The sequence below is a fragment of the Pseudomonas sp. NFPP28 genome (genome assembly GCF_900115535.1).
Classification (GTDB): Bacteria; Pseudomonadota; Gammaproteobacteria; order Pseudomonadales; family Pseudomonadaceae; genus Aquipseudomonas; species Aquipseudomonas extremorientalis.
The window spans coordinates 515,230-568,413 of record NZ_FOWT01000005.1 but is presented as its reverse complement, the minus strand read 5'-3'; the positions used below and the strand labels follow the sequence as shown (position 1 = coordinate 568,413).

At 61.4% G+C, this 53,184-nt stretch carries 46 protein-coding genes, 1 rRNA gene and 1 pseudogene (1 of these 48 only partly in view); 24 read left to right on the top strand and 24 right to left on the bottom strand.

The features are described from left to right. Positions 1–139 precede the first annotated feature (139 nt). Positions 140–255 (top strand): 5S ribosomal RNA (rrf, locus tag BM110_RS16380). A gap of 216 nt (positions 256–471) precedes the next feature. Next, positions 472–2,364 carry a penicillin-binding protein 2 gene (gene mrdA, locus BM110_RS16375; protein ID WP_093513828.1) on the top strand — a complete coding sequence of 631 codons (1,893 nt, stop codon included), beginning with the start codon at positions 472–474 and terminating at the stop codon, positions 2,362–2,364. A 1-nt stretch (position 2,365) separates the two neighbouring features. Here the strand turns inward: mrdA and BM110_RS16370 are convergent, their stop codons facing one another. Continuing rightward, positions 2,366–2,767, bottom strand: a complete 402-nt coding sequence (locus tag BM110_RS16370; RefSeq protein ID WP_092249497.1) for a GFA family protein — start codon at positions 2,765–2,767, stop codon at positions 2,366–2,368. Between the two features lie 99 nt (positions 2,768–2,866). Here BM110_RS16370 and BM110_RS16365 point away from each other — a divergent pair, with 99 nt between their 5' ends. Then, positions 2,867–3,334: an SRPBCC family protein gene (locus tag BM110_RS16365; RefSeq protein WP_092249500.1), complete on the top strand. Its 468-nt coding sequence runs from the start codon at positions 2,867–2,869 to the stop codon at positions 3,332–3,334. Positions 3,335–3,368: 34 nt separating this feature from the next. On the opposite strand, the gene BM110_RS16360 is transcribed toward BM110_RS16365, so the two are convergent. Then, the gene (locus BM110_RS16360; protein WP_093513827.1) at positions 3,369–5,579 is read right to left on the bottom strand and encodes a TonB-dependent receptor; all 2,211 of its coding nucleotides are present in this window, start codon (positions 5,577–5,579) and stop codon (positions 3,369–3,371) included. A 198-nt stretch (positions 5,580–5,777) separates the two neighbouring features. Between BM110_RS16360 and BM110_RS16355 the strand changes: the two genes are divergently transcribed. The 4 genes from BM110_RS16355 to BM110_RS16340 all read left to right on the top strand — a co-directional run bounded on the left by BM110_RS16355 (position 5,778) and on the right by BM110_RS16340 (position 10,183). Next, a complete protein-coding gene (locus tag BM110_RS16355; protein WP_092249506.1) occupies positions 5,778–8,135 on the top strand; it encodes a DNA polymerase II in 2,358 nt (785 codons plus the stop codon). Positions 8,136–8,204: 69 nt separating this feature from the next. After that, positions 8,205–8,783 (top strand): GNAT family N-acetyltransferase, encoded by a 579-nt coding sequence (locus BM110_RS16350; RefSeq protein WP_093127035.1) that lies wholly within the window; start codon positions 8,205–8,207, stop codon positions 8,781–8,783. A gap of 12 nt (positions 8,784–8,795) precedes the next feature. Continuing rightward, the gene (locus tag BM110_RS16345; protein WP_092249512.1) at positions 8,796–9,428 is read left to right on the top strand and encodes a glutathione S-transferase N-terminal domain-containing protein; all 633 of its coding nucleotides are present in this window, start codon (positions 8,796–8,798) and stop codon (positions 9,426–9,428) included. 164 nt (positions 9,429–9,592) lie between these two features. After that, the gene (locus tag BM110_RS16340) at positions 9,593–10,183 is read left to right on the top strand and encodes a DUF4174 domain-containing protein (RefSeq protein WP_092249515.1); all 591 of its coding nucleotides are present in this window, start codon (positions 9,593–9,595) and stop codon (positions 10,181–10,183) included. Between the two features lie 261 nt (positions 10,184–10,444). On the opposite strand, the gene BM110_RS16335 is transcribed toward BM110_RS16340, so the two are convergent. From BM110_RS16335 to BM110_RS16265, 15 genes are all read right to left on the bottom strand, one after another. After that, entirely contained in the window at positions 10,445–11,500 is a 1,056-nt protein-coding gene (locus tag BM110_RS16335; RefSeq protein ID WP_093513826.1) for an acyltransferase family protein, read from the bottom strand. A 22-nt stretch (positions 11,501–11,522) separates the two neighbouring features. Then, positions 11,523–12,932, bottom strand: coding sequence for a murein biosynthesis integral membrane protein MurJ (gene murJ / locus BM110_RS16330; RefSeq protein WP_093513825.1), 1,410 nt, complete (start codon positions 12,930–12,932; stop codon positions 11,523–11,525). After that, positions 12,932–14,359: an O-antigen ligase family protein gene (locus tag BM110_RS16325; protein ID WP_093513835.1), complete on the bottom strand. Its 1,428-nt coding sequence runs from the start codon at positions 14,357–14,359 to the stop codon at positions 12,932–12,934. The genes murJ and BM110_RS16325 overlap by 1 nt, the downstream gene beginning before the upstream one ends. A 2-nt stretch (positions 14,360–14,361) precedes the next feature. Beyond that, positions 14,362–15,465 carry a glycosyltransferase family 4 protein gene (locus BM110_RS16320; protein WP_093127049.1) on the bottom strand — a complete coding sequence of 368 codons (1,104 nt, stop codon included), beginning with the start codon at positions 15,463–15,465 and terminating at the stop codon, positions 14,362–14,364. Beyond that, on the bottom strand, positions 15,456–16,673 hold the full coding sequence (locus tag BM110_RS16315; protein ID WP_092249528.1) for a glycosyltransferase family 4 protein: 1,218 nt from the start codon (positions 16,671–16,673) through the stop codon (positions 15,456–15,458). Before BM110_RS16315 ends, BM110_RS16320 begins: the two co-directional genes overlap by 10 nt. An 8-nt stretch (positions 16,674–16,681) precedes the next feature. Beyond that, positions 16,682–18,010 (bottom strand): GH39 family glycosyl hydrolase, encoded by a 1,329-nt coding sequence (locus BM110_RS16310; RefSeq protein WP_093513824.1) that lies wholly within the window; start codon positions 18,008–18,010, stop codon positions 16,682–16,684. Beyond that, positions 18,000–19,190 (bottom strand): glycosyltransferase, encoded by a 1,191-nt coding sequence (locus tag BM110_RS16305; RefSeq protein WP_093513823.1) that lies wholly within the window; start codon positions 19,188–19,190, stop codon positions 18,000–18,002. Before BM110_RS16305 ends, BM110_RS16310 begins: the two co-directional genes overlap by 11 nt. Next, the gene (locus tag BM110_RS16300) at positions 19,190–21,181 is read right to left on the bottom strand and encodes a GumC family protein (protein WP_071489727.1); all 1,992 of its coding nucleotides are present in this window, start codon (positions 21,179–21,181) and stop codon (positions 19,190–19,192) included. Before BM110_RS16300 ends, BM110_RS16305 begins: the two co-directional genes overlap by 1 nt. 15 nt (positions 21,182–21,196) lie before the next feature. Next, a complete protein-coding gene (locus tag BM110_RS16295) occupies positions 21,197–21,973 on the bottom strand; it encodes a polysaccharide biosynthesis/export family protein (protein WP_071489726.1) in 777 nt (258 codons plus the stop codon). 29 nt (positions 21,974–22,002) lie between these two features. After that, a complete protein-coding gene (locus BM110_RS16290; RefSeq protein ID WP_092249537.1) occupies positions 22,003–22,914 on the bottom strand; it encodes a glycosyltransferase family 2 protein in 912 nt (303 codons plus the stop codon). A 1-nt stretch (position 22,915) separates the two neighbouring features. Beyond that, entirely contained in the window at positions 22,916–24,376 is a 1,461-nt protein-coding gene (locus BM110_RS16285; RefSeq protein ID WP_092249540.1) for a mannose-1-phosphate guanylyltransferase/mannose-6-phosphate isomerase, read from the bottom strand. Then, on the bottom strand, positions 24,376–25,815 hold the full coding sequence (locus tag BM110_RS16280) for an undecaprenyl-phosphate glucose phosphotransferase (protein ID WP_092249543.1): 1,440 nt from the start codon (positions 25,813–25,815) through the stop codon (positions 24,376–24,378). Before BM110_RS16280 ends, BM110_RS16285 begins: the two co-directional genes overlap by 1 nt. 431 nt (positions 25,816–26,246) lie before the next feature. Further along, complete coding sequence (locus BM110_RS16275) at positions 26,247–28,730, bottom strand: TonB-dependent siderophore receptor (RefSeq protein WP_093513822.1); 2,484 nt, start codon at positions 28,728–28,730, stop codon at positions 26,247–26,249. Between the two features lie 105 nt (positions 28,731–28,835). Next, complete coding sequence (locus BM110_RS16270) at positions 28,836–29,786, bottom strand: FecR domain-containing protein (RefSeq protein WP_092249549.1); 951 nt, start codon at positions 29,784–29,786, stop codon at positions 28,836–28,838. Beyond that, on the bottom strand, positions 29,773–30,288 hold the full coding sequence (locus BM110_RS16265) for a sigma-70 family RNA polymerase sigma factor (RefSeq protein ID WP_071489720.1): 516 nt from the start codon (positions 30,286–30,288) through the stop codon (positions 29,773–29,775). Before BM110_RS16265 ends, BM110_RS16270 begins: the two co-directional genes overlap by 14 nt. Before the next feature lie 160 nt (positions 30,289–30,448). On the opposite strand from BM110_RS16265, the gene BM110_RS16260 reads away from it, so the two are divergent. Further along, positions 30,449–31,078, top strand: coding sequence for a LysE family translocator (locus BM110_RS16260; RefSeq protein ID WP_093513821.1), 630 nt, complete (start codon positions 30,449–30,451; stop codon positions 31,076–31,078). 56 nt (positions 31,079–31,134) lie between these two features. Here the strand turns inward: BM110_RS16260 and inhA are convergent, their stop codons facing one another. Then, positions 31,135–31,815 (bottom strand): isonitrile hydratase, encoded by a 681-nt coding sequence (inhA, locus tag BM110_RS16255; RefSeq protein WP_092249555.1) that lies wholly within the window; start codon positions 31,813–31,815, stop codon positions 31,135–31,137. A 90-nt stretch (positions 31,816–31,905) separates the two neighbouring features. Here inhA and BM110_RS16250 point away from each other — a divergent pair, with 90 nt between their 5' ends. Then, complete coding sequence (locus tag BM110_RS16250; protein ID WP_093513820.1) at positions 31,906–32,910, top strand: GlxA family transcriptional regulator; 1,005 nt, start codon at positions 31,906–31,908, stop codon at positions 32,908–32,910. Here the strand turns inward: BM110_RS16250 and BM110_RS16245 are convergent. The 5 genes from BM110_RS16245 to BM110_RS16225 all read right to left on the bottom strand — a co-directional run bounded on the left by BM110_RS16245 (position 32,844) and on the right by BM110_RS16225 (position 37,536). Beyond that, on the bottom strand, positions 32,844–33,758 hold the full coding sequence (locus tag BM110_RS16245) for an alpha/beta fold hydrolase (protein WP_092249560.1): 915 nt from the start codon (positions 33,756–33,758) through the stop codon (positions 32,844–32,846). The genes BM110_RS16250 and BM110_RS16245 overlap by 67 nt on opposite strands. Positions 33,759–33,836: 78 nt before the next feature. Next, complete coding sequence (locus BM110_RS16240) at positions 33,837–34,397, bottom strand: GNAT family N-acetyltransferase (RefSeq protein WP_092249563.1); 561 nt, start codon at positions 34,395–34,397, stop codon at positions 33,837–33,839. Then, positions 34,394–34,867, bottom strand: coding sequence for a cysteine hydrolase family protein (locus BM110_RS16235; RefSeq protein ID WP_092249565.1), 474 nt, complete (start codon positions 34,865–34,867; stop codon positions 34,394–34,396). The genes BM110_RS16240 and BM110_RS16235 overlap by 4 nt, the downstream gene beginning before the upstream one ends. A gap of 49 nt (positions 34,868–34,916) precedes the next feature. Next, positions 34,917–36,743 carry a glycoside hydrolase family 15 protein gene (locus BM110_RS16230; RefSeq protein ID WP_093127079.1) on the bottom strand — a complete coding sequence of 609 codons (1,827 nt, stop codon included), beginning with the start codon at positions 36,741–36,743 and terminating at the stop codon, positions 34,917–34,919. Further along, the gene (locus tag BM110_RS16225; protein WP_093513819.1) at positions 36,736–37,536 is read right to left on the bottom strand and encodes a glucose 1-dehydrogenase; all 801 of its coding nucleotides are present in this window, start codon (positions 37,534–37,536) and stop codon (positions 36,736–36,738) included. Before BM110_RS16225 ends, BM110_RS16230 begins: the two co-directional genes overlap by 8 nt. A 253-nt stretch (positions 37,537–37,789) precedes the next feature. Between BM110_RS16225 and BM110_RS16220 the strand changes: the two genes are divergently transcribed. From BM110_RS16220 to BM110_RS16145, 15 genes and pseudogenes are all read left to right on the top strand, one after another. Further along, positions 37,790–38,494 carry an HAD family hydrolase gene (locus BM110_RS16220; RefSeq protein WP_092249576.1) on the top strand — a complete coding sequence of 235 codons (705 nt, stop codon included), beginning with the start codon at positions 37,790–37,792 and terminating at the stop codon, positions 38,492–38,494. Positions 38,495–38,519: 25 nt separating this feature from the next. Then, on the top strand, positions 38,520–39,743 hold the full coding sequence (locus BM110_RS16215) for a transaldolase family protein (RefSeq protein WP_093513818.1): 1,224 nt from the start codon (positions 38,520–38,522) through the stop codon (positions 39,741–39,743). Continuing rightward, positions 39,740–40,468: a sulfotransferase-like domain-containing protein gene (locus tag BM110_RS16210; protein WP_093513817.1), complete on the top strand. Its 729-nt coding sequence runs from the start codon at positions 39,740–39,742 to the stop codon at positions 40,466–40,468. The genes BM110_RS16215 and BM110_RS16210 overlap by 4 nt, the downstream gene beginning before the upstream one ends. Before the next feature lie 10 nt (positions 40,469–40,478). Then, on the top strand, positions 40,479–41,204 hold the full coding sequence (locus BM110_RS16205; RefSeq protein ID WP_093127098.1) for an SDR family NAD(P)-dependent oxidoreductase: 726 nt from the start codon (positions 40,479–40,481) through the stop codon (positions 41,202–41,204). Then, positions 41,201–42,337, top strand: a complete 1,137-nt coding sequence (locus tag BM110_RS16200; protein ID WP_093513816.1) for an SDR family oxidoreductase — start codon at positions 41,201–41,203, stop codon at positions 42,335–42,337. Before BM110_RS16205 ends, BM110_RS16200 begins: the two co-directional genes overlap by 4 nt. Before the next feature lie 7 nt (positions 42,338–42,344). Beyond that, positions 42,345–43,115 carry a class I SAM-dependent methyltransferase gene (locus tag BM110_RS16195; protein WP_071489708.1) on the top strand — a complete coding sequence of 257 codons (771 nt, stop codon included), beginning with the start codon at positions 42,345–42,347 and terminating at the stop codon, positions 43,113–43,115. 9 nt (positions 43,116–43,124) lie between these two features. Beyond that, entirely contained in the window at positions 43,125–44,354 is a 1,230-nt protein-coding gene (locus tag BM110_RS16190; RefSeq protein WP_092249591.1) for an MFS transporter, read from the top strand. Next, on the top strand, positions 44,351–44,956 hold the full coding sequence (gene cysC, locus BM110_RS16185) for an adenylyl-sulfate kinase (protein ID WP_093513815.1): 606 nt from the start codon (positions 44,351–44,353) through the stop codon (positions 44,954–44,956). Before BM110_RS16190 ends, cysC begins: the two co-directional genes overlap by 4 nt. 107 nt (positions 44,957–45,063) lie before the next feature. Continuing rightward, positions 45,064–45,714 (top strand): CGNR zinc finger domain-containing protein, encoded by a 651-nt coding sequence (locus BM110_RS16180; protein ID WP_071489705.1) that lies wholly within the window; start codon positions 45,064–45,066, stop codon positions 45,712–45,714. A 78-nt stretch (positions 45,715–45,792) separates the two neighbouring features. Next, positions 45,793–46,293, top strand: a complete 501-nt coding sequence (locus tag BM110_RS16175) for a sigma-70 family RNA polymerase sigma factor (protein WP_093513814.1) — start codon at positions 45,793–45,795, stop codon at positions 46,291–46,293. A 26-nt stretch (positions 46,294–46,319) separates the two neighbouring features. Beyond that, entirely contained in the window at positions 46,320–47,273 is a 954-nt protein-coding gene (locus BM110_RS16170; RefSeq protein WP_093513813.1) for a FecR family protein, read from the top strand. Positions 47,274–47,370: 97 nt separating this feature from the next. Then, positions 47,371–49,776, top strand: a complete 2,406-nt coding sequence (locus tag BM110_RS16165; protein ID WP_071489702.1) for a TonB-dependent siderophore receptor — start codon at positions 47,371–47,373, stop codon at positions 49,774–49,776. A 199-nt stretch (positions 49,777–49,975) separates the two neighbouring features. Further along, the gene (locus BM110_RS29395; protein WP_139217588.1) at positions 49,976–50,905 is read left to right on the top strand and encodes a type III secretion effector protein; all 930 of its coding nucleotides are present in this window, start codon (positions 49,976–49,978) and stop codon (positions 50,903–50,905) included. A 15-nt stretch (positions 50,906–50,920) separates the two neighbouring features. After that, positions 50,921–51,129: pseudogene (locus tag BM110_RS29875) on the top strand (RNA polymerase subunit sigma-24); the annotation flags it as partial. 654 nt (positions 51,130–51,783) lie between these two features. After that, the gene (locus BM110_RS16145) at positions 51,784–52,713 is read left to right on the top strand and encodes a hypothetical protein (protein WP_256575426.1); all 930 of its coding nucleotides are present in this window, start codon (positions 51,784–51,786) and stop codon (positions 52,711–52,713) included. A 58-nt stretch (positions 52,714–52,771) separates the two neighbouring features. Here the strand turns inward: BM110_RS16145 and BM110_RS16140 are convergent, their stop codons facing one another. Then, positions 52,772–53,184 carry the 3' portion of an MFS transporter gene (locus BM110_RS16140; RefSeq protein ID WP_093513811.1) on the bottom strand. It continues 739 nt past the right edge of the window, so the window shows 413 of its 1,152 coding nt (coding positions 740–1,152); the start codon falls outside the window, past its right edge — the gene reads right to left on this strand; the stop codon is at positions 52,772–52,774.

Here is a 53,184-nt window from a genome sequence, read left to right as displayed (position 1 = left end):
TGACTACTCTAACGAGCATCAGATTGCGGTGTGTGAAGACGAAAATGAACCGAAAGTTCGACGTTCACAAAACACCGAAAGCTGTCACATATCCAATTTGCTGAAGCGAGGCCCAGGCCGCGACTCAGTACCCGAATTTCTTGACGACCATAGAGCATTGGAACCACCTGATCCCATCCCGAACTCAGTAGTGAAACGATGCATCGCCGATGGTAGTGTGGGGTTTCCCCATGTGAGAGTAGGTCATCGTCAAGATTAAATTCCAGAACCCCTGATTGCTAACGCAGTCAGGGGTTTTGTTTTGGGCGGTCGAAAATTCAAGCGCAGCTCATCCTCAATAAATACCGTACCGTTGGGCAAAACGATGCAAAGTGTTTCTGCATTTTTGGTATGGTGCAGCACATTTTCACAGGGATTGATCTTTCACCCGCAGGATGCGGCGTCGACCTTCTTCAACGAGATGCTGTAGAAATGCCTGAACCGATACCCATCAAAGATCACGAAAAAGAAAACCGTCTGGTCAACAAGCGCCTGCTCGCCTGTGCGCTGCTGGTGATTGGCATTTCCTCCGCCCTGGTGGGGCGCATGTACTTCCTGCAGGTCGTGCAGTTCGACTATCACTCCACGATTTCCGAAAACAACCGCGTCCACGTATTACCCATCACGCCGACGCGTGGGCTGATCTACGACCGCAATGGCGTCGTGTTGGCCGACAACCGCCCTAGCTATAACCTGACCATCACCCGAGAGCGCACCACCGACCTCAAGGGCGAGCTGGACGCCATCGTCAGTTTGCTGCACCTGCCCGCCGAGGATCGCGCGATGTTCGACAAGGCGCTGAAGCAGGCACGCCACCCCTTTGTCCCTGTGACATTGTTTTACGAGCTGACCGAAGAGCAGATCGCGTTGCTGGCGGTGAACGAGTTCCGTCTGCCAGGGGTTGATGTAGAACCTCAGTTCGTTCGCCACTATCCCCTGGGCGCCCACTTTGCGCATTCCATCGGTTACGTGGGACGGATCAACGAGAAAGAGTCCAAAGCCCTCGATTCGGTTGAGTACCGCGGCACTCAATCCATCGGCAAGACCGGCATCGAACGCTTCTACGAGTCCGAGCTGCATGGTCACGTAGGTTATGAAGAGGTCGAGACCAACGCCCAGGGCCGTGTGCTGCGTGTACTCAAGCACACCGATCCGATCCCCGGCAAAAACATAGTACTGAGCCTCGACGTCCACCTTCAGGAGGCGGCAGAAGAAGCCTTGGGCGATCGCCGTGGCTCGGTGGTTGCCCTCGACCCACAAACAGGCGAAGTGCTGGCCATGGTCAGCAAACCGAGTTTCGACCCTAACTTGTTCGTCACCGGCATCAGCTTCAAGGAATATGCCGCGCTGCATGACTCCATCGACCGGCCACTGTTCAACCGCGTCCTGCGCGGGCTCTATGCGCCGGGCTCGACCATCAAGCCGGAAGTCGCCATCGCCGGTCTCGACAGCGGTGTCGTCACTGCACAGACCCGTGTGTTCGATCCCGGTTACTACCAACTGCCGGATTTCGACCACAAATACCGCAACTGGAACCACAGCGGTGACGGCTGGGTCGACATGGACGCCGCTATCATGCGCTCCAACGATACCTACTTTTACGACCTGGCCCACAAGCTGGGCATCGATCGCCTGCACGACTACCTGGCTGAATTCGGCCTGGGCCAGAAAGTGTCGCTGGACATGTTTGAAGAGTCGGCTGGCTTGATGCCCTCCCAGGCCTGGAAGCGCGCCACTCGCCGCCAACCCTGGTTCCCGGGCGAGACCGTGATCCTCGGTATCGGCCAGGGCTACATGCAGGTCACACCGCTGCAACTGGCCCAAGCCACCGCGCTGATCGCCAACAAAGGCGTGTGGAACCGACCCCGCTTGGCCAAGACCATTAACGGCGTGCCACCGGTGGATGAAAACCCTATGCCCAATGTGGTCCTCAAGGATCCACGTGATTGGGAGCAGGTCAACCATGGCATGCAATTGGTGATGCACGACCCACGCGGTATCGCCCGTGCTGCCGCACAAGGCGCGCAATACCGTATCGCTGGCAAGAGTGGTACCGCACAGGTGGTCGCGATCAAGCAGGGCGAGCGTTATAACCGTGAAAAGACCCTGGAGCGCCACCGCGACAACGCGTTGTTCGTCGGCTTCGCCCCAGCCGAACACCCGAAAATTGTGATTTCGGTGATGATCGAAAACGGTGAAGCCGGCGGTCGCGTTGCTGGGCCGGTCGTACGCCAGATCATGGACGCCTGGTTGCTCGACCAGGAAGGTCACTTGAAACCGCAATACGCAACGCCGGCCAAAGCACCTGGAGACCCAAAGGTTTAAATCAGGCTTTCCACTCGTCCCATTGCTCTACGCCTTCATGGGCAAGCCAGGGCACATCATGGGCCATCCAGATGTGCGCGGTGGGTTTGAAGCCCGGATCATCGTCCAGCGTCGCCACCCGGACAATGACGTGAGGTTGATGCCCTCGTTCGGCCATCAGGTGCGAGCCGCAACGCGAGCAGAAATGCCTGAGCTTGCCCGGCGACGACTCGAAAGACGCCAGCAGTTCCACACCCTGGGTCCAACGAAAGTGTTCGCGCATCACGCCGGCTGTCGTGACAAATGCCGCTGCATGCACCTTGCGGCAGCTGTCGCAATGGCAGTGGCTGATCGGCATGTCCAGACGCCTCACCTGATACCGCACGCCCTTGCAGAAGCAACTTCCATTCAATGGGTCAGTCATAACGTAATTGCCGGATCAATAAAGGGGTCATCATCATTGCTTACAATCCCAGGTTGCGCATTGTTCGATGTCACCTACTGTCAATGGAGGAGGTGACTTATGCACGTATTGGATCGAATCGAACGGAAAGTCCTGCTCAACGCTTCACGCAAACAGGTGTGGGAAGCCCTCACCGATGCCGAGCAGTTCGGCCAATGGTTTGGTATCGCCCTCGAAGGCAAAGCCTTTGTTGCCGGGCAAACCATCGAGGCACCGATCACCTATCCGGGTTATGAACATGTGATCTGGAAGGCCAGGATCGAACGCATCCTGCCGCAAACGCTGTTCTCCTTCTGGTGGCATCCTTTCGCGGTCGAGGCGGGTGTCGATTATGACCAGGAAACCCCCACGCTGGTGGAGTTCACCCTTGAAGACCGTGCTCCAGGCATTCTATTGCGGGTGGTCGAGTCCGGCTTCGACACGGTGCCAGAAGCCCGTCGGCAAAAGGCCTTCAAGATGAACTCCCGGGGCTGGGATGAACAAATGGGCAACATCGAAAACTACCTGAACCAAGCCCGCCAGGCATGACTGCAACAACGGGCTCACTTCGTTGTAGTGCTTTTTAGAAGTCTACAGTCGCCGACAACTTGGCAACACGCGGGTCGCCCTGGCTCAGGAAACCGCCCTGGGCCGATTCCCAGTACTTCGTGTTGGCGACGTTCTCCACGGTGGCGCCGAGGGTGACATCACGCTTGGCAACCTTGAAGTTGTAACGCGCGCCTATATCGAAGCGGTTCCACGTCGGCAAGCTCAAGTTGTTGGCGGCGTCGGCGTACTGCCCGCCCGTGCGCAGCCAGCGGCCATTGAGGGTTACGCCTTGCAGGCCAGGCACATCCCACTCCACATCGGCGTTGAGCTGGAACGAAGGCACGCCGATTGCTCGGTTACCGTCATTGGCGCCGTTTTGCGTGTCCTTGAGTTCGGTCTTCATCACCGTCACACCGCCCAGCAAACGCAGGCCGCTGAGGGGCTCGCCGAAGACGTTCAGTTCCACGCCTTTGTTGATCTGCTGGCCTTCACGCACATAGCGCGCTGTAGTCGCATCGATGACCTGAACGTAGCCGGCCCCAGGCTGTTCGATACGGTATACACCCAGCGTGGCGCCATAGGTGCCCATGTCCACCTTCACACCCGCTTCGATTTGTTTGGAGCGAGCGGGCGCAAACGCCTGGCCGCCACCGATGATCGTCCGGTTACCCGAGTTGACCGGCGACGTCGGGCCTTGCGCAAGGCCTTCGATGCGGTTGGCGTAGAAGGACACGTGTTGCCACGGTTTGAACACCAGGCCGTAGACTGGCGTGGTAATTGACTCGTCATAGTTGGAAGTGCGCGTACCGCTCATGTAGTTGTAAGCCTGTACCACCATCTGCTGGCGGCGCGCGCCCAGCGTGACCAACAGGCGGTCATCGAAGAAGCCCAGGGTGTCGGACACCGCTGCGCTGCGCAAGAATGTTTTGCCTGTAATGGTAGGGTCGCTGAAATCAGTGCCTGGCGTATTGCGCGGGTTGTTCAGGGTGGGCGGAGCGCCGGTCACAGGGTCGTAGATATTGGTTCGGGTAGCCGTCGACGAGGCGTTGAACACATAGGCATTGCGTGCTTGAGTCCAGATACCGGCCAGGCCAAAGTTGAGTCGATGGCTCACAGGGCCGGTCTGGAAACTGCCGTTCAACCCGCCCATTAAGCTGCGGTTGTCTTCTTCGTGGGCGATGGTCGAGCGGCTTGCCAGGGCATTGCCGCTGTTGTCAGTCAGCGTGACCGACGAGTAGCGCCCCATTTCCCGGGTGTGCTTGGCACCGCCTGCTGCATAGGCCGTCCAGTTGTCGTTCAGGTCATACTCGGCGCGCAGCATCCCCAGGGTGTCTTCGAGGTTGGTGCTGCTCCAGCTCGGCGCGTAGTTGGTGTCTGCCGAAGGCGCATCCGGCACATGGGTGGCCGTGCCAAGGAATACCGAATTACGCCCACCGTTGATGCGCTGCTTCTGATACACGAAATCACTGGACAGACGCAACGCATCACCGCGGTAGTCCAGGCCCACGGTGAACAGCTTCGAGCGCTGATTTTCATCATCGATGCCGGTATCGCCTTCGCGCTGGGACAGGTTCACGCGTGCACCAACCTGGTTGTCCTCGCCGAAGCGCTGGCCAATATCCAGATGCTCGCCCACCCGGCCATCGCTGCTGATATCGGTACTGAAGCGACGCAGTGGCAGGTCATCGGCGCGCTTGGGTTGCAGGTTCACACCACCGCCTATCCCCGAGCCGGTCGGTGTCACACCATTGATGAAAGCATTCGGCCCCTTGAACACTTCCACACGCTCCAGGGCGTCGGTGGACATAATCTGACGCGGCAGGATGCCGTACAGGCCGTTGAAGGACATGTCGTCACCGGCGAGCGGCAGGCCTCGGATCATGAACGTCTGTGCCTGGTTGGCATAGCCAGACGCCTGGCGCACCGATGAATCATTGAGCAGTACATCGCCGATCGTTTCGGCCTGCCGGTCGCGGATCAATTTCTCGGTATAGGAGGACATGCTGAACGGCACGTCCATGATGTCCTGGTTACCCAGCACCCCCAACTGAGCGCCACGTGCCACCTGGCCGCCGGCGTATACCGGGGGCAGGGCGCCTGGCGCAGGGGCCTCGGCGCTGACAGTGGTGGCGCCCAGTTCCAGCGTGCCGGTTTCCTGGCTGGCGTGAGCCGAGAGGCTCAGGGAACAGCACAGGGCGAGCAGGGTGGGGCGATACGGCACAGCGAATGGAATACGGGCGGGCATGGTCGATCCTGACGGTGAACCGTCAATGGTGAGGGAAAGGGCAACAATGGTTGCGCTTCCTCACTGCGCGGATACAACCCCAGTGCAAATGATAGTAATTATTATTAACGTCATGCAACAATTTTGTGAGATTAAGGTCCGCGCGTTCGGATGCCGAGTAGAATCACGCCCTGAAAGCGATTCCTGAGGTGCGGTACGGTGGATTTACAGCAGGGTTTTGTCCTGACCCGGCATTGGCGCGATACCCCGGCGGGCACGGAGGTCAGTTTCTGGCTGGCCACCGACCAGGGTCCGAGGTTTATCCGCCTACCTGTGCAGACCTCGGTGATGTTCATCCCCGAAGCCCATCGCAAGCCGTTGGATTGGCTGCTCAAGGGCGAGCGCGATATCGAACTGCGCCCGTTGCAGTTGTGCGATTTCCATCACCGCCCGGTCCTGGGTCTGTACACCCGCCAGCACCGCCAGGCGATGGACGTGGAAAAACGCCTGCGCGCTGCGGGCGTCGACGTCTATGAGGGCGATGTGCGCCCACCCGAGCGCTACATGATGGAGCGCTTCATCACCGCGCCCGTGTGGTTCGGCGGCACCCCCGACGCTACCGGCGCACTCTGCGATGCGCAGATGAAACCCGCGCCCGACTACCGCCCGCCGCTGAAACTGGTGTCCCTGGACATCGAGACCACCGCCCAGGGCGATCTGTATTCCATCGCTCTCGAAGGCTGCGGCGAACGCCAGGTGTACATGCTCGGCCCGCCGAACAAAACTGACGTGGTGGATTTCAAGCTCGACTACTGCGACACCCGCGCCCAACTGCTCGAGCGCCTCAATCAATGGCTCGCCGAGCACGACCCCGACGCGATCATCGGCTGGAACCTGGTGCAATTCGACCTGCGCGTGCTCCACGAACATGCCCAGCGCCTCAACGTGCCGCTGATGCTCGGGCGGGGCGACGAGCCGATGGCCTGGCGCGAACACGGCAGCCGCAACCATTACTTCGCGGCGGCAGCGGGGCGGTTGATCATCGACGGCATCGAGGCCTTGCGCTCAGCGACATGGAGTTTCGAATCCTTCAGCCTGGAAAACGTCGCGCAAACCCTGCTCGGCGAAGGCAAGGACATCTCCACGCCGTACCAGCGCATGGACGAAATCAACCGCATGTTCGCCGAGGACAAGCCCGCCCTGGCTCGCTACAACCTCAAGGACTGCGAGCTGGTCACGCGGATTTTCGCCAAGACCGAACTGCTCAAGTTCCTCCTGGAACGCGCCAGCGTCACCGGGTTGCCGGCCGACCGCAACGGCGGCTCCGTCGCCGCGTTCACCCATTTGTACATGCCGTTGATGCATCGCCAGGGCTTCGTCGCGCCTAACCTGGGCGACAAACCACCCCAGGCCAGTCCGGGCGGCTTCGTCATGGACTCACGGCCCGGCCTCTACGAATCGGTGTTGGTGCTCGATTACAAAAGCCTCTACCCGTCGATCATCCGCAGTTTCCTGATCGATCCGGTCGGCCTGGTCGAAGGCCTCAAGCACCCCGACGACAGTGAATCGGTGGAAGGCTTTCGCGGCGCGCGGTTTTCCCGCACCCGACATTGCTTGCCGTCCATCGTTGCGCGAGTTTCCGAAGGCCGCGAAGTGGCCAAGCGCGAACACAACGCGCCGTTGTCCCAGGCCCTGAAAATCATCATGAACGCCTTCTATGGCGTGCTTGGCTCCAGTGGTTGCCGGTTCTTCGATACACGGCTGGCCTCGTCGATCACCATGCGCGGGCACCAGATCATGCGCCAGACCCGCCAGTTGGTCGAAGCCCAAGGCTACGAGGTGATCTACGGCGACACCGACTCCACCTTCGTCTGGCTCGGCAAAGCCCACAGCCAAGTCGAGGCCGGCCGCATCGGCCAGGCGTTGGTCCAGCACGTCAACGACTGGTGGCGCGAGCACCTGCACACCGAGTTCGGCCTGCAAAGCGCCCTGGAACTGCAATACGAAACCCACTTCACGCGCTTCCTCATGCCGACCATCCGTGGCGCGGAGGAGGGCAGCAAAAAGCGCTACGCTGGCCTGGTGGTGCACAGCGATGGCAGCGAGGACATGGTCTACAAGGGCCTGGAAACCGTGCGCAGCGACTGGTCGCCCCTGGCCCGGCGCTTCCAGCAGGAACTCTACCAGCGCATCTTCCATCGCCAGCCGCACCAGGACTACATCCGCGACTACGTGCGCCGCACCCTGAGCGGCGAGCTCGACGAGTTGCTGATCTACCGCAAACGCCTACGCCGCCGGTTGGACGACTACGAACGCAACGTGCCGCCCCATGTGCGCGCCGCGCGCCTGGCCGATGAGTACAACGACCGCCTGAACCGCCCGCGCCAATACCAGCGCGGCGGCTGGATCAGCTACGTGATCAGCGTCAACGGCCCCGAGCCGATGGAGGTGCGGCAAGCGCCCATCGATTACGATCACTACGTCACCCGGCAATTGCAGCCGGTGGCCGATGCGATCCTGCCATTCGTGAATGACGATTTCAGTACCTTGGTCGGCGGGCAAATGGGTCTGTTTTAAAACGCTTGATTCGTCCGTGCGCGAGCCTGCACTCTTGGTCACTGACGACCACCTTGACGGCGCAGCCCCATGACCGAACTTACCTTGACCGGCACTACGGTCGAACTCCTACCCCTGCAACGGGCACACAAGGCCGCCTTGCTCGAGGCCGCCGCCGATGGCGAATTGTGGAACCTCAAGGTCACCAACGTGCCGGGCCCGGACACTGTCGACCAGTACATCGACACCGCCCTGGCCGGGCGCGATGCCGGTAGCGTGATCCCGTTCACCCTGGTGCGCCGCGACACCGGCCAGGTGGTCGGCAGCACGCGGTTCTGGAAGGTCGACCGGGTCAACCGCAAACTGGAAATCGGTCACACCTGGCTGGCGCTGTCCACCCAGAAAAGCGCCATCAACACTGAAGCCAAACTGTTGCTGCTGACCTACGCGTTCGAAGTATTCGGCTGTGTGCGTGTTCAATTCACCACCGATGAACTCAACGAAAAGTCCCGCGTCGCGATCCTGCGCCTCGGCGCCGTGCAGGAAGGCATCGTGCGTCACGAACGCATCATGCCCGACGGGCGCAAGCGCAACTCGGTGCGTTTCAGCATCATCGACTCGGAGTGGCCGCAGGTAAAAGCCAACCTGCAGGCCAAACTGCAACGCTAGGAGGACAGGTCCATGTATACGCTCTACGGCATCGACGAATCCGGCTCCTGCATGATCGAAATTGCCCTGCAGCGCTGTGCGGTGCCGTGGCGCAGGGTCGACGCGGCTTCCTGGGCAGAGGGCGAGGGCAGTGACGAACTGGCTCGTATCAACCCGCTCAAACAGGTGCCGACCCTTGTGACGCCTGACGGCCAGGTGCTGACGGAAAGCGCAGCGATCCTGATCCACCTGGGCCTGGAATTTCCCGCCTCCCACCTGTTGTCCGGCAACCGCGCGCAGATCATTCGCGGCCTGGTGTATATCGCCGCCAATTGCTACTCGGCGATCGGCATCATCGACTACCCGCAACGCTGGCTCGGTAACGTCAACGAAACCGTGCAGGCCCAGCTTGTCACCGGCACACGACGCTACCTTCACCAGGCCTGGGTGGTGTTCGCCGGTCAGTTTGCCGACCAGTTGTTTGCCCCGGACAACACCCCGAATGCACTGGGCCTGATGGCGGCGGCGGTGTCGCGCTGGGATGAGGCACGCGACGCGTTGAGCGGCCTGGCGCCAGGCTTTGCCCTGAGCCTGGCACAAGTGGACGCCGACCCCATCGTCGCGCCCGTATTTGCTCGGCATTGGCCGGAGTGGAAGGTCTCATGATGTTTCCGCAATCAGTGGAAACAATGACAGTCGCAGCCATCAAACCCTTGCGTGGCGGGCGTCCTGTCCTACGCTTTCTTAAAGTGGTGTAGGAATCATCCTTGAATTTGACTGTCGCAGACATGAAACTCAAGAACCCTGCATGGAATTCAAAGGAGGTGCGCATGCTCATCCGGTCGCTGACCCTGGCTACCTTGATGGCTTTTACGGGGCCGCTGTTGGCTGCTGATGATATCAACCCGCTCAAGCAGGACTTGGGCAAGGCCCGGCCGCTGGTGGTGGTGGAGCTTGATGCAGGCAACGACACCTTGGCCAAGGTCAAAAATCAGCTGGACGAGCCTGCGACCAAGCAGTCCTTTGAAGAACGCAGCATGGTGTTCTACACCGTGAAGTTCGGCAGCATCGGTGCTGAAGGCGAGAAATTCGCCAAGGACCCCAAGGACAGCAGGAAACTCACCCCGCCGGAAACCAACGCGCTGATCCGTGCCCTCAAGCTGGGCGCCGGCAGTGGCACCAAAGTGATCCTGGTGGGCAAGGACGGCGAGAAAAAACTCGAGAAGACCGTACCGCCGGATACCCTCGACCTGAAGGCATTCTTCAGCGCCATCGACCAGATGCCGATGGCCGAGAAAGAAACCGCTGCACCGGCCGAGCCTGAACCCGCCGCCGCACCAGCGGAGAAGCAGGGTGCCAAGGCTGGCACCAAACCTGGCAAGCCCGCCAAGCATGCCGCGCCGCAACCATTGGACGACTGATCCTGTGCGGGAGCTGGGCAGTCGGCTCCCGCAGCAGAAACCTGCAGTAACAGCTCTGCGAAGAATATGATAAACGTTATCATTTACGCCTTGTTCTTCGCGCGCGACCTCTAAGTCCTTGATCTCTACGTCACCGGCCCCTTCAACCTGCTCGATCGCGAGTACTTCAGCTACGCCGGCAACCACGGCGTGTACGGAGCGCCGCGCAACCTGATGACCCGTGTCAAATACGCTTTCTGACGCAATGATTGAACGGCGCCCTCAAGGCGCCGTTTTTGCGACAGACGCCTTGCGCACCGGAAACGGAAAGTAGAAAAACCGCAGGAACGCCACCCGCTTGATCACTTCCCCGATCAACAACGGCACCACCACCGCCACCACAAACCCCACGCAGGCCGCGACAAACGCGGGCAGCCCCAGGCGCTCCAGCAGGTCGACCGTCTTGTGCTGGATCTCGCCGTGGAAGATCAGCAGGATCAAGGTGTTCTGACCGATGTAGGTCATGGCCCGCGTGACCCAGGTCGACACCATCAATACGCGCGCCAGCGCCCAGCAGGCGTACACGCCGATCACGGCCGGCAGGGTGGTCCAGAACCAGTGGTCGTAGCGTCGCTGCGCCAGGTCCATGGTGTCCCAGGTGAAGGTGAACACCACAACGAACAATGCAATCGAAATCAACAGGGTCAGCCAGGAGCCCGCGTGGGTGCGCAGCCAATCACGCAGCAGGTAGCCGACAATGAAATAAGTGCTGCTGATCAAGGTGATATCCAGGCTGAATGGCAGGCCCGGCAGCACCCAGGTATGCCCGCCTAGCGCGACTGGCAACTGCCAGAACCACGGCAGCATCCAGACGCCCACAATCAACTGCAGCGTTACCAGCGCGCAACTGAGCAACAGCGACAGCTTCAGGCGCTGGATCAGGCGCAGCATCACCCAACTGAACAGGATCGCCACCCAGAAGTGCGGCAGGAACCACAGCGCCTGCCACGGAATGGTATCCACCGAGGCGTACAGCACACCGCCGATATCCGGCAACAGCGGCTGGCCACGCAGAATGCTGCGCACGATCACATAGGTGAGCATGGTGAAGAAAAACGGTTTGAGCAGGCCATCGGCCTTGCGTATCGCCATCTCCACGAACGGCTGCTCGGGCTTGAAGAACACACCCGACAGAAAAAAGAACAGCGGCAAGATGAACGACGCCAGCACCGGGTATAGCAAGTCCGGCGAAGTGGCGACGAACCAACTGTGGGCAAACACGATCACCAGGATGCCGATGCCTTTGGCGATATCCATTTGAATCCAGCGATGTTTCATATGAGTTGTCCTGATCGATCATTCATGCTTTGCGCCACGGTCTCAGCCAGAGTGCCATGCCCAGCAATACCACCGCGCCAGCCAGGGTGCTCAGCCCCAGTTGCAGCCACACGCCTTCAATCCGAAACAGCGCCAACGCCGCCACGCCCATCAGCACCGCGCTGAGCAGCCAGCTCCGAGCCCAGGGCAGGGCGCCGAGCAAGGCCTGGCGTTGCATCAGCAGCAACGCGGTGCAGAGCACGCCGGCCAGCGCAGCCAGCGGAATCCCGGCCAGGCCGAACACAAACGGCAGCACGCCCAGCAACAGCACATTGGCCAGGCTGCCGAGCAGTTCACAACGCAATGGCTGGCGCGTATCGCCTGCAGCGTAGGCGTAGCGCGCGAGCAGGGCGTTCCAGGCGCCGAACACCAGCGGTACGGCAAACCAGGCGAGCAGCAGCGGCAACGGCGAGTCCAGCGATTGCTTGGGCAGCAGCAACGCCACCAGGCTCGGCGCCGCCGCCACCAGGCCGACTCCGGCGGGCAGGGTCAGCACGCTGGCGGTTTCCAGGCCACGCTTGAGCAGGGCCAGGCGCTCGTCGCCCTGGCGCCGACTCATCATGCCCAGCAACACCTGGTTGAGGCTCATCAGCGCAATCAGCGGCAGGTTCATCAGCTTGCGCGCCAGGTTGACCCAGGTCACCGCACCTTCGCCCAGCAAGGACGCCACCAGCCGTTCGATCAAGGCCAGGCCCTGGCTGGCGCCGTTGCTCAACAGCAGCGGGCCGATGCGTTGGCCCAGCTCCCGCAGTGGTGCCCACGACCGCTGCCAATGCCACGGCCGCCAGCCCTGGCGCCACATCGACGGCAGCAACGCCAACGGCATCAACAGGCTGCCGGCCAGGCAGGCCAGGGCCAATGAGTGAGGTTGAGTGGCGGTGCCGGCGAAGGCAAGGTAGGCCACCGGCGGCAGGTTGAACAGCAACGAGCCCAGGCCCGCCAGTACAAAGCGCTCGCTGGCTTGCAACGCAATGCTGAACAGCGCATGCAGCATCAGCCCCGGCACACACCAGGCGACAATCTGCAAGTTGCTGCTGGCGAGCGCCGTGGCACTGGCGGCCAGGCCGGGCCCGAGCAGTTGCACCAGCCACGGCGCCAATACAGTCAACAGCAGGCTGGTGACCAGCGCGATCGACAGCAACGCCGGGAACAACACCGCCAGCCAGCCCAGCCGCTCGTCGTCCTGGCGCGCCAGGTACAGCGGCAGCGCCGCTGCACTCAGCACACCGCCGGCCAACGACATGCGCAGCGCCTCCGGCAAGAACAGTGCGATCAGGAACGCATCACTGCGCTCGCCCGCGCCCCAGGCCGCCACCAGCAACCACTCACGGGCAAAGCCCAGGCACAGCCCCAGCAGCGTCGCCAGCGTCAGCCATGCGGCAGAGCCCAGCATCAGCGCTGTACGCCGTCGAGCAGCGTTTTGCGCGACGTTATGCTTTTCACCTGCGGCAGGCGCGCCGGAAACAGACGCCGCGCTTCCAGCACATTGATGCCCACCATCAGCCAGAACAGCGCGACCATCACCACGGCAAAGCTGAAGTAGTGGTCAAACAGGCCGCTGACCAGTGCCGAGAGAATCCCGGCGGTGGTGCCCAGCCACAGCGCGTTGTCCTTGGTCAGGCGGATCGGGCCGCGTTCCGGGCGGGCTTCACGCCACCAGCGCACGGTCACGGCCACGAAGAACAGCATGCCGACGATGCCGGTCTTGTAGATGAAGTTCAGCCACAGGTTGGAAATGCCCAACAAGTGGGTGTCGGGGACGGGCGGGTCGACCTTGAAGCCGATGCCGAACGGATACGCCATCACCGCCTGCGGGAACATGCGGTACTCGTCGAAACGCACTTCGGTACTGGCGTTGCTCGATGAGAAAATCGTCGCCAGGCGCTCCTGCAACGGCGGATACGCGATCACCAGCGCCACCGTCAGCGCCGCGCCGATCATCAGCAGGCGCCCGGTGTACGGCACCCGGCGCGTGGCCATCCATAGCAGCACCAGCGCCAGGCTGACCATCGCGCCACGGCTACTGGCCAACAGCAAGGCGGCGGCGCCCAGGCACGCCACGCCCAGGCCCAGTGCGCGTTTCCAGCCTTGCTCGGTCATGCCGAAGCAGAACGCCAGGGGCAGCAGCAACGCCATGATCCCGCCGATGGCATTCGGGTGCATCCACGGCGAGCCCATGCGCGACGACATCGCCTCCAGGCCGAACTTGAGCATATCGAAGTTGCCGTAATTGAACAGCGCCAGCACCGGTGCAATACCGGCCCCGGAGCGTGTGCGCACGAACACCGCAATCGACAGCACCAGCATCGCCAGGCTGCCCAGCAGCAGGGCGATCACCAGGGATTCGCGGTGCTTGTGGTCCACCAGCAACTTGGCACAGAGGAACACCGCCGACAGGCTCAGCAACCAGCGCAGCCAGTTGGCGACGCCGCTGGTGTCGGCGTGAATAGTGACCTGGCCGACGATGAACGGGAACACGCTGAACAGCATCAGCCACAACAGCATCTGGTCGGTGGGCCGACGGGTGAGGCTCGGCGTATCCGGCAGGCGCGCCAGGAAGTTGTGCCACAGGACCGCGCCCCAGGTCAGCGCCAGGATCGCTTCGCTGACGGTACTGCGAATGCCCAGGTTGACCGTGGAATACGGCATGAACGTGGCGACCAGGGCGAACAGCACCAGGCCCCAGAACGGAAAACGCAGGATGGTCACCGCACCGGCCAGGCCGATCACGGCGAGGAACGCCTTGGCCGGCGACAGCAGCAGAGCGGCGGCGCCGAACAACAGGCCGAACAGTATGGCGACGAGGCTGGGCAGGTTCACGTTCACTTCAGCTCCTCGATCAGTTCGGCCAGGCGCCCGCGATAGGCGCGATGGTTAAAGCGTTCTGCCCACTGCCGGCATTGTTCGGGCGATTCATCGGCGGCCCGCTCGCCGAGGCTGATCATCAGCTGCGTCAGCGCTGGACCATCAGTGGGCGAAAAGCGCGGTGCCGACGGCGGGGTGATTTCATCCAGCGATGTGCCGCTGGCCACCGCCACCGGCGTGCCGACGCTCAGGGCTTCGATCACCGGCAGGCCAAAACCTTCGGCGTAAGACGGTTGCCACAGGCGCGACGCCTGGCGGTAAAGCGCATGCAGTTCGGCATCCGACACGCCACTGAGTGCACGAATCCCAGGCAGGCTGCGCTGGTTTTCAGGCAAATGATCGAGGCTGCCCACCAGCACCAACTCCGGCACGCCGGGGGACTGGCGCCGCGCCTGCTGCCAGGCCTCCACCAGGAACGGCACGTTCTTGCGCAGCTCGCGGGTGCCCACCAGCAACCAATAGCGCTCGGGCAATTGGCGCGGGCCGAGGTCCGCCGCCAGTTCGGTAAAGCCGTCGACCTGATTGGGCAGCACACGAATCTTGCCCGCGGCCTTGGGAAACAACCGCGCGGTTTCATCGGCGCTGTACTGCGACGGCGTCCACACCCGGTCGGCGCTGTGCACCGCGTAGGTGATCGACAGGCGATCGCTGGTCTTATAGATGAGCGCCTTCAAGCGGTTGGCGTGGTAGTTGTTCAAGGTGATCTGGAACAGGTCATGCAACAGCACCACGGTGCGCAGGCCCTTGGGTTTGGGCGGCAACGGCAGGCCCATGTTGAAGGTGCTGATGTACAGGTCGATGTGGTGCTCGCGCAACGCCCGTGGCAGAAACCCGGCTTCGAAGCGCAGGCGATTCTGCGGCTGGTGCATGGCGGTCTTGGCGCAACCCCAGGCCGGGCAGTGCGCCTGCAAGCGGGTTTCATCGCCCAGGGGTGCCACGGTAAACCGCTCGAGCTCGATGCCGGGCAGGCCGTGCAGGGCGCTTTCCAGCGCGTACACCTGGCGGCTGATGCCCGATTGCGGCGAGGTGCCGACGGTGCGGTAATCCAGGCCTACACGCATGCGGGCTCCTTTTGATTCTGGGGCAAAAGGGTCGTGTAGACCTTTTCCAGCTGGCTGGCGGCGACGTTCCAGTCATGGGCACGACGCACATAGGCGCGGCCGGCTTCACCCATGGTCGTGGCGGCATCGGGAAATTGCAGCAGGCGCACCACCGCATCCGCCAGGCTCGCAGCGGTTTGCCCGCCGAGGTAATCCAGGCCTTCCACCAGGTCCAATCCCGATACGCCTTGCTCGGTACTTGCCAGCGGCAAGCCGGCGGCCAAGGCTTCCAGTACCTTGAGCTTGGAGCCGCCGCCATGGCGCAACGGCGCCAGGAACACCGAGCAGCTCGATTGCAGGCTCAGCAGGTCGGGCACAAAACCCTGCCACTCGATACGCGGGTCCGGCCAGCGTGCGCGCCAGCTATCGGGCATGCCGAAGCCGCACACGCTCATGCGTACGTCGGGGCAGCGTTCCCAGACCTGGGGCAGGATTTCATCCAGGGCCCATTCGATGGCGTCCACATTGGGCGCGTATTCGTAGTTGCCGAGAAACAGCACGCGTTGGGTGGTTGGGTCGGGACGGGCGGCGGCGAAGTGATCGCAATCCACGCCGTTGACCACCACCGACACCGGCTTGCCAGCGATTTTTTCCAGTACCTGCGCATCGCTGTCGGTCACCGCGACCACCTGGGCGGCCTGGCGCATCACGCGGCGTTCCCAGCGGGCGTAGCGCCATTGATCGTAGCGAATGAACGGCAGCGACCAGCCCGGCAAACGGTCATACGTGGCGGCGCCAAGGGCCGATTCAACGTTGTGTTCCGTCAGCACAAAGGGTTGGGACTTGCGCGCCAGCACCTCTTCATACGGCTGGAAGCTGTAGCTGTGTTCGATTTGCACCACGTCCCAAGGGTCACCCAGCAACCAATTGAAGGTGTCCTGCAATTCACCCGACAAACCATTCACGCTGGCCAGCAGCGGGTACGGCGCAAACAGCCCGGCCAACAGGGTCGTGACGCTGCGCAGAGGGCGGCGCGGCAGGATGATCAGTTGTTCGAGAAACGCTTCCAGCACCTGGCGGTCGCTGAGCGACACCGGGTGTTTGTCATGCAAAAGCAGGGTGATCCGATGCCCGCGCGCGGCGAGGTTGCGCAGCAGATGGAACTGGCGCGTCTTGCCGCCGCTGGTGGCGGGCCAGGGTGAGTAGGGCAGGATCCATAAAATACGCATGGCAGGCCTCAGTCCCATAACAGAATTTGCAGGTTCGACTTGACCGGCACGGTCAGGCCGCTGGTGCCGCTTACCGGGGTTTGTGTGCCGCGCAGCGGGTCGTACAGGGTGGCGCTGGCCAGGCCCGGCAAGTGGGCGTTGCCGCCCTGGGCCGACCAGAAGAACCACAGCTTGCGCCCGTCGGCGCGGGTCCATCCGATGCTGAACAGGCCGTCGGGCAACTGGTCGGCAACCGGCGGATCGCCCGGCGTGAGCGTCGGCCCACTGACGTCGAGGAAGTTCTTCAAGGCGGTGTAGACGGGCTTGGGGTTGGTGTCGATATCCAGCAAGCCGTAGGAGCGGTCACGCACGCTGGCGCGCTGGTCGAGGTCGCTCAAGGTGAACAGGAAGATCTTGTCGAAATCCATCGCACTCATCAGCGCCAGGCGGCGGACCACGTAGTCGGCCTGGGCCTGGAGGGTGATGATGTCCTGGGCGTCTTTTGGCCCCTTGTAGGTTGACCAGCCCCACTCGGTGCTCCACAGCGTGTTCACGCCGCCATGGCGCAGGGCCTGGTTGAGCTGGGTGGTCTTGGCGATGAAGTCCAGGTTGGCCGGGTCGTTGCCTTCGGGCAATTGGGTATAGGGGTGGTAGGAGATCACTGTATTCAGGCTGGCCACGCCGAGTGCGCCCAGGGCGTCGAACATGGTCTGGCCACTGGGCATTTCGCTGAAGAACGCCATGCCGGCGGCCACCACCGGTTTGCTCGGGTTCACTGCGCGCAAGGCGTTGGTGGTGACGGTCAACAGATTCGCGTACCCGGCAGGGTCTGCCGCCGGGCGCCAGAAGCCGAGCAGGTTCGGTTCGTTCCAGACTTGCCAGGCCTCGACGCTGGGGTAGAGCTGCGACAGCAGAGCCATGCGGTTGGCAAACACATTGGGGTCTTTCGGCGGGTACTGGTCCGGGTACATCGACAGCGGCGGGGCGCTGCTGATAAAACGCGCCGACCCCACCAGGTAAAACACCGACTTGATCTGGTTCTGCTGCAGCTTGCCCACCAACTCGTCGAGGGTGGCGAGCTTGTATTGGTTCTGCGCGGTTTCCAGCTGATCCCAATGCAGATCCAGGCGCACCCACTCCAGGCCCAGGGCCTTGAGGCGGTCGATCTGCTTCTGGTAGCGCTCGGGGCTGAACCACAGGAACTGCGCATTCACCCCCAGGAAGTCCTTCCAGACCACCTCCTTGCTGCCCTTGAGCACATGGCTTTCGGCATCCGCCTGGCGTCCCCACAAGAATGCGGTCAGGCCCAGGGCGGCGACCACCGCGAGGGTGGCCAGGTAGGTGCGTTTACGCGCCATAGGGGGCTCCGGTGATGGCCTGCTCGAAGAGCTGCTTGAATTTCCGCGCGGTCAACGGCCACACGCGCTCACGGCCGATTTCGCCGGCCCGTTCGGCCCAATCCCGGGCCAGCAGCGGCGTACGCGCCAGGCGCAGCAGCTGTTCGCCGAGCGCGGCTACATCACCCTCGGGGTAGATCGCGCCGTTGCCGCTGGCGACTTCCTCGGCAAACGCGCGGGCGTCGGAGGTGATCGCGCCGCGCCCGCAGGCGGTGGCCCAGGACAGTGCGCCACTGGTGCCACGCTGGCGCCCCAGCAGGCCGAGTTTTTTCGATTCACGGTAGGGCAGCACCATCACGTGGTGCGCCTGGATGGTCTGGGCGATGTCATCCGCCGGCAGGTTCAGGCGCCAGTCGATGGCGTCGGTCAGGTCCAGCGCCGCGATCTGTGCGTTCAACTGCTCCAGGTAGTTACCGCCTGCGCCAAACGCCATTTCCGCGGCGGTGCCGCCCGCCAGTGTCAGGCGCACGCGGTCGCGCAATTCGGGGGCTTGCTTGAACACATCCGCCAGTGCCTGCACCAGGTCTTCGATGCCTTTGCCTCGGTAGATAAACCCGAAATACAGCAGGCGCAGCGTGGCGAGGGGCGGTATTGGTGCCGCCGGGATCGGCAGATTGGCATGGTTGATCACCGCAACTTTGCCGGCCGGCAGGTGCATGCGCTGGCTCAGGCAGTCGGCGCCCAGGCGGGTGAGGGTCACCAGCCGGGTCAGCCCCTTGGCGACCTGGCGCTCTTCGCGCAGGGTCAGCGGGTCGGCCAGCACCACGGCTGCCTGCGGCAGTGGGCTGGGCAACCTTTCCATCAGGTTCAAGGGGAACGGCAGGTGCTCGCGGCGCCACACGATGCGTTCCGGGTCATGCACCGTGGCGGTCAGCGGCAACTGGGGGTAAGCCTTGCGCAATTCACGCAAGGCCAGGAATTCCCCCAGGCGCCCGCCGCCCAGTTCGGCGTGTACCAGGTCGACGGCCTGCCAGTCGAACGCGTCGATGGCCTGTTTGATCGCTCCGGAGTTGCCCGCCACCCCGGCCAACGGCGTCAGCACCGTCACACCAAGGTGTTCCAAGGCCGTGCGGAAATGGTTCGCGTAGTCGGCGATCCCGTTTTTCTCCGGCGGCAAGGGGGCGAGCAGGGCGATTCGCATCAGAACGCTCCCCGGTACTTGCCGATGGTGCGCAGCACTTTGCCCGGCACTTCAAACTTGCGACGGTTGATGATAATGCCGTCCACCTTGCCGAACGCGGTGTTGAGGATCGACAACGCATGCTCCACCACCGGCACGGTACTTTTGCGCGCTTCCACCACCAGCCCGATCAGGTCGGCGCGACGCAGATCGACGAACGCCTCGCGGTTGTCCAGCAGGGCCGAGGCATCCAGCAGCACCACTTCACCCGGCGCAGCAGCGTGCGGCCCGCCGACGCGCACGTTGATGCCGTTTTCACTGAGCAATTGGCGCAGTTGCTCAACCACAAAGGTCACCCCTTCGCCGTGACGCGCCGAGGTCAGGCCCAGGGTCACGCCCTGTTCGGCAATGCGCTCGGGCTGCAGCAGGCTGTACAAACGGTAGATGCTCGCATTGAACGCGTTGGTGCTTTGCGCGGTGGAGGTGTCCAGCTCCGGCAGGGTGGTCCACAGCGGCAGGCCGAACTTGCGCTCCACCAGGCCACCGTCGTGAATCCGCTGGTCGAGCAGGTAGCACAGGTAGATCACCAGCAGGCCGACCACGATGGCGAACGGGATCGCCAACACCAGCATCACCAGGGTTTTCGGGAAGATGCGGCCCGGGTTCAGGGTGGCTTCTTCGATCACGGCGATGTTGCTGATCTGGCTGTTGTCCAGCTCACGGTCGATGCGCGATTTTTCCAGGTTATCCACGTACAGCGCGTAGTTGCGCTCGGTGGTGTTCAGCTCGCGGGAAAGGCGAGCCAGCTCCGGCTCGATCTCCAGGGCCTGCTTGCGTTGCTCTTCCAGGTTCAACAGTTGTTTCTGTTGTTGCACCAACTGGGTACGCAGCGCCACGTTGTTGCTGGTTTCATCCAGCAACACGCGCTGCAAGTGAATTTCCAGGGTGTTCGGCGCACGGTTCTCCGAGGCTTGCACCGTGTTGCTCTCGCTGTTGACCTGCATCTGCATGGCCCGGATCGACGCGTCCAGGGCTTTGACCGGCGGCGCATTGTCGGTATAGGTGCGCATCATGTCGGCCTTTTCCAGCAGCTTCTGGTTGAGCAGGCGACGCAAATCCTGCTGCTGCGGGTTCAGGGCGATCTGGCGTACGGTGGTGACTTCCTTGGGTTGGCCCTTGAGCTGGGTGCGCGTGCTCTGGATCGCGCTGTCGGACGAGGCGATCAACCGCGTCGTGTTGAAGGTCTCACCGCGCAGCACGTTGATGCGCTCGGACAAATCCTCCAGGCGGTCGGTGATGCTCGCCGCGCCGATCTGGTTCAGGTGCGTGAGGATCTGCTCCTTGTAGCTCTTGATCTCGGTGGCACTGTTGGCTACCTGGCCTTCGTAGAACGCGTACAGGCTTTTGCGCCCCAGGGCCTCGGTACGCTCGTTGATGTAGGTCTCGACCCAATCCTTGACCACCGCCTGGGCGATCTCGGGGTCACCCCACTTGAAGCTGATGTCCATCACCGTGGAACCGACGGCGTGGCTGACCTCGAAGTTTTTCTCCAGGCTGGCGGCCAGGCGTTCCACCGGCGTGGTTTTCTCCACGATACCGACGGTTTCAAGCACTACGCGCAGGCCATCGAACACCGCGCCCACGCCGCTCTTGACGTAGTACTTGGTGCGCTTCCAGAAACCTTCCGGCGGCGGCGCGTTTTCAATCACTTCCAGGTAATGTTCGGCCACCGCGCGTACGATCGGCCGGCCGGTGAGCAGGCGCTCTTCGTCGACAATCGGGTCGCGTTGGGTGCTGGGCATTACCAGCGCCTGGCGGTTGCTGATCTCGATGGGCAAGGTCGAATCACGCCCTGGCTTGACCAACAGGCGCGCGGTGGACTCGTACTTGGCCGGCAGCAGGAACGCTCCCAGCAGGATGATCACCAGCGCGGCAATCGCCGCCAGCTTGAACTCATGCCGGAAGATGAAGAACAAGCGCAGAAGATCACGAAAAGAACGGATCTCGATCATTGGGATGTCGCTCCTTTAGTTGTTGCCGCCGCTGGTTCGGGTGTAGTTGTAGCCAACCCCGATCGACTTGGTGAACGGGATCAGTTGGTTCATGTAGGTATCCACCCCCTGGATGCGTTCGCCCACGTTGGACTTGGGCACGAATACCACATCGCCGCGTTGCAGGCGCACGGGTTTGCGTCCGTTGGGACCGGTCTTGAGCAACTGGCTGAAATCCAGGAAGTACGCGCGATAGGCACCCTGGGCGTCTTCGCGCAGCAGGGCGACCATGCTGGCGTTGCCTGCCGGGCTGACCCCGCCGGCACCGATGATGGCTTGTTCCAGGGTGTTGGCCGTGGCGATCTGCACCGCCGTCGGGTTGTTCACCGCGCCGCCGACGATGATCGAGCCGCTCGGCGCCTGGTTGATGTTCACCGTCACACGCGGTTCGCGGTAGATGGGCGCGAGTTTGCCGGTCAACTCCGTGGCCAGCTCCGACGGCTGGCGACCGGCGACCTGCACCGGCCCCAGGAACGGGTAGTTGATCTTGCCGTCGGTCTGCACCGTGTACAGCGTCAGCTCATAGATGGTGCTGACGTTGAACGCCGACAGTGTCGGCATCTCGCCGGCATCGCGGACGATGCGCAACTGGTCGCCGATGCGGATGCGCTCCACCGCCGGCGGCAATTGTGCCAGCTGGTCGAGGGCGCGTTTGCCGGCCTCGACGGTGTCACTGTCGGGCGGGACGATGCGTGCCGGCGTATTGCAGGCGGCCAGGGCCACCATGGCCACGACGAGCAGGGTTCGTTTCATCAAGGGGGACTTCCTGTGGGTCATGATGCTCACCTCCAATAACCGGGAAACATGCTGATGCGCCGCTTGAGGGCGAGGGGGAGGCGGCGCTCCAGATGGCCCAGCCGGTAGCCGAGCAGTTTGAACGCGCTGCGCACCAGTACTTCGGGAACACGGTGCAAGGCACCGGCCTTGCGCAAGGCCGCCAGTTCAGCCAGCACGTAGCGTTTGCCTTCGCTACCGGCATCGCCAAAGGCCTGCTTGATCCACGGTTCGCGGCCGTAGAACACGCCGATATCGAAGTAGCGGTGAAACTCATCCATGAGCTTGTAATCGTGCGAGTGATGCACCAGCGCCGTGGCGGCGTAGCGCACCTTGTAGCCTTCGAGCAGCATGCGCGCCGCCACATAGGCGTCCTCGCTGCCGATCACATCCGCCGGGAAACCGCCCACCGCCTCCAGCACGCTGCGCCGGTAGACGGAAAACGAGTCGGAACTGAAGCAGGTCTTGATCCCCAGCTCCGGCGCATCGGCCAGGCTCTTGCTGCGGCTTTGCTCCGGGTAGTTGAAGTGCCGCGATTGCGCACCCAGTACTCCGGCATCGGGGTGCGGCAACTGACGACCGTAGGCCACGCCGTTGAGCGGGTCCTGCTGCAATTCGGCGAGCAGGTTGGCGAAGGTTTCCGGGGTGGCGGGGATCGCATCCTGGGTCATCACGATCAGCGCGTCGCCGCTCACCTGCCCACTGGCCCAGCGCCGGGTGCCGCCGTGGTTGAAGTCACGCGCGTCGATCACCTCGACCCGCGCCCCGAATTCGCGAAAGCGCGCCACAGTGTCATCGTTGGAGGCGCTGTCCACCACCAGCATCTCGTCGGGTTGCAGGGTTTGCATCTTCAGCGCCGGCAGCAGGCGGCCCAGATGGCTGGAAGCGTTACGGGTCGGGATGATCAGTGAGGTGAGCATGTCATTTCTTCACTTCTGCGGGCGCGCGCCCGTAGATGTCGTCGAAACGCACGATGTCGTCCTCGCCCAGGTACTCGCCGCTCTGCACCTCGATCATCACCAGGTCGATGATGCCGGGGTTGGTCAGGCGGTGTTTGTGCCCGGCGGGGATGTAGGTGGACTCGTTGGCGTTGATCAGGAATTCACGCTCGCCGTTGGTGATCTGCGCCGCACCGCTGACCACCACCCAGTGTTCGCTGCGGTGGTGGTGCATCTGCAACGACAGCGACGCCTGGGGCTTGACCACGATGCGCTTGATCTTGAAGCGGCTGCTTTCCTCCAGCACGGTGTAGGTGCCCCATGGCCGGGTGACGGTGCGGTGCAGGCTGTACGCCGGGTGGTTCTGGCGCTTGAGCTCGGCGACGATGTAGCGCACGTCCTGGCTGCGCTGGGCGTCGGCGATCAGCAGGGCGTCGGGGGTGTCGACGATGATCAGGTCGCGCACGCCCACGGCGCCGAGTACGCGCTTGGGCGAGTCGATGTAGCAGTTGTGCACGTCGTGCAGAATCGCTTCGCCGTTGACCTGGTTGCCATGGGCGTCGCTGGGGGTGAGCTGGCGCAGGGCTTCCCACGAGCCGATGTCGCTCCAGCCGATGTCGCAGGGCACCACGGCGACTTGCCTGGATTTCTCCATCAGCGCCACGTCGATGGACACATCCGGCGCGCTGCCGAAGGCGTCCGCGTCCAGCTCACGCTGGCGTGAGGTCTTGTTCTGCAGGCTTTGGCTGTGCTCCAGCGCGGCGCGGGCAGCGTCCAGTACGTCCGGTGCATGGGCGGCGAGTTCGTCCACCAGGGCGCTGGCCTTGAAGCAGAACATGCCGGCGTTCCACAGGTGTTTGCCGCCGGCGAGGTAGCCTTGGGCGGTGGCCAGGTCGGGTTTTTCCACGAAGCGCTTGACCCGATGGCCGGTGCCCAGCGCCTCGCCCTGTTCGATGTAGCCAAAGCCGGTTTCCGGATGATCCGGCTGAATGCCGAAGGTCACCAGGTAGCCCGCTTCGGCCAGGTCGCGGGCCTGGGTCACGGCCTCGGCGAACGCCACTTCATTGAGGATCAGATGGTCGGCGGGCATCACCAGCAACTGCGCGTCACCGCCGAAATGCTCCTGCACATGCAACGCCGCCACGGCAATCGCTGCCGCCGTGTTGCGGCCGAACGGCTCCAGCAGCAGGTCCAGGGGCAGATGGGCCTTGTTGACCAGGCGGTAGTCATCCAGGGTGCGGAACAGCAGGTCGCGGTTGGTCACTGTCAGCACGCTTTCCACACCCGGCAGCTTGGCCGCGCGCTGGAAGGTTTTCTGCAGCAGGCTCTGGCCGTCGCGCATGCGCATGAACGGCTTGGGCATGTTCTGCCGGGACACCGGCCACAGCCGCGTGCCCGAACCACCGGAAATAATGCAGGGAATCAATCCGTTGAGTGTGTTCATCAATAGACTTCCTTGGTGGAAAGGACGGCCGGGACCGTCATGAAAACGATGTACAAGTCGAACCACACCGACCACTTGGAGATGTACTCCAGGTCGTATTCGACCCGTTTCTGGATCTTGAACAGGGTGTCGGTCTCACCCCGGTAGCCGTTGATCTGCGCCCAGCCGGTGATGCCCGGCTTGACCCGGTGCCGCGAGCTGTATTCGCTGACCGCCACTTCGAAGGGAATGCCCGCAGCCTTGGTCGCAGTGGCATGCGGGCGCGGGCCGACCATGGACATGTTGCCCAGCAGCACGTTGAACAGTTGCGGTAGCTCGTCGATGCTGGTCTTGCGGATGACGCGGCCGACGCGGGTGATGCGCGGGTCTTCGCGGGTGGTCTGGCGTTCCGCGGTGAAGTCGCTCTGGTCGGTGTACATCGAGCGGAACTTGAACACGCGGATTTCGTTGTCGTTGTAGCCATAGCGGTTCTGGCGGAACAGCACCGGGCCTTTGGAATCGAGCTTGATCGCAATCGCCGTCATCAGCATCACTGGTGACAGGCATACCAGCGCCAGGCTGGCCAGCAGCAAGTCCTCGCAGCGCTTGATTACCGGCGACCAGCCGCGCAACGGCAATTGCGAGGTGTTGAACATCAGGATGCCGCCCACGTCGGTAATCTTGCTGTGGCCGTAACGCAGGGCGGCCATGTCTGGTACCAGCATCACGTTCACCGATAGCTGCCGCAGGCGGTTGACCAAACCATGGATGCGCTGCTCGGCGGCCCAGGGCAGGCAGATCATCACCTGGTTGACCTGCTCGGCGCGGATCAGCTTTTCCAGGTCGCGGGTGTTGCCCAGCAGGGGCAGGTTGCTCAGTTCCTTGGGAATGCGTTCGGTGCGGTCGTCGATGAACCCGACCAGGCCGGAGCGGATGTCACCGTTGCGCAGCAGGTGATCGGCAACGTGTACGGCGGTGTCGGTAAAACCCAGGATCACCGTGCGTTGCAGGAATTTGCCGGCACGCATCAGCTTGCGATACAGGCGCAGCATCAGCAGGCGCTCCAGGCAGAACAGCGCCAGGCTGGCGACGTACCAGGTCACCAGGTTGCGTGGGGTCAACTGCGGGAACATTTGCAGGATCTGGTACATGAACAGCAGGATGCAGAACGCCGCCGACCAGGCCTTGATCTTGGTTTTCAGGCGCAGGCGATTGCTGAACAGTTCTTCGGAATAGATGCCCAGCGCCTGGAACAAAATAATGGTGAGGACCGCGAAAAATACCAGCAGGCCCAGGAAGTGGGCGCGCAGCTCAGGGGCCATCGGGTCGAGCAAGAGCACCAGGACCATGGGGGGCAGAATGGCCGTCAGGCCATGGACCAACTTGACGAAAACAACAAAGAACTCAACAAAACCGGCGCGCGTTAAGAACAGGCTGTCGACGGACGACTTCTCTCGCATACAAACATCCCTCATTGCACTCCAGGCTTCACTGTTCGACGGTTTGTTCAATAAGCGGTGACTGGCTTCAGAACTAGGGTCGAACGACTACGCTGGGTAATACGCAACTAGCCATTCCAAATGCAGCTATCCATTTGAGTGGGTTTTGCGGGGTAGTGACTAAAGGAGTGTTCCTTTGGTATGTGTTCAGTCAATGAATTGACGATGGTGCGGAGGTGGCGTGTTAGACAGGTTAACTGGCTTTTTCTTAGGCATTTTATTGACGTTCCTTGTCCGAACACTCGGTGATTGGGTGTGTTTTTGAGTGTAGGAACAAATGTCAGATTTTTCCTGCTTAAAGGAAAAACCTTTTTCAATGCGAGGTAGGAAAGGGGGACAAAGAGGGAGGGGCAGGGCGCACTAAGTACCCTGCCACCGGGGCTTTCACCGGATCAGAAGTTGCCTTTCAAACTGACGGTAAAATTGCGCGGTTCACCGTAGAAGTTGCCCCAAGAGGCGGTGCCGACCGTATTGTAATAACTTTTATCGAACAAGTTGTTGCCGTTGAGCGCCACGGTCCAGGTGTCATCGAGGCGATACGCCACGCGCGCGTTCCAGGTGGCGTAACCGGCCTGTTCCAATTTGATGGTTTGCACGCGGTAGTTGCTGCTCTGGGCGTTGACTCCGGTGCCCACGCTCCATTTCGACAGTGCGCCATCGAGCTGGTAGTCACCCCACACGCGCAGCATGTGCCGAGGCACATAGGTGTTGGAGACGCCGCCTTCTTTTGTGCTGTCAATGGTGTTCAGGGATTTGGTCTGGGTGTAGGTGTAGCCGCCGAACAGTTGCAGGCGCTCGAGCACTTCACCGCTGATTTCGGCCTCCACGCCTTGGGCGCGCACCTTGCCTTTATCGGTGTAGCAATAGCCATCGGCAGAGGTCGGGCAGAAGCTGTTGTAGTCGGTTTCGGCGCCGTTTTTCTCGATGGCACGGAACAATGCCAGGGAGCTGTTGAGGCGCCCATCGAACCATTCGCCCTTGATACCCAGCTCGTAGTTGTCGCCGATTTTCGGTTTGAGCGCCGCGCCATCGGCCGTAGCGTAGGCACTCTGCGGCTGGAAGATATCAGCGTAGCTGGCGTACACCGAGAGGTGCTCATTGAGGTCGTAGATCAGTGCGGCGAACGGCGTGACCTCGCCGGTTTCCTTGGTGTGCGCATCTTGCAGGGACCACTCGCCCCAGCCCAGGTTATAGGACTCGCGCCGGTTGTCGTACCAGCTCACGCGACTGCCGACGATGAACATCAACGGCTCGGCCAGGCGCAGGCGCAAGGTGGCATAAGTACCGTATTGGGTGGCGGTTTCCTTGACCGTGCCGCCACGGTACATGTTCGGCCAGAAGGTGCTGTTGGCCGGTTCCGGGAAGTGGTGGTCTGGCTGGTAGATGCTCTGGCGTCTGGGCAGGTTCTGGATTGCATAGACGTCGTCCTGGGTTCCGCGGCTGCCGTTGGCGCCGAGGATCACTTCGTGTTCCAGGCCGAAGGCTTCGAACTTGCCGTTGATATAGGCATCGAGGCCGTAGTCCCTGTGGTCGTAGTCCATCAGCGCTGCATAGGAGTTGGCCGTCGGCGTCGGGTCGCCGTAGTTGATGGTGCCTTCGCTGGCGGCGTATTTGGTGTCTTGCAGGTTGCGGCTGTGCACTGCCGAGACCTTGAGTTTCCAGTCATCGTTGAAGTGGTGGGTGACGTCGGCAAAGAACGTGGCACGCCGGCTTTGCCAGTCGTTCCAGGATTGGCCAAGGCAGGTCGAGCGGCTGAGGTTGGCGCTTTTGCCGTCGGCGTAGCGCGGCAGGCCACCCCAGCACGGGGAGGCATCGACATCCTCGTAGCTGGCGCCGACGCCCAGGGTCGTGTCAGGTGTGAGGTCAAAATCCAGCGCACCGTAGAACGCCTGGTCCTTGCGCTTGGCGATGTCCATGTAGGACCCGCGATCCTGCTGGCTCACGGCAGCGCGGCCACGCAGCGTGCCGCTGTCATTCAGCGGGCCGCCGGTGTCGAGATCGGCGCGGTAGTTGTCCCAGGTGCCGGCCGACAGCGACAGGCTGGTGGTGGGCTTGGCCTGTGGCCGTTTGCGCACAAAGTTCACCGCGCCGCTGGCGGTGCCGGCCCCCTTGAGCATGCCGGCGGCGCCCTTGAGCACTTCCACGCGGTCATAAATCGCCATGTTCGCACTGAAGCTGTCGGCCTGGACGTAGTCCTTGCCCATGTCCAGGGGCACGCCGTCGTACTGGTACTGGCCGAGCATCTTGAAACCACGGGAGTAGAAATACTTGCCGCCCATGGGCGACTCGTAGGAGGTGATGCCGGGCGTGCGCTCCATTACGTCGTCGATGGTGGTGACGTTCTGGTCGTCCATGAATTGGCGGGTCATCACACTCACCGATTGCGGGGTTTCCCGCAGGCTGTGTTCGCCCTTGCCGATGGTGACTGCACCGGTGGTGTATGACCCGGTGCCCTCGGTGGTGACACCCAGGCGTTCGCCGTTGATAAGGGTAGCGCCCAGGCTCAGCGCGCCGGTGTCGGCCACTTGCGGCAATAGCATCCAGGTGCTGTTGCCCTGGCGTTGGGCTTCAAGGCCCTGGCCGCGCAGCAATTGCTCAAACGCTTGCTGAGGATCAAGGCGGCCGCTCAAGCCCGGGCTTGTCTTGCCGGCGACGCTGGTGGCGTCGTAGGACAGGCTGATACCGGCCTGGCGTGCGAACTGATCCAATGCAGCGGCGAGGGCGCCGGCCGCGATGTTCCAGTCACGGGCCTGGGTGTCGCTGGACGGTGTATCGGCCATCACGGCCAGGGGCAGGGCACTGCTCAGGCAGGCGCCAAGCAAGGCGGCCTGCATGGCGCGCTTGAGGGGGGAACGTTGGGAGGGGAACGCTTGCATGACCGCGGGGTGCTCCTGAAGGAAGTGGACAGAACCGGCCTGTTGATCGGCCTTTCCTTACAGGTCGAACGGCAATGAGAATTCACCTCATTTATTTTTGAGCGGTTACGCGCGCGCGGAAACCGTCACCCAATAGCGGCTGCGGTACGTGAGATCGAGCTTGAGTGATTGCGCGATCAGGCCCAGCACTTGATCGGTGTCGTCCAGTTGATAAGTCCCCGACACTCGCAGCCCAGCCACCGCCTCGCTGCAGCGCACCAGGCCGTTGCGATAGCGCGCCAGTTCGGCGAGGAAGTCGTCCAGCCGCATCGCCTGGGCGCTGATCACGCCGTCGCTCCAGGCCCAGGGGTCAAGGCCGTTGCCGACAACCGGACGAATGCCGCTGCGATTGAACAACACCTGCTCGCCAGGCTTGAGTACCTGGCGGGCATTGCCCGCATGGCTGTCGGCAAACACCGCCACCGTGCCCTGTTGCACCGCCAGCTGTGTGCCTTGGGCTTCTTCGCGGACCAGCAGACGCGTGCCAAGGGTGCGCAGGTAGCCGTCGCGGGTCTGTACCCAGAACGGTCGGTGATCGGTGCCGGTGTTGACCAGTATTTCACCCTGGCGCAAACGCACCAGGCGACGCTCTTTATCGAAGGCCGTGTCGAGGGCGCTGGCGCTGTTCAACTGGATCCGGCTGCCATCGTCCAGCGCCACCCAGCGCCGCTCGCCGGTGGCCGTGCGGTAGTCGGCCATCAGTGCAGGCAGTGGCGTGTAGTCGCGGCCGAGCCAGGTCAAACCGGCCGCACCTGCAACCAGGCCGAGCAGTTTCAAGCCTTCACGACGGGAGATGTGTCGGCGCGCGCCGCGCAGGGCGTGCCGGCCGACCTGGGGCGGCAGTTGGCTGAAATCGTCATTCATTGCGGCCACCCGCTGCCACACCAACTGGTGCTCGGCGCTGGTGTGCAGCCAGCGTTCGAACGCGGCGGTGCTGGCGTCGTCGGCCACATTGAAGCGCAGTGTGATCATCCACTGGATGGCCTGGTCCACCAGGCGCGGGTCAGCCTTCGGCATAACGCAAGCGGTAACAGGCATGCAGCGCTTTGGACAAGTCACGCTCCACCGTGGCCTTGGACACACCCAGGCGCAGGGCAATCTGTGCACAGGTCAGGCCGTCCAGTTGCGCCAGCAGGAAGGCTTCGCGCACCCGCGGCTTGAGCTGGTCGAGCAAGCGGTCGATGCGTTCCAGGCTATCGAGAATGAGCAGGCGGGTTTCTTCCGACGGCACTTCGAGTTGCGGAAAATGCGCGAGGCTTTCCAGATAGGCGCGCTCCAGTTCGCGGCGGCGGTACTGGTCGATCATCAGGCTGCGGGCGATGCTGCTCAGGTAGGCGCGCGGCTGCTGCAAGGTTTGCTGTTTGCGCGCGTTGAGCAGGCGCACGAAGGTTTCCTGGGCCAGGTCGGCGGCGTGTTCACGGCACCCGGTGCGCCGGCTCAACCAGCCGCGCAGCCAGGAATGATGGGCGTGGTAAAGCTGGCCGATGGCGGCGTGGTCCAGTGGGTGATCGCTCGACATGGGCATCCTGGCACAGCTGTCTTAATTGATAATGTTTCGCATTCTAGACGTTGGTCGTGGCCCTTCGCAATTCCCGGCGCGCACTGTATCCAGCACAATTTTTTGTTTGCCGCCGGTGCACCGACTAATCTGCAGGCTTTTCCCGGTGGAAGGCTTGAGCATGATCGACCTGGCGACCCTGGCGGTTTTTTCCGGTGCTGTGCTGCTGTTGCTGTTGTCCCCTGGGCCGAACATGGCCTTTGTGATCAGCCACGGCGTGACCCACGGCTGGCGCGGCGGGATGGCGTCTGCCCTGGGCATTGGCGTGGCCGACGTGCTGCTGACCGCCTTGACCGCCACCGGGGTGACGGCGCTGGTTGCCAGTTGGCCGCCATCCTTTGACGTGATCCGGTATGCGGGTGTGATCTACCTGCTGTGGCTGGTGTTCAAGACCTTGCAGAAAAAACCTGGGGTGGATGCTGGCCCCGTCAGCCGGGTGCCGCTGGGCCGGGTGTTCCTGCAAGCCATGCTCAACAGTTTGCTCAACCCTAAGGCGCTGCTGTTTTTTGTGGTGTTCCTGCCACAGTTCGTGAGGCCCGAGGCGGGGTCCATCGCTGTGCAGTTGATGGTGCTGGGGGGCGTGTTGACCCTGATTGCGGGCGTGTTTCATCTGCTGCTGGGCATGTCTGGCGGGGCGCTGAGCCGGTTCTTCGCCAGGCGCTCGAAAGGCGCCTGGTTGCAGAAGTGGGGCCTGGCGACGGTGCTGACAGTGCTGGCGGTGCGCCTGGCGGTGATGTCGCGTCCGGCCTAACTAAACGTGTTGGGTCAGCTTTTTGTGGCAAGCCCGCTCGCCACAGAGAAAGCGTATCAACCCAACCGAGCAGCTGCCCGTGCGACGATCTCCCCGCGTACCCTGCGCGATTCGGCGGTGCGCTTGTTGGCCTCGTCCAGCACATGCCTGGGGGCGGTGTCCGGGCGACCGGCATCGAACGGCGGTGCCGGCGCGTATTCAATCTGCAGTTGCACCAACTGCGCCGCTGCTTCGCTGTACAACTCCGCCGCGAGGGTCAGGGCGAAGTCGATCCCGGCAGTGATGCCGCCACCGGTCAGCAGGTTGCCATCGCGTACCACGCGCTCTTGCACAGGAATGGCGCCGAGCGGGGCGAGCAGGTCGTGGTAGGCCCAGTGTGTCGTCGCCTTGCGCCCGCGCAGTAAACCCGCCGCACCGAGCACCAGCGAGCCGGTACACACCGAGGTCACGTAGCGTGCGGTTTGTGCCTGGGCCTTGAGGAAATCCAGGGTCTGCGGGTCTTCCATCAACGCGCCGACGCCGGAACCGCCGGGCACGCAGATCACATCCAGGGGCGGGCAGTCGGCATAGGCCATGGTCGGGGTGAACACCAGGCCGGTGCTGGAGGTGACGGGGGCCAGGTCTTTCCACACCAGGTGCAACTTCACGTCCGGCAGGGAACCGAGCACGTCGTAGGGGCCGGTAAGGTCCAGTTGCTGGATGCCGGGGAACAACAGAAAGCCGATCTGCAAGGTCATGAATGAAGCTCCGATAAAGGGGTGGACGGCTTCACTCTAGAGGCCTAGGCTTTGGCGGATGCGCCATTAAGCCCACGAATCACGCCAATCATGCCTCGAATCGTCCATGTACTCGCTTTCGATAACGCCCAGGTGCTCGACGTCACCGGGCCGCTGCAGGTGTTCGCCTCCACCAATGACCTGGCGCGCCAGCGCGGCGAACCTTTGCCTTACGCGGTATCGGTGATCGCCGCGCAATCGCAGCCGGTGATGACCTCCGCCGGCCTGGCGCTGGTCGCCGAGACGCTGCCCGCTGTCGATGCGCCGTGCGATACCCTGGTGATTGCCGGCGGCTGGGGCGTGTACGGCGCTGCCGAAGACCCGGCGCTGGTGGACTGGGTGCGTGAGAAAGCCAGATACACCCGGCGCATGACCTCGGTGTGCACCGGCGCTTTCCTGTTGGCCGCCAGCGGTCTGCTCGACGGCTGCCGCGTCGCCACCCACTGGACCCGTTGTGAAGAGTTGGCGCGCAAGTTCCCTGCGCTGACGGTGGAGTCCAACCCGATCTTCATCCAGCAGGGCGCCGTCTGGACCTCCGCCGGTGTCACCGCCGGTATCGACCTGTGCCTGGCGCTGGTGGAGGAGGACCTGGGCCGCGCCGTGGCCCTGGAAGTGGCGCGGCACCTGGTGGTGTTTCTCAAGCGCCCCGGTGGCCAGTCGCAATTCAGCGTGACGCTGTCCCTGCAAAAAGATGACAGCCGCTTCGCCGAACTGCACGCCTGGATAGCCGAACACCTCACCCTGGATTTGAATATTTCGACCCTGGCCGCCCAGGCCGGCATGAGCGAGCGTAGCTTTGTACGTCACTATCGCGCCGAAACCGGCCAGACCCCGGCACGTGCCGTCGAGCTCATCCGCGTCGAAACCGCGCGTCGGCAATTGGCCGATAGCACGGCGTCGGTCAAACGCATTGCGGTGCAATGTGGGTTCGGTTGCGAGGAAACCCTGCGTCGCAGCTTTCTGCGCGCCTTGTCGGTGACGCCTCAGGCTTATCGTGAACGTTTTTCGCCGAGCAATTCCAACACCGCGTCCAGTGTGGCCTGCGGCGCTTCCTGAGGGATGTTGTGACCCACGCCTGGCAACACCCGGCGCTGGTAAAACCCGCTGAAATGCTCCACGTCGTCATCCACTTCAGGCGGCGGACCCACGCCATCATCGGCACCGCACAATGAAATGCTCGGCACCGAGATCGCGGGCTGCAACGCCAGTGCCTGCTCGATGGCTTCCAGCGCCGGGTCGCCAGGTGCGTACATGAAGCGGTGGCGGTAGGAGTGAATCACCACCTCGACAAAATCCGGGTTATCAAAAGAAGCCGCCGTCTGCGCATACAGCCCCGGCCCCTCGGCCCAGGACGGCGACCACAGCGACCACAACAGCTTGCACAGTTCGCCACGGTTGGCGGTCAAGCCGTCCACACCGCGCGGGGTATGAAAGTAGTACTGGTACCACAAGCGATGTTCCGTCACAGGTGCCCTGGGCTTCAGCGACTGGGCGATGTCCTGGATGTTGTAGCCATCCCCGGTCACCAACCCATGCACGCGCTCGGGCCACAGCGCCGCGACGATACACGCGGCGCGCCCGCCCCAGTCGTACCCGGCCAGCGTGGCCTGCGGGATCGCCAGCGCATCCATGAAGTCCAGCAAGTCCTTGGCCAGCGCCGCCTGCTGCCCTGAACGCATTACCTGCGCATTGATAAACCGTGTCGGGCCGTAACCGCGCAGGTACGGCACCAGCACACGGCAGCCATGCCCGGCCAGTACCGGGGCAATCGCGTCATAGGCACGTGGGTCGTAGGGAAAACCGTGCAGCAGGATCACCGGTTGGCCGTCGATGGGGCCGTGGGCTTCATAGGCCATATCGAGCATTGAAGTGCGTACGTGGAGCCGTGGGGGGGTCATGGTCATGGTTCACCAAATGGCCAGAGATGCTGGAACTCTAGCCGAAAGGTGTGACGGGAAGAGGTGGTTTTTGGGACCGCGGGCTTACTTGTCCAGTCTGGATCGATACGGCCATTCCCGCGCCAGCAGCCCCAGCACTTCAAGATCATGTCGCTGGCCGTTCCAGAATCCGGCTTCTCGCATTTTTCCTTCGGCTTTGAAGCCAAGACGCTCCAGCAACGCGCGGGACGCGTGATTATGTGGATGAACCAGCGCTTCCACCCGCTGCAGATACATCTGCCTGAAACCCCATTCCAGCGCGGTGCGCAGCGCTTCGCTCATCAGACCCTGGCCTCGGAATTGCGGTGCTAGCTCACAGGCCAGCGAGCAACTGTTCCATCCCTGGTTCCACTTGAACAAGCCACAACTGCCGATCAATCGGCCCTCGAACTCAAGCCCCCAGCGAGTCCCGGGATTCGGTTGGGTACGCCATTGGGCAAAGGTCTCGACCAGGCGCTTTGCCTGGGCAATATTGGCCATCGGGTCTGCGCCGAACCAGCGCATGCTGTCGGTATCACGGTAGATGGCGAACAGCGCTGGGGCATCCTGGGGCACCAGCTCCCGCAGTTGCAGGCGTTGAGTGTGCAGGGTAGGAAAGGGGGTCATAAGGTGGCAGCGACCTGGTCTCGATCAACCACGTGCCCAAAGTGATGCCGCCACAAGTCCACCCCCAACTGCCCGGACCTGTCCAGCGACGAGCCTATCGTCAGATCGCTGATCAACGTCGGCTGCAACCCGGCATCAAACAACGCAAACCCCGCCGCCAGCACGCAGGTGTCGGTCTGGATGCCGCACACCAGCACGCGCTCGGGCCCCATGTTTTTCAGGTAGGCAACCGTCTCGGGCGTTGGCGCGTAGCCGTGCTTGATGAAGATACGATCCGCCGCAATCAGGCTTTGGTCATCCGGCGCCGGTTGCCAGCCGAGTTGACGGGCGAAGGGGGTAATGCTCTCGTCGTGACGCTCCACGGTGGCGATTGACGGCATGCGGCCCAGCAGGGCATTGATGCCGTCCACCAGCCACGCGGGAGGGTTGAACGAGGGTTGCACATCGATGATCAGCAATACCTGGCGCATGGTGTTCCTGTCCGTGGCCTGGAGGGCTGCCCATTGTGCACAGGCTATTTCAGGGTTGCCAGGTGGTTTTCTCCCCGCTGAGCTTGCGGTCCAGGAACGTCGCCGCGCTGATCAACGCCAAGTGGCTCAAGGCCTGGGGCGTATTGCCCAGGTGCCGGGCCTGGTTGTCGAACTCTTCGGCGTACAGCCCCAGGGGGTTGGCGTAGCGCAGCAGTTGTTCGAACTCCAGGTGGGCCTTTTCCACCTGGCCGGCGCGGGCCAGGCATTCGACGTACCAGAACGAGCATGCCGCAAACGCGCCTTCGGTGCCTTGCAGGCCGTCGATCTGGCTGTCGTCGTTGCGGTAGCGGTAGACCATGCCGTCGCGCACCAGGCTTTTCTGGATCGCTTCCAGGGTCGAGAGCCAGCGCGGATCGGTCGCCGCGACAAAGCGCACCAACGGCATCAGCAGCATCGAACCGTCCAGCGCCGTGCTGCCGATATGCTGCACGAAATGCCCGCGTTCCTCGTTCCAGAAGTTGCTCCAGATATCCGCGTAGATCGCCTGGCGGGTCTGGTCCCAGCGCGCGAACGGCGCCGGCAGCGAGCGCTTGGATGCCAGGCGGATGGCACGGTCCAGCGCCACCCAGCACATCAGCCGCGAGTGCAGGAAGTGGTGCTGTTCGCCGCGCATCTCCCAGATACCCACATCCTCGGTATTCCAGATTTCGCAGACCTGGTCGGCGACTTCCACTGTGTGCTTCCAGCCCTCGTGGGAGATGGCTTCGCCGTACTTGTTGACCAGGTACACCGCGTCCATCAGCTCGCCATAGATGTCCAGCTGGATCTGGTCGAACGCGCCGTTGCCGATGCGCACCGGCTTCGCGCCGCCATGGCCTTTGAAGTGCTCCAACTCGGCTTCCGGCAGCTCCTGGCGACCGTCGATGCCGTACAGGATATTGATCTTGGTCGGCTGGCCGCAGCAGTCACTGACGCGGCCCTTGAGCCAGCGCATATAGGCGTTGGCCTCGTCGACAAAACCCAGGCGCATGAAGGCGTAGACGGTGAACGACGCATCGCGGATCCAGGTGTAGCGATAGTCCCAGTTGCGCTCTCCGCCGGGGCTTTCCGGCAGGCCGAAGGTGGCGGCGGCGATGATTGCGCCATGTTTGCGCGACGTCAGCAGCTTGAGGGCCAGGGCCGAGCGGTTGACCATTTCGCGCCAGCGCCCACGGTAGTTCGATTGCGCGATCCAGCCGCGCCAGAATTTCAAGGTGTGGGCCAGGGCAAGGTCGGTGCAACCGCTGTCTACGCGTTCGTCGTCCTGGCCGCCGAGGACGAACTCGGCACCTTCGTCCTGGTCCAGGGTGAAGCGGGCTACGGCAGCGCCGTCCTGGATCTGCAGCGGATGGCTGCCGGACAGGCGCAGGCCGGGCTGGCCGTCGGCACTGAAGCATACGGTGCCGTTGTCGACGGTCGCGTGTGTGGGCGTGCGCGCATAGTCATGCCGCACGGCGCAGCGCAGATGAATCTCGGCCGTGCCGCTGACCACCCGCACCCGGCGTATCAGCAGTGGCAGGTCGTCGATTTCTTCGCTGATGGCCAGCAGGTCGGTGATCTCTACCACGGCGTCGTCGCTGAGCCAGCGGGTTTGCAGCACGTTGGTGTCGGGCAGGTAGATCTGCTCGCGGCGCGCGTTGGGCAGGTCCGGGGTGAGCTGGAAGATGCCGGCATCGGGGCTGTCCAGCAGCGAGCAGAAGATCGACGGGCTGTCGAATTCCGGCCAGCAGAAGAAGTCGATGCTGCCTTTGTCGTTCACCAGTGCCGCGCTGCGCATGTCGCCGATGATGCCGTGGGCATCGATGGGGCTTTGTTGCTCGTTCTTCAAATCAACCATTGCCACGGAACTCCGGATACAGGCTCATGCCGCCATCAATAAAGAGTGTGCTGCCCACGACGTAGTCGGACGCATCACTGGCCAGCCACACCACGGCGTTGGCCACGTCTTCCACATCGCCGACCCGTCCATAGGGAATCAGCTTCAGCAGTTCCTTCTCTGCGGCGCCTTCAGTGGCCGCACGATTGATCGCCGTACGGATCGCTCCCGGCGCAATGCCATTGATGCGGATGCGCTGTTCGCTGACTTCCTGGGCGAGGGTGCGCATCAGCATTTCCACGCCGCCCTTGGACGCTGCGTAGTTCGCATGTCCGGCCCAGGGGATCAGCTGGTGCACCGAGCTCATGTGGATGATTTTGCCGGCTGCCCGCGACACACCCTCGCGCACGCCCTGGCGGTTGAAAATGCGCACGGCCGCCCGGGCACACAGGAACTGGCCGGTGAGGTTGACGCCAATCACCGTATTCCAGTCGTCCAGGCTCATGTCCACCAGGTTGGCGTCCTTCTGCAGGCCGGAGTTGGCCACCAGGATGTCCAGGTGGCCGAAGGCATCGAGGGCCTGGGCAAACAGCTGTTCTACCTCTTCTTCTATAGAGACGTTGGCGCCGATGGCAATCGCCCGGCCACCCTCGGCGTTGATCTGCCTGGCCAATGCCTCGGCCGGGGCAGCCTGGCTGTTGTAATTCAGCACCACGGCCGCTCCGGCTTGTGCCAGAGCCTTGGCCGCGCCGGCGCCGATTCCGGAACTGGCGCCGGTTACCAGCGCCACTTGTCGCTCCAACGAGATACGCATTGCTCACCGACCTTTATTTCGTGAGTTCAAGTAGCTGACTGACGGTGCGCAAGGGAAGTTCAGCCGTGTGAATTTAGCGACTACAACCATGGTGGAAAATGGAATAACAGAACTATAAAAAATAACCATAAGATACTAAAAAACCGCTTAAAAGCGTTTGACAGGCTTTTTGTGCCCGTGTCTTATAGGCACACCTCAACCCGCTCCGTTGGTAGTTCGGAAGTCATCGCGGGGCCACTTACAAGAGGTATCTATGTGCCTTTCGGCCGATATAGGGGAACTACCAGTTCAGGGAAAAACCGCTGCCTTAGTTGGCATGCCTAAGTTAGTGATCTTCGATTGCGACGGTGTACTCGTCCAAAGTGAAGAGATCACCCTGTCTGTGTTGATCTCCATGCTAAATGCACGTGCACCTGGCAGTGCGACACTTGATGTGACACGTTTTATCGAACACTTCCGCGGACGCAGAATTGCGGAGTGTTTGCGTGAAGCTGAATGTATTTTAGATATTCATTTGGACAATGAGTTTGAGCAACACTTTCGTCAGCGCGCGCTGGATGCCTTGACGCTTGATTTAAAAGCGACGGATGGGATTGTTGAAGTGCTGGACAGTTTGCGGGTCCCGTATTGCGTTGCCTCCAGCGCACCCCGTAGCAAGATAGAACACTGCTTGCGTACTGCCGGTCTGTTTTCTTATTTCGAAGGGCGAATATTCAGTTGTTATGAACTGGGTCGCTGGAAGCCAGATCCGTTGGTGTTTTTGACGGCTTGTGACACTTACGATATTGCCGTTACTGATGCGCTGGTTATTGAAGACAGTGTTACGGGTATTCAGGCGGCCGTCGCTGCCAATATAAGGGTTTTGGGTTTTGGTCCACCGCACCGGCGTGCACAGTTGGCGGCTGCCGGCGCATTACCGATCGCCGACATGCGTGAAGTACTGGCGATTTTTAATTGATCTTATTACTCAGGGAGGAGGCGTTGTGAACATACTGGGTTACCTGGAAAGACTTAAACGCAACGATCAATCTTCACAGCTATGGTGGGATTCTTCGCCTGCCGTTTACCTGCCTTACAAACAGCACCTGCTGGATAAGTACCCGGCCGCCGCAGCTTATATAGATGCGTTGATGCCAGACGATTTCTCCCAGTCCCGGGGCTTGTGCAGCGTGACCACCAATCCCCGGCTGGTGACCGCCGTTATCCTTGAAAAACGCGAGTACTGGTCGTCGCGCTTCAACCTGGCGAGCCTGACTCCCAGCGAATTGCACAAGCAGTTGTACAACGAGGTCATCGTTGAGGGGGCGTCGGCGCTCCAGCCGTTGTGGGTTCAATCGGCACAGGTCGAAGGCTGGATTTCCGCGCAGGTCGACCCGGTGGATGTGCGCTGCACCGAGCGCATGACCGTCAGGGGCCTGGAACTGCATCGCCTCGCACCGAATGTGATGGTCAAGGTGCCGGGCAGCCTGGAGGGGTTGTTGACCGTCGAGCAACTGGCCGCCCAGGGCGCGTCGATCAATATCACCTTCTGCTTCACGGTTGCGCAGTTCCAGGCCGGCATCCAGGCCATCGAGCGGGGCATGGCGACGGCGCGCAGCAACGGTATCGACACTGCCCACTGCAAGTACGTGATCACCTTCATGATCGGGCGTTTCGCCTGTCAGCCCGAACTCACGCTGCAGGCCGCAGAGCGTGGCCTGGCATTCAGCGCCGAGGAGCTGCGCTGGGCCGAGCTGATGATCTACGAGCAGGTCCAGGCGTTGGTGGCGGCCGCGAGCGTGCCGGTCAAAACCTTGCTGTCCAGTATCAAAGTCGATGTGGACGAGCGAGGCAACAAGCATTGCTGGCACCTGGAAAAGACCGGGCATGCGGCAACCTGCTACACGCTGACGCCGGATGTGGTGGAGTTCCTCATCGAGCGCGAAAGCCACGGCAAACCGGTGGTGCCCGCCTTGAAACCACAGAAACCGCCCGCGTCGACCTTCGCCAAGCTGATCCGTATCCCGTATTTCTACGAAGCCTACTTTGTCGACAGCATCGAGCCGTATGACTTTGGCAACCATGAGGCGTTTATCAACGCCTGCAACGAAGCCAACAGCGCGCACCGACGCCTGACCGATTACTGCGTGCGGCTTTGCCCGGTGACCAAGCCTTTCAAGCGCGCGCTCAACGCACTGCTGGCCGCTGAATTCGGGGTGGTCGCATGAACCGGATGATCGGGTTGTGGGCCCACCCACGTTCGCGCTCCACCGTGCTGGAACGTGTGTTTATCGAGAGGGGCGATTTTGAGGTTTTCCATGAGCCCTTTGCGCACATGGCGTTTTCCGAGGACTCGGCGATCCCGTCGGATGAGTGGGATCACAGTTTGCCCACGACGTACCAGGGTATAAAACAGCATCTGTTGATCGCCCGTGAGCGCACACACGTATTTCATAAAGACATGTGTTACCACTGTCTGGATAATTTGAAAGTTGACAGTGAGTTTCTCGCGCAACAGGACAATATCTTTCTTATCCGCGAGCCGGCCAGCAGCATTATTTCCCATCATCGGGTGCACCCGGATATGCCGTTGCAGGCCATTGGGCATAAAGCGCTGTACGAGATCTTTTGCGTGGTCACAAAACTCACGGGCAAAGTGCCTTATGTGATTAACGCCGATGATCTGGCCGCTGAACCGGAACGGGTGATTCGTAAGTTGTGTGATTACTTGGGCATTGAGTTTCTGCCGCATGCCATGACGTGGAAGCGAGAGTGTCCGCAACAATGGAAAACCTGGCGTTGTTGGCATGCTGCGGCGGAAAACAGTGAGCGCATTGTGACGCCGGATAACCACCACATCGATATGAAAGCCTTCGACCAATACCCGAAGTTAAAAGCGATGTATGAATACCATCGGACTTTCTACGCGCGCATGAACGAATTTTGCCAATAAGGATGGTTGTATGAAGAAGTTGATTGTTACCGGGGCGGCCAATGGCATTGGTCGGGCCACGGTGGAAATGGCGATTCAACAGGGTTACTTCGTTATCGGCGCCGACAAGGATGCCGAAGGCCTCAACGTGTTGCAGCGGCTTTACGGTGCTGAAGTATTTGAAGCGCATATCGCCGACTTTTCCGATATGGCGGTTATCAAGGGTTTTATTCCTGAACTGTATAAGCGTCATGCAACCGTTTATGGCTTGGTCAATAACGCCGGGCTTTATCACGGTAAAAGTGTCTACGCCTATTCCGATGAGCAGATCGACGAGATCCTCACCGTCAATCTCAAGGCACTGGTGTATCTGTCCAAGGACTTCGCCGAACGGGAAATGACCCACGAAGCCCCGCGCAGCATCGTCAACATTGCTTCGGTGGCCGGTGAAGTGGGCAGCTGCGATGCCCTCTACGGCGCCACCAAGGCGGCGGTGATCGGCCTGACCAAGGCCAACGCGTGGAACTTTGCGCCGTTCGTACGGGTAAACGCGGTGTCCCCGGCGCTGATCCATGACACCGCCATCTACGACACCATCCCCGAATACCGCCGCGCCGAGTACGCACGCCAGGAAGTCCTCAAGGATCCGATCCAGCCTGGCGGCGTGGCCGAGGTCATCTTGCTGCTGGTCGGCGATGCCCTGCGTCACAGCACCGGCAGGGTGATTTCGGTCGACAACGGAGCCTACCCACGGTGAGTCATTCGATGCGCAAGAAAAAACTGCTGCTGGTGGGCGCCGGCAACCTGTGCCTGCAGATCCTCAAGATTCTCGGGCCGAAAAACGCGTTCGAGTTTGTGGTGTTGGGGCGCAATGAAGAGGCGACGATCCGGCTGTGCAACCTGGTGGCGCTGTCGTGCGCGCAACTGGGGCAATTCATTGCTATCAGGCCGGTGATTGCTGACCTCACGGACATCGGCCGGGTGACGCAGCTGCTGCGTGAAGAAGCCCCGGATATCCTGGTGAACTGCGCGTCGCTGCAGTCGTGGCGGGTGATTACCGGGTTGCCCAAGTTGTCGTTCGAAAAGCTCGACCAGGCCCAGTTCGGGCCATGGCTGCCCATGCACCTGACGTTGATGCACTGCCTGATGCAGGCGGTGAAGGCTTCCGGCATCTCGGCCAAAACCGTCAACGCGGCGTTCCCCGATGCGGTCAACCCGATCCTGGCTCGCGTCGGCCTGGCACCCGATATCGGTGTGGGGAATGTGGCCAACCTGATTCCCGCCGTGCGTCTTTCCATTGCGCGGTTGCTCGAATGTTCGCCCGCCGATGTGCAGGTGCAGTTGTATGCCCAGCACTACTTCAGCCACTACGTGCCGCGCGGTGGCCTGCCACCGCGTGCCAGCTACCGCCTGTTGTATGAAGTGCGCGACCGCCCGCAGCTGGCCCGCCTGCCGGCCGAGGCGATTTTTTCTACGGTCAAATCCGAGTTCCGTCGCCTGGGCGGGGTGGATGGGCAATTCCTGACCGCGTGCTCCGCCGTCACGGTTATCGAAGGGCTGTTTTCAACCACGCCGGCGTGGGTGCATGCGCCTGGCCCACTTGGGCTTCCGGGTGGCTATCCGGTGCGGCTGCATGAGGGGCGGATCGAGGTGCAGTTCTCCGAGGCCTGCCCACGGGATGAGGCGGTGCGCATCAACAGCATCTGCCAGAGCCAGGACGGCATCGACGAAATCCATTGCGATGGTTCCGTCACGTACAACCCGCAGTGCATGGCCGTCATGCAATCGATGCTGGGCTACTCCAAGCACAGCATGTCCATCGAACAGTCCGCCGAGTTTGCCCGTGAGTTGGCGAGCAAGTACCTGTCCTTCAAGAATTCGACCTGGTAGGTATGTCATGAATCAGATGACCAGAAACAAGCACAACGACGTGGCCAGTTACTCCGCGCAGTACTCGACGGAATTTGTCGAACGTTGGGATGAGTTGATCGATTGGGAGAAGCGTAAGGCGGGGGAGGGCGGGTTCTTTGAAAACCTGTTGCGAAGCCACGGCGTGCAGTCGGTGATCGACGTCTCGACCGGCAGTGGTTTTCATGCCGTCCAGCTCAAGCAGGCCGGCTTTGACGTGGTCGCCACCGATGGCAGCAGCACCATGTTGACCAAGGCGCGGGCGAACTTTCGCAAACATGGCCTGGATATCCAGTCCCATTACCGTGACTGGCATTCACTGGATCCACAGGAACTGGGGCAATTCGACGCCGTGGTGTGCCTGGGCAGTTCGCTGTGCCATGTGTTTGAAGCGCATGATCGATTGAGGGTGCTGGCGAAATTCAGGGCCTTGCTCAAGCCGGGCGGGTTGCTGATTGTGGACCAGCGCAATTTCTTCGCCATCCGTGCCGGTAAATTCAAAGCCAGCGGTCATTACTATTACTGCGGTACGAACGCTTCGGTGAGCTTGGGCCAGGTCGATGAACGCCTGTGTGAGTTCATCTATTCCTTCGATGATGCGCAGCAGTACAGGCTGCAGGTTTACCCCCTGTTGCCGGGGGAATTGAAGGGGGAAGTGCTCAAGTCCGGATTTACCGACCATGAAAGCTACGGTGATTTCGAGCGTGACTACGACATGATGGATTGTGATTTTGTCATCCACACTGCGCGCGCCGAATAGGGAGGCTTGATGAGCACACTCGTACAGAGCAATGCCCGCCCATTGGACAGTGTCGTGCTGGCGATCGTCCTCACCGGGTTCGTGGCCAGTACCTACGGCTTTGGGGTTTACCTGTTCGCCAACCTTGTCGTGGACATGCGCCGCGACATCGGCTTCGACTACACCACGGTGGGCCTGATCACCGGCGGCGCGCAGATTGGCTTCCTGCTGTTTTCGTCGGTGACCAGTTACATCAGCCGTTTCTTCGACGGCTGGAAAATCAGCCTGGTGTCCACCGTGATGACGTCCCTGGCGCTGCTGGGCCTGAGCGTCAGCGACAGCATCTGGTTGTCGGGGGCCTTGTTGATCCTGCTCGGTGGTTGCTCCGCCTCGGTGTACATCCCGCTGGCGGAAATCGTCACCAAGGGCTTCAGCCCGGGTAATCGCTCGCGGGTCATGGGGCTGATCTCCAGTGGCACCAGCTATGGCGTGTTCATCAATGGCTTGCTGGTGTCGTTCCTGACCTTGAATGGTGGCTGGCGCTCGATCTGGCTCACTGCCGGCCTGATCTCGGTGGCCCTGTGTCTGGTGGCCTGGTTTCTGTTGCGCAACCTGGCCGCGAGCCAGGACACCGGGTTTGCCGGCGAGCGCGCCGTAGCGTTTGACAGCCGCCAGCCGTGGCTCAGCCGCTCGCTGTATCTGACCTGGGCCATCGCGTTTCTCAATGGCATGGCATTGCTGCCTTTCCAGACGTACCTGGCGCCCTTCCTGCGCGATGAATTGGGCGTATCGGTTCAAGACGCCGGGTTTATCTGGACCACCATCGGTGCGGTGGGCATGGCCTCGGGCTTTCTGGTGGGGTGGATTGCCGACAAGGTCGGTGTGCGGGCGTCGCTGGCGATGTGTTTCCTCAGTGCAGGACTGGCCGCCACCCTGGTGTTCAGTTTCAACAGCCTCCCGCTGTTCTACTTGGCCGCGTTCCTGTTTGCGCTGGCGTTCTACCCCATTTTCGGGCTGGTCCCCAGTTACATCGGGCAGATCGTGCCGGTCAGCCGGCTGACCCAGGCCTTTGGCATCGCCAATGTGCTGATCGGCTTGGGCGGGGTGTGCGGCAACTTTCTGGGTGGCTTTTCCAAGGACCTCACCGGGTCGTTCTCGACGGTGTACTGGGTGGTTGCGCTGTTGCTGTTCGTGCAATGCGTGATGGTGTTCATGTTGGGTAAACCGCCGACTGCGGCGAAGGAGGGCGTGCGGCCATGAGTTATTTTCCAGACAGTCCAAGCCAGAACCTGCACGCGTTTGCGTTCAGCCATCGGCGCGCCGGACGCGGGCCCAAGCCTGCGGTCATCTGGCTGACGGGTATCTCGGCGTCCGGCAAATCGACCATCGCTGATGCGTTGGACATCGCCTTGCAGAAACAGGGGCGGATCACCGCGATCATTGATGGCGACTCGGTGCGTGGCGGGTTGTGCCGCGACCTGGGTTTTACCGACAGCGACCGCGATGAGAATATCCGGCGGGTCGCCGAAGTGGCCCGCTTGATGATGGAGGCGGGGCTGATGGTGATTGTCGCGCTGATTTCACCTTCGTCGGCCAGTCGGCATTACGCACGTTCGATCATCGGCAATGAGTTTTTTGTCGAAGTGCATGTGGATGCACCGTTGGAAGTTGCTGAACAACGTGATCCGAAGGGCCTGTATAAAAAAGCCCGTGCGGGCCAGATCAAACACTTCACCGGGATCGACTCCCAGTACGACGTGCCGGTGTTTCCTGAAGTGCACTTGAATACCCAGGCGCTTTCGGTGGAGCAGTCGGTCGAGGCGATTCTGGATTGGGTGGGGCACAACGACAGTCGCGGTTAGCCGTCTGTCTTTGCGTCGGCTTTGCGCCGGGATGACAATATCTGTAACTCGAAAAAACAAGGTAATCTGCGCCATCGCAGGGAGAACGCGTTTTTTCGGGAGCAGGCATGACACATTTTACGGGCACTGCAAAATCAATTCGCCTGATTGGCGGGGCCCGGGTCCTGGACTTCATCAATACCACCAATGGGCGTCGCCCCGGCACTTCGCTCAAGGTCATGGAAGAACGGCTCACCAGTTTTCAGTTCTTCTTTGAATGGGCCCTGCATGCGTCGTTGATCTCGGCCCGGGAGTTCGATGACTACAAGCCGATGGTGTTTGAGTCATCGATGGCTTACCAACCGAACCTCGACGCGATCATTGCGTTCAGGGAATGCCTGTATGCAGTGTTTTATCCGTTGTCCTTGCAAGCTGCCGCGCCCGACCACGCCTTGCAGCAGATCAACGAGGCCTTCCAGCAAGGCGCAGCACGGCGGGTGCTGCGTTCTGTCGAGGGCAAACCTGCCTGGGCGTGGATGCCTTGCACCACGGCGCAGGAGCTCACGGCCATGGTGCTGGGCCGCCTGGCCATCGAGGCCACGCAATTGCTGGTATCCGGTGATCTGCACGCATTGCGCAGTTGCAGCGCTACCGACTGCGACTGGGTGTTTCTGGATATCTCCAAGAACAAACAGCGCAAGTGGTGCCAGATGAGCGTGTGCGGCAGCCGGGAGAAACTCAGCCGGCTCAGACAGGTGGGTGGCAAAACGGCGCATTGAGGGCCCATGGCGAGTAGCAATTGCCCTGCTTAATAGGAAGCATTACTATTCACGCCCCGCCTCCCCAGTGCTCCCGCGATGATCCCTCAGCCGCCCCGCAGAACAGGCTTTTTCGAACACTACGAAGAGTTGATCGGGACCTGGACGCGCCGCCTGAGAAATCGCCAGCAGGCCGAAGACCTGGCCCATGACACTTTCGTGCGGGTGCTGGAGGCAAAATCCTCCGAGGTCGAGCAACCTCGCGCCTATCTGCATCAAACGGCGCGCAATATTGCCGTAGACGCCTTTCGACGCGAAGACCGTCGCGAGGCCATGACCCTGGAAGTTTTTGATCAGCGTTCGCCGCACACCGGCGACCCGGAACATTTCATGCACGCGATCCAGTTGGCGGACTCTATCGAGCGAGCCTTGGCCGAGCTGCCGCTCAATTGCCGCAGGATTTTCATCTGGCAGAAAATCGAGGGCCTGACCCAGCAGGAAATCGCCGACCGCCTGGGGCTGTCTAAAAACATGGTGGAAAAGTATATGATCCGCACCCTGCGGCATCTGCGCGACCGCCTGGACGCGATGGCGCCATGATCGCCCGCTCTGAAACAGGATCATCCATGATGGATAACCGTGCCCGAGACGAAGCCGCGCAATGGTTTGTGCGCCTGCAAGACGCCGAGTTGAGTGCTGCCGAACGCCAGCGTTTCGACGCATGGCGCACTGAGCATCCCGATCACCAGTATGAGTTCGATGTATTGCAGGGCGTGTGGAGCGCCGCTGACTTGCTGCCCAACGCCCGCCTGCAGGCGCTGTGCGAAGCGCCCGCGGAACGTCCCAAGCGCCGAGCCATCCTGCGTTATGCGGCGGCCGCCAGTGTGGTTGCAGTCGCGCTGGGGCTGGGCCTGTTCAGCGGGCTGGATCATCCCAAGCCCTACCGCGCCGAGTTCAGTACGCGTCTGGGGGAACATCGCCAGGTGGCCTTGCCCGACGGTTCGGTGATGGACCTCAATAGCCGCAGCATCGTCACGGTGCATTACGAAAAAGGTCGGCGTGGCGTCGAGATCAAGCAGGGCGAAGCGATGTTCAGCGTCGAACATGACACCAGCAGGCCCTTTGTCGTGGCGGCCGGGGCAGGGCAGGTGACCGTGACCGGCACGCGATTCGATGTGCGCCGCGATGACGACCAGACCCGCGTCATGGTCGAAGCCGGCACCGTGAAAGTACAAGGCCGTGCGCCGGACAAGATGGTGACGCTGACAGCGGGCCTGGGCAGCCATGTCGACAACCAGGGGCGGGTAGCCGCGGCCTACGCGGTGAACACCGAAGAACTGACCGCCTGGCGTACCGGCAAACTGGTCTTCAACAACGCTTCGCTGGGCGAAGTGGCCCGGGAAGTCTCGCGTTATCGGGAGCAACCGCTGCGGGTCAGCACGCCGGCCGTGGGCAACCTGCGCCTGACCAGCGTATTCAAGTCCGACGACACCGATGCCTTGCTCAAGGCGTTGCCGCACATCCTGCCGGTAGCCTTGCGCACCTTGCCGGACGGCAGCCAGGAAATTATTTCACGCTGACATTCAGGTTTTTTTCGAGTTCTTCGTCTTCTCCTGCAACTGCAACTGGTTTGCATTAACAGCCGCACACTCTTGCGATCACAGGACTAGGTTCGACGTGAAAAAACTCGCCGTGAACAACAATAAAATCTCCCGCTGGGCGCCGCTGGCCCTGGCGCTTGCGGTCAGTGCCGCGCTGCCTGTGGCCTACGCCGCCGAGGCTATCCACATCAAGGCCCAGTCCCTGGGCACAGCGCTGAGCCAGTTGGGCCAGCAGACGTCCCTGCAAGTGTTCTTCAGCCCCGAACTGGTTGCGGGCAAGCAAGCGCCGGCGGTCGACGGCAACCTTTCCCCCGAACAAGCCCTGCGCCAGTTGCTGCAAGGCAGCGGCCTGGACTACCAGATCGATGCCGGCTCCGTGACCCTGCGCCCACTGAACAGCGGCACCGGTGAAGCCGGCTCGCCGCTGGAACTGGGCGCCACCGATATCAAGGTGGTGGGCGACTGGCTCGGCGACGCCAACGCCGAAGTGGTGCAGAACCACCCCGGCGCACGCACGGTGATCCGCCGTGAAGCCATGGTGGAGCAGGGCGCGATGAATGTCGGCGACGTGCTGCGCCGTGTGCCGGGTGTGCAGGTGCAGGAATCCAACGGCACCGGCGGCAGCGATATTTCCCTCAACGTTGGCGTACGTGGCCTGACGTCACGCCTGTCGCCACGTTCCACCGTGTTGATCGACGGTGTACCGGCAGCGTTCGCGCCGTACGGTCAACCGCAATTATCGATGGCGCCGATATCCGCCGGTAACCTGGACAGTATCGACGTGGTGCGCGGTGCCGGTTCCGTACGCTACGGGCCCCAAAACGTCGGCGGCGTAATCAACTTCGTGACCCGCGCCATCCCCGAGAAGTTCTCCGGTGAAGTCGGTACCACCCTGCAAACCTCCGCCCATGGCGGCTGGAAGCACATCGACAATGCGTTTATCGGCGGCACCGCCGACAACGGCATCGGCGCCGCCTTGCTGTACTCCGGGGTCAATGGCAACGGTTACCGCAACAGCAACAATTCCAACGACATCGACGACGTGATCTTCAAGACCCACTGGGCGCCGACCGATCAGGACGACTTCTCGCTCAACTTCCATTACTACGACGCCAGCGCCGACATGCCCGGCGGCCTGACGCAGAAGCAGTTCGACGCCAACCCGTACCAATCGGTACGCGACTGGGACAATTTCAGCGGGCGCCGCAAGGACGTATCGTTCAAGTACATCCGCCAGATCGACGACCGTACCCAGGCCGAGGTGCTGACCTATTACTCCGACAGCTTTCGCGGCAGCAACATCGCCAACCGTGACCTGAAGACCCTCGGTTCCTACCCGCGCACCTACTACACCTTCGGCATCGAGCCACGCGTCTCCCGTGTATTCGATGTAGGCCCGAGCACCCAGGAAGTCAGCCTGGGCTATCGCTACCTCAAGGAAGGCATGCATGAGCAGGCGACCAGCCTGAATCTGGTCAACAATGTACCGACGCCGGGCGGACAGAGTGACGGCCATGTCTATCAGGATCGCACCGGGGGCACCGAGGCCAACGCGTTCTACATCGATAACAAGATCGATATCGGCAAGTGGACGGTGACTCCGGGGATCCGTTTCGAAGATATCCGCACCGAATGGCACGACCGTCCGGTGATCGCGTTGAACGGCACCCGCACCCAGGAAAAACGCCGCGAAGTCCACAACAACGAACCGCTGCCCGCATTGAGCGTGATGTACCACGTTTCCGACGCCTGGAAACTGTTCGCCAACTACGAGACCTCGTTTGGCAGCCTGCAGTACTTCCAACTGGGCCAGGGCGGCACCGGCGACCAGACCGCCAACGGCCTGAACCCGGAAAAGGCCAAGACCTACGAGGTGGGTACGCGCTACAACGACAATGTCTGGGGCGGTGAGCTGACGTTCTTCTACATCGACTTCTCGGACGAGCTGCAATACGTCAGCAACGACGTGGGCTGGACCAACCTCGGCGCCACCAAGCACACCGGTATCGAAGCCTCGGCGCACTATGACCTGTCGAACCTGGACCCGCGCCTGGATGGCCTGACCGCCAATGCCGGCTTCACCTACACCAAGGCCACGTCCGAAGGTGACGTGCCGTTCAAGGGCCGTGACCTGCCGCTGTATTCCCGTGAGGTGGCTACCTTGGGCCTGCGTTACGACGTCAACCGCTGGACCCATAACCTGGATGTATACGCCCAGTCCGGCCAGCGTGCGCCAGGTACAACCAGCACCTATATCACCCAAGGTACGGCTGACGGCCAGTACGGTGATATTCCGGGCTACGTCTCGGTCAACGTGCGCAGTGGCTATGACTTTGGCGAGCAGTTGTCCAACCTGAAACTGGGCGTTGGTGTGAAAAACGTCTTCGACCAACAGCACTACACCCGTTCCAGTGACAACAATGCTGGACTGTACCTTGGCGAGCCGCGAACGTTCTTTGTACAGGCCAGCGTCGGGTTCTGATTCATTGCGAAAGGAAAAGTCGCAGCTCCCTTCAGGGCTGCGATTTTTTTTGCCTGTTTCCTACGTGTGCGCAGCGCATTTGGCTGTCTGTCGCGGAACTGATTCCGACGCAAACCCCACACATGGGCACACCTTATTGGCATCGACGCTAAGTTGAAGCGACAGCCTGAAGGTCACGCTCACTGTATTGGAGAAACTCATGTCGGTATTGACTCTCGATCCGCCCGTATCTGCATCAACCACGCCCAACCGGACGCTGGCAGACACCAAGCCTCAGGCTAAACCCGCCGGCCCGGCGCCTACAGCGCTTTCTTTCAATGACCATCGCGCTGCCAGCGTCAGCTTTCACTGCAGCGAGAATAACTCCGGCCCTGTGCTTGGTAACGCTCAGCCAACCATGGGCGGTCACTTTTCGGGTCAGCACAGCGTGTTCATGCCGCCCAGTTTCAGGGACAGGTTCAAAGAATTGATGACCAGTTTGCTTGGTGGTCACCGATCACCGATGCATCCAGGCTGTAGTAATCCGCCGCCAAGGCCGAATCCTGGCTGGAGCAGCCCGCCGCCACGACCGAACCCCAGTGTTGGCAGGCCATGCCCGACCCGACCGTGCGAATCTGATACTGACTACAGCTTGAAGAACCGTGAACAGTTGATGCGGCTGATGCTCGACAAATTTACAGCCTTCGAGGACACCGGGTACCCGGGCTACATGAGCGTTGACAGCATTAAAACGAAGGCGAATCGGCCGTTGCTCCCTGAATACGGTCCGAACAAAGAAGAGAACAAAAAAAGGAACCAGGAAACTCGCCTGGCCAAGCAAGTCTTGAAAGATCCGAACCTGATGAATGCCATCTTCCGAAACCCTGTCACAGGCGCACGGGAGCGTCTGGCCAGCCCACAAAGGCTGGACATGCTTGCCAACAGGGAGGACTACTTCACCTACCACAGCGACAAGCAATTGCGCCAAGAAGTGCGTGAGCATTGGGGTCGGAATCCGCGGATCGAAGTCCTTCAGTGGTGGGCGAACAGACCGCTGACGGGTGATTCTGAGCAGGACCATCGGACCCAACTGGCGAAGGAGCTCCTCTTCCATCGCAGCGATCTGGTGCAGAAACTGTTCAGAAAATGACTTCCAAATCGGTCCCTGGCCCACGACACCTTTGTGCGGTGCTTGAGGCAAAATCCTCCGAGGTTGAGCAACCTCGCGTCTATCTGCATCAAGCAGCGCGCAATATTGCCGTTGACGCCTTTCGACGCGAAGACTATCGCGAGGCCAGGATCCTGGAAGCCTATGAAAAGCGCACGCAGCACACGGGCGAGCCGGAGCGTTTCATGCGCGCGATCCAGTTGGCGATGGACAATCGCTTCTCTTGGCTGCGCGATGGTCAGATCAAGCGAAAGGAGTTGATGGACTATCACCCAGTCACAATGGAACCGTTCGTGAAGACCCCGCCATACAGAAAACATCCACCGGTCATTGACTGCCGGTGGAGGTCTTCATCTACTGAATCAGGTCTGGACCATGAATTCGACATCTTGTGAATCCCGTCATGCTCCGTACAAAATCTCGACCTTGGCCGCACCTGCGCAGGAGGCGGAAAACCCGAGAGAACCTCAGGGACTCAATCTCACATCCTCGCCCAGGTTCAGCTTCAAGGCGCCCACCGCGGAAGATTTTGACAAAGGCTCTCGAGCCCTCATGAAAGAGTCGACCCCCGGTTCGGTTATTTCAGTGTTTTCCAGTCTTTGGAACAAGTTGGTCCGCCGTTAAGCCTTGCAGTCTCACATCGACACAACTTTTTAGAGCATGGAGGCTCGATAAGGTGAACTGGTTACAAACGCTAAAGACTCATTCGGGTATATGCGGCGTTTTGGACGGCAGTCGTCGGAACCATCGTTTTCTCGGAGCCACTCAAGCAGAGCTTGTGCCACGTTGATTTCAAGGTGTTTTCGAGATCAGTTGACCAAGGCACAGGTTACGTAATCTAGATAGAGTGGAGGTTGATCATGGTCGATAGTGTCAATAACTATGTGCGGGCGAGAGCGTCAAATATACTGAATATTCCCTCAGCAGGCGCGGATCGGCCAACGGGTAGAGGTGATGCCCGCGATACAATCGATAGGAGTGCGCTGGGCAAGCCGCTGCCGGCGGCGCCGTCATTCGGCGCCAGTTTTTTGAATGGCGCCTCAAGGCACTTTGACGGTCAGAATTTGTATGGCGGCATGACGAAGGCCGGCAACCCCTATGTCAGTTCAGACGATCACGTGTTGGCGACGGCCCTGATGAACAACTGGTCATTACTGGACGCGTTCAAGAAAGATGGTCAGTTGACCCAGGCTTCCTTGCAGGAGATCGCTAAAGAGGAACCCAGCAGCAGTAAGGTCTCGGAGCGCACCATCATGTTGGCGCTAGAGATACTCAACCGTCCTCGGCTGAACGACGCTATCTTGGAGAAGGGCGGTAAGATCACGTATGACAGCCTTGGCAAAGCGGCCGACTTGCAGGTTGGCAACACCAACCCCAACACCCAAAGCGCGGACCCGTTCCATGCGAAGACTGATGCGCAGGTCGTCAAGAGTTTGAGGGGCATGTTTGACGAATTACGCGACAAGTCGAAAGACTGGACGTTCTTCTTTGATAAACATCGATATCTGAAAACAGACCTCATCATCGAAATGAGCATGGACCCAGACCAAACCGATAAGAACGGTGAGCCTGTACGAGATGCGCGTACTCGGGTTCCTTTAAAGAAATACACCGAGTACCAGGTATACCTTGGCAAGAATCTTAGGGAGAGGCCAGGGTTGCTGGCTTCTCTAGACAGTCACAAAGCCAATGGTCACAACATTTTCGGCAGCCATAACGACGATGGATGGATAAAAAACTACAGCGTTGATCGCTGGCTGAAAAACGACAAGAAAGAAAAAGGGAGATAGGCCCTGCCGGCAGGCACGGGCCGTTTGAAATACTCAAACGGCCCATGCCGCTTCGCTCTCAAACCCGCAGTATTTTCCCACTGATCGCTACCACCGCCAGCAACACACCGACCAACAGGAAGGCGGTTGCCAGGCTGCTGCCGTGGGCGATGAAGCCGATCACGGCCGGCCCAGCCAATATCCCGGCATAGCCCAGGGTAGTGATGGCCGGTACGGCAATATGTTCTGGCATGACAGTCTGTTTACCGACGGCTGTGTACAGCACCGGAACAATATTGGAGCAACCGGCGCCTATCAATGCGTAACCCAGCAAGGCCATTTCCCAGGCGGGGGACAGGGTGGCCAGGAATGTGCCGGCGGCCGCAAGCGCACCGCCGCCCACAATCACCCGGGTAGCACCCAGCCGGCGCACGATGGAATCTCCGGTCAATCGTCCGACCGTCATGGTCAGGGCAAAGGCTGCGTAACCCA

Coding starts and splice junctions, on each gene's coding strand:
- mrdA (WP_093513828.1), top strand. CDS start 472: ATGCCTGAACCGATACCCATCAAAGATCACGAAAAAGAAAACCGTCTG.
- BM110_RS16370 (WP_092249497.1), bottom strand. CDS start 2,767: ATGACTGACCCATTGAATGGAAGTTGCTTCTGCAAGGGCGTGCGGTAT.
- BM110_RS16365 (WP_092249500.1), top strand. CDS start 2,867: ATGCACGTATTGGATCGAATCGAACGGAAAGTCCTGCTCAACGCTTCA.
- BM110_RS16360 (WP_093513827.1), bottom strand. CDS start 5,579: ATGCCCGCCCGTATTCCATTCGCTGTGCCGTATCGCCCCACCCTGCTC.
- BM110_RS16350 (WP_093127035.1), top strand. CDS start 8,205: ATGACCGAACTTACCTTGACCGGCACTACGGTCGAACTCCTACCCCTG.
- BM110_RS16345 (WP_092249512.1), top strand. CDS start 8,796: ATGTATACGCTCTACGGCATCGACGAATCCGGCTCCTGCATGATCGAA.
- BM110_RS16340 (WP_092249515.1), top strand. CDS start 9,593: ATGCTCATCCGGTCGCTGACCCTGGCTACCTTGATGGCTTTTACGGGG.
- BM110_RS16335 (WP_093513826.1), bottom strand. CDS start 11,500: ATGAAACATCGCTGGATTCAAATGGATATCGCCAAAGGCATCGGCATC.
- murJ (WP_093513825.1), bottom strand. CDS start 12,932: ATGCTGGGCTCTGCCGCATGGCTGACGCTGGCGACGCTGCTGGGGCTG.
- BM110_RS16320 (WP_093127049.1), bottom strand. CDS start 15,465: ATGCGTGTAGGCCTGGATTACCGCACCGTCGGCACCTCGCCGCAATCG.
- BM110_RS16315 (WP_092249528.1), bottom strand. CDS start 16,673: ATGCGTATTTTATGGATCCTGCCCTACTCACCCTGGCCCGCCACCAGC.
- BM110_RS16310 (WP_093513824.1), bottom strand. CDS start 18,010: ATGGCGCGTAAACGCACCTACCTGGCCACCCTCGCGGTGGTCGCCGCC.
- BM110_RS16305 (WP_093513823.1), bottom strand. CDS start 19,190: ATGCGAATCGCCCTGCTCGCCCCCTTGCCGCCGGAGAAAAACGGGATC.
- BM110_RS16300 (WP_071489727.1), bottom strand. CDS start 21,181: ATGATCGAGATCCGTTCTTTTCGTGATCTTCTGCGCTTGTTCTTCATC.
- BM110_RS16295 (WP_071489726.1), bottom strand. CDS start 21,973: ATGAAACGAACCCTGCTCGTCGTGGCCATGGTGGCCCTGGCCGCCTGC.
- BM110_RS16290 (WP_092249537.1), bottom strand. CDS start 22,914: ATGCTCACCTCACTGATCATCCCGACCCGTAACGCTTCCAGCCATCTG.
- BM110_RS16285 (WP_092249540.1), bottom strand. CDS start 24,376: ATGAACACACTCAACGGATTGATTCCCTGCATTATTTCCGGTGGTTCG.
- BM110_RS16280 (WP_092249543.1), bottom strand. CDS start 25,815: ATGCGAGAGAAGTCGTCCGTCGACAGCCTGTTCTTAACGCGCGCCGGT.
- BM110_RS16275 (WP_093513822.1), bottom strand. CDS start 28,730: ATGCAAGCGTTCCCCTCCCAACGTTCCCCCCTCAAGCGCGCCATGCAG.
- BM110_RS16270 (WP_092249549.1), bottom strand. CDS start 29,786: ATGCCGAAGGCTGACCCGCGCCTGGTGGACCAGGCCATCCAGTGGATG.
- BM110_RS16265 (WP_071489720.1), bottom strand. CDS start 30,288: ATGTCGAGCGATCACCCACTGGACCACGCCGCCATCGGCCAGCTTTAC.
- BM110_RS16260 (WP_093513821.1), top strand. CDS start 30,449: ATGATCGACCTGGCGACCCTGGCGGTTTTTTCCGGTGCTGTGCTGCTG.
- inhA (WP_092249555.1), bottom strand. CDS start 31,815: ATGACCTTGCAGATCGGCTTTCTGTTGTTCCCCGGCATCCAGCAACTG.
- BM110_RS16250 (WP_093513820.1), top strand. CDS start 31,906: ATGCCTCGAATCGTCCATGTACTCGCTTTCGATAACGCCCAGGTGCTC.
- BM110_RS16245 (WP_092249560.1), bottom strand. CDS start 33,758: ATGACCATGACCCCCCCACGGCTCCACGTACGCACTTCAATGCTCGAT.
- BM110_RS16240 (WP_092249563.1), bottom strand. CDS start 34,397: ATGACCCCCTTTCCTACCCTGCACACTCAACGCCTGCAACTGCGGGAG.
- BM110_RS16235 (WP_092249565.1), bottom strand. CDS start 34,867: ATGCGCCAGGTATTGCTGATCATCGATGTGCAACCCTCGTTCAACCCT.
- BM110_RS16230 (WP_093127079.1), bottom strand. CDS start 36,743: ATGGTTGATTTGAAGAACGAGCAACAAAGCCCCATCGATGCCCACGGC.
- BM110_RS16225 (WP_093513819.1), bottom strand. CDS start 37,536: ATGCGTATCTCGTTGGAGCGACAAGTGGCGCTGGTAACCGGCGCCAGT.
- BM110_RS16220 (WP_092249576.1), top strand. CDS start 37,790: ATGTGCCTTTCGGCCGATATAGGGGAACTACCAGTTCAGGGAAAAACC.
- BM110_RS16210 (WP_093513817.1), top strand. CDS start 39,740: ATGAACCGGATGATCGGGTTGTGGGCCCACCCACGTTCGCGCTCCACC.
- BM110_RS16205 (WP_093127098.1), top strand. CDS start 40,479: ATGAAGAAGTTGATTGTTACCGGGGCGGCCAATGGCATTGGTCGGGCC.
- BM110_RS16195 (WP_071489708.1), top strand. CDS start 42,345: ATGAATCAGATGACCAGAAACAAGCACAACGACGTGGCCAGTTACTCC.
- BM110_RS16190 (WP_092249591.1), top strand. CDS start 43,125: ATGAGCACACTCGTACAGAGCAATGCCCGCCCATTGGACAGTGTCGTG.
- cysC (WP_093513815.1), top strand. CDS start 44,351: ATGAGTTATTTTCCAGACAGTCCAAGCCAGAACCTGCACGCGTTTGCG.
- BM110_RS16180 (WP_071489705.1), top strand. CDS start 45,064: ATGACACATTTTACGGGCACTGCAAAATCAATTCGCCTGATTGGCGGG.
- BM110_RS16175 (WP_093513814.1), top strand. CDS start 45,793: ATGATCCCTCAGCCGCCCCGCAGAACAGGCTTTTTCGAACACTACGAA.
- BM110_RS16170 (WP_093513813.1), top strand. CDS start 46,320: ATGATGGATAACCGTGCCCGAGACGAAGCCGCGCAATGGTTTGTGCGC.
- BM110_RS29395 (WP_139217588.1), top strand. CDS start 49,976: ATGTCGGTATTGACTCTCGATCCGCCCGTATCTGCATCAACCACGCCC.
- BM110_RS16145 (WP_256575426.1), top strand. CDS start 51,784: ATGGTCGATAGTGTCAATAACTATGTGCGGGCGAGAGCGTCAAATATA.